General features: G+C 65.0%; 46 protein-coding genes, 1 other RNA gene and 3 pseudogenes (1 of these 50 only partly in view). 18 read left to right on the top strand and 32 right to left on the bottom strand.

What is annotated here, in order from left to right:
- Nucleotides 1-470: the 5' portion of an efflux RND transporter periplasmic adaptor subunit gene (locus tag ACZ899_RS00760; RefSeq protein ID WP_203651722.1), read on the bottom strand. It extends 634 nt beyond the left edge of the window; only the first 470 of its 1104 coding nucleotides appear in the window; it begins with the start codon at nucleotides 468-470; the stop codon falls past the left edge of the window.
- Nucleotides 467-1120: a DsbA family oxidoreductase gene (locus tag ACZ899_RS00765; RefSeq protein WP_203651723.1), complete on the bottom strand. Its 654-nt coding sequence runs from the start codon at nucleotides 1118-1120 to the stop codon at nucleotides 467-469. Before ACZ899_RS00765 ends, ACZ899_RS00760 begins: the two co-directional genes overlap by 4 nt.
- Nucleotides 1121-1281: 161 nt before the next feature.
- Between ACZ899_RS00765 and ACZ899_RS00770 the strand changes: the two genes are divergently transcribed.
- Nucleotides 1282-2211, top strand: coding sequence for a class I SAM-dependent methyltransferase (locus tag ACZ899_RS00770; protein ID WP_234560300.1), 930 nt, complete (start codon nucleotides 1282-1284; stop codon nucleotides 2209-2211).
- 160 nt (nucleotides 2212-2371) lie between these two features.
- On the opposite strand, the gene ACZ899_RS00775 is transcribed toward ACZ899_RS00770, so the two are convergent.
- Both ACZ899_RS00775 and ACZ899_RS00780 read right to left on the bottom strand, forming a co-directional pair.
- Nucleotides 2372-3370 (bottom strand): sulfate ABC transporter substrate-binding protein, encoded by a 999-nt coding sequence (locus ACZ899_RS00775; protein ID WP_203651727.1) that lies wholly within the window; start codon nucleotides 3368-3370, stop codon nucleotides 2372-2374.
- Between the two features lie 159 nt (nucleotides 3371-3529).
- Complete coding sequence (locus ACZ899_RS00780; protein WP_050706611.1) at nucleotides 3530-4351, bottom strand: ion transporter; 822 nt, start codon at nucleotides 4349-4351, stop codon at nucleotides 3530-3532.
- Nucleotides 4352-4516: 165 nt separating this feature from the next.
- On the opposite strand from ACZ899_RS00780, the gene ACZ899_RS00785 reads away from it, so the two are divergent.
- Nucleotides 4517-5290: an RHS repeat-associated core domain-containing protein gene (locus ACZ899_RS00785; protein WP_234560299.1), complete on the top strand. Its 774-nt coding sequence runs from the start codon at nucleotides 4517-4519 to the stop codon at nucleotides 5288-5290.
- Here the strand turns inward: ACZ899_RS00785 and ACZ899_RS00790 are convergent.
- From ACZ899_RS00790 to gcl, 6 genes are all read right to left on the bottom strand, one after another.
- The gene (locus tag ACZ899_RS00790) at nucleotides 5277-6149 is read right to left on the bottom strand and encodes an urea transporter (protein WP_234560298.1); all 873 of its coding nucleotides are present in this window, start codon (nucleotides 6147-6149) and stop codon (nucleotides 5277-5279) included. The two genes, ACZ899_RS00785 and ACZ899_RS00790, sit on opposite strands and share 14 nt — an antisense overlap.
- Before the next feature lie 207 nt (nucleotides 6150-6356).
- Nucleotides 6357-7772, bottom strand: coding sequence for a pyruvate kinase (gene pyk / locus ACZ899_RS00795; protein ID WP_232856782.1), 1416 nt, complete (start codon nucleotides 7770-7772; stop codon nucleotides 6357-6359).
- Nucleotides 7769-9043 carry a glycerate kinase type-2 family protein gene (locus ACZ899_RS00800; protein WP_234560297.1) on the bottom strand — a complete coding sequence of 425 codons (1275 nt, stop codon included), beginning with the start codon at nucleotides 9041-9043 and terminating at the stop codon, nucleotides 7769-7771. Before ACZ899_RS00800 ends, pyk begins: the two co-directional genes overlap by 4 nt.
- A 175-nt stretch (nucleotides 9044-9218) precedes the next feature.
- On the bottom strand, nucleotides 9219-10112 hold the full coding sequence (locus ACZ899_RS00805; RefSeq protein ID WP_011532931.1) for a 2-hydroxy-3-oxopropionate reductase: 894 nt from the start codon (nucleotides 10110-10112) through the stop codon (nucleotides 9219-9221).
- 177 nt (nucleotides 10113-10289) lie between these two features.
- A complete protein-coding gene (hyi, locus tag ACZ899_RS00810) occupies nucleotides 10290-11072 on the bottom strand; it encodes a hydroxypyruvate isomerase (protein ID WP_028692836.1) in 783 nt (260 codons plus the stop codon).
- A gap of 54 nt (nucleotides 11073-11126) precedes the next feature.
- Nucleotides 11127-12902, bottom strand: a complete 1776-nt coding sequence (gene gcl, locus ACZ899_RS00815; protein WP_186732910.1) for a glyoxylate carboligase — start codon at nucleotides 12900-12902, stop codon at nucleotides 11127-11129.
- 257 nt (nucleotides 12903-13159) lie between these two features.
- On the opposite strand from gcl, the gene ACZ899_RS00820 reads away from it, so the two are divergent.
- The gene (locus ACZ899_RS00820; protein WP_028692837.1) at nucleotides 13160-13600 is read left to right on the top strand and encodes a GlcG/HbpS family heme-binding protein; all 441 of its coding nucleotides are present in this window, start codon (nucleotides 13160-13162) and stop codon (nucleotides 13598-13600) included.
- A 127-nt stretch (nucleotides 13601-13727) separates the two neighbouring features.
- Here ACZ899_RS00820 and ACZ899_RS00825 read toward each other — a convergent pair whose 3' ends face one another.
- Nucleotides 13728-14339 carry a TetR/AcrR family transcriptional regulator gene (locus ACZ899_RS00825; protein ID WP_102684647.1) on the bottom strand — a complete coding sequence of 204 codons (612 nt, stop codon included), beginning with the start codon at nucleotides 14337-14339 and terminating at the stop codon, nucleotides 13728-13730.
- Nucleotides 14340-14472: 133 nt separating this feature from the next.
- On the opposite strand from ACZ899_RS00825, the gene ACZ899_RS00830 reads away from it, so the two are divergent.
- Nucleotides 14473-15387, top strand: a complete 915-nt coding sequence (locus tag ACZ899_RS00830) for a DUF808 domain-containing protein (RefSeq protein ID WP_234560296.1) — start codon at nucleotides 14473-14475, stop codon at nucleotides 15385-15387.
- Nucleotides 15388-15553: 166 nt separating this feature from the next.
- Here ACZ899_RS00830 and ACZ899_RS00835 read toward each other — a convergent pair whose 3' ends face one another.
- The 7 genes from ACZ899_RS00835 to puuE form a co-directional block, all read right to left on the bottom strand.
- The gene (locus ACZ899_RS00835) at nucleotides 15554-16336 is read right to left on the bottom strand and encodes an outer membrane protein OmpK (protein ID WP_046856491.1); all 783 of its coding nucleotides are present in this window, start codon (nucleotides 16334-16336) and stop codon (nucleotides 15554-15556) included.
- A gap of 350 nt (nucleotides 16337-16686) precedes the next feature.
- Entirely contained in the window at nucleotides 16687-17472 is a 786-nt protein-coding gene (locus ACZ899_RS00840; protein WP_186715585.1) for an outer membrane protein OmpK, read from the bottom strand.
- Between the two features lie 118 nt (nucleotides 17473-17590).
- Nucleotides 17591-18946, bottom strand: a complete 1356-nt coding sequence (locus ACZ899_RS00845; protein WP_234560295.1) for a nucleobase:cation symporter-2 family protein — start codon at nucleotides 18944-18946, stop codon at nucleotides 17591-17593.
- Between the two features lie 179 nt (nucleotides 18947-19125).
- A complete protein-coding gene (locus tag ACZ899_RS00850; protein ID WP_186715589.1) occupies nucleotides 19126-20445 on the bottom strand; it encodes a urate hydroxylase PuuD in 1320 nt (439 codons plus the stop codon).
- Between the two features lie 45 nt (nucleotides 20446-20490).
- Nucleotides 20491-20994, bottom strand: a complete 504-nt coding sequence (locus tag ACZ899_RS00855) for an ureidoglycolate lyase (RefSeq protein WP_050706598.1) — start codon at nucleotides 20992-20994, stop codon at nucleotides 20491-20493.
- A gap of 47 nt (nucleotides 20995-21041) precedes the next feature.
- On the bottom strand, nucleotides 21042-21557 hold the full coding sequence (gene uraD, locus ACZ899_RS00860; RefSeq protein WP_028692845.1) for a 2-oxo-4-hydroxy-4-carboxy-5-ureidoimidazoline decarboxylase: 516 nt from the start codon (nucleotides 21555-21557) through the stop codon (nucleotides 21042-21044).
- Nucleotides 21557-22483, bottom strand: coding sequence for an allantoinase PuuE (puuE, locus tag ACZ899_RS00865; protein WP_232856778.1), 927 nt, complete (start codon nucleotides 22481-22483; stop codon nucleotides 21557-21559). Before puuE ends, uraD begins: the two co-directional genes overlap by 1 nt.
- Before the next feature lie 377 nt (nucleotides 22484-22860).
- On the opposite strand from puuE, the gene uraH reads away from it, so the two are divergent.
- The gene (gene uraH, locus ACZ899_RS00870; RefSeq protein WP_028692847.1) at nucleotides 22861-23214 is read left to right on the top strand and encodes a hydroxyisourate hydrolase; all 354 of its coding nucleotides are present in this window, start codon (nucleotides 22861-22863) and stop codon (nucleotides 23212-23214) included.
- 330 nt (nucleotides 23215-23544) lie between these two features.
- Here the strand turns inward: uraH and ACZ899_RS00875 are convergent, their stop codons facing one another.
- On the bottom strand, nucleotides 23545-24894 hold the full coding sequence (locus tag ACZ899_RS00875; protein WP_203651739.1) for an NCS2 family permease: 1350 nt from the start codon (nucleotides 24892-24894) through the stop codon (nucleotides 23545-23547).
- Nucleotides 24895-25253: 359 nt separating this feature from the next.
- Between ACZ899_RS00875 and ACZ899_RS00880 the strand changes: the two genes are divergently transcribed.
- Nucleotides 25254-26009, top strand: coding sequence for a GntR family transcriptional regulator (locus ACZ899_RS00880; RefSeq protein ID WP_203651740.1), 756 nt, complete (start codon nucleotides 25254-25256; stop codon nucleotides 26007-26009).
- Nucleotides 26010-26236: 227 nt separating this feature from the next.
- A complete protein-coding gene (aqpZ, locus tag ACZ899_RS00885) occupies nucleotides 26237-26935 on the top strand; it encodes an aquaporin Z (protein ID WP_203651742.1) in 699 nt (232 codons plus the stop codon).
- Nucleotides 26936-26982: 47 nt separating this feature from the next.
- On the opposite strand, the gene guaD is transcribed toward aqpZ, so the two are convergent.
- The 4 genes and pseudogenes from guaD to xdhA form a co-directional block, all read right to left on the bottom strand.
- On the bottom strand, nucleotides 26983-28287 hold the full coding sequence (gene guaD, locus ACZ899_RS00890) for a guanine deaminase (RefSeq protein WP_203651744.1): 1305 nt from the start codon (nucleotides 28285-28287) through the stop codon (nucleotides 26983-26985).
- A 10-nt stretch (nucleotides 28288-28297) separates the two neighbouring features.
- Nucleotides 28298-29143, bottom strand: a complete 846-nt coding sequence (xdhC, locus tag ACZ899_RS00895; RefSeq protein ID WP_234560294.1) for a xanthine dehydrogenase accessory protein XdhC — start codon at nucleotides 29141-29143, stop codon at nucleotides 28298-28300.
- Nucleotides 29144-29293: 150 nt separating this feature from the next.
- Nucleotides 29294-31694: pseudogene (xdhB, locus tag ACZ899_RS00900) on the bottom strand (xanthine dehydrogenase molybdopterin binding subunit).
- A complete protein-coding gene (xdhA, locus tag ACZ899_RS00905) occupies nucleotides 31687-33141 on the bottom strand; it encodes a xanthine dehydrogenase small subunit (protein WP_203651749.1) in 1455 nt (484 codons plus the stop codon). The pseudogene xdhB and the gene xdhA overlap by 8 nt, the downstream one beginning before the upstream one ends.
- A gap of 272 nt (nucleotides 33142-33413) precedes the next feature.
- Here xdhA and ACZ899_RS00910 point away from each other — a divergent pair, with 272 nt between their 5' ends.
- The 7 genes and pseudogenes from ACZ899_RS00910 to ACZ899_RS00940 all read left to right on the top strand — a co-directional run bounded on the left by ACZ899_RS00910 (nucleotide 33414) and on the right by ACZ899_RS00940 (nucleotide 43922).
- Complete coding sequence (locus ACZ899_RS00910; RefSeq protein WP_234560292.1) at nucleotides 33414-34073, top strand: GntR family transcriptional regulator; 660 nt, start codon at nucleotides 33414-33416, stop codon at nucleotides 34071-34073.
- Nucleotides 34074-34076: 3 nt separating this feature from the next.
- Nucleotides 34077-37565: a chromosome segregation protein SMC gene (gene smc, locus ACZ899_RS00915; protein WP_234560291.1), complete on the top strand. Its 3489-nt coding sequence runs from the start codon at nucleotides 34077-34079 to the stop codon at nucleotides 37563-37565.
- A gap of 205 nt (nucleotides 37566-37770) precedes the next feature.
- The gene (gene zipA, locus ACZ899_RS00920) at nucleotides 37771-38661 is read left to right on the top strand and encodes a cell division protein ZipA (protein WP_203651753.1); all 891 of its coding nucleotides are present in this window, start codon (nucleotides 37771-37773) and stop codon (nucleotides 38659-38661) included.
- 100 nt (nucleotides 38662-38761) lie between these two features.
- A pseudogene (gene ligA / locus ACZ899_RS00925) lies at nucleotides 38762-41105 on the top strand (NAD-dependent DNA ligase LigA).
- A gap of 188 nt (nucleotides 41106-41293) precedes the next feature.
- Nucleotides 41294-41390: signal recognition particle sRNA small type (gene ffs / locus ACZ899_RS00930), an RNA gene on the top strand.
- A gap of 163 nt (nucleotides 41391-41553) precedes the next feature.
- The gene (locus ACZ899_RS00935) at nucleotides 41554-41949 is read left to right on the top strand and encodes a hypothetical protein (protein WP_234560289.1); all 396 of its coding nucleotides are present in this window, start codon (nucleotides 41554-41556) and stop codon (nucleotides 41947-41949) included.
- Nucleotides 41950-41972: 23 nt separating this feature from the next.
- Nucleotides 41973-43922, top strand: coding sequence for a hypothetical protein (locus tag ACZ899_RS00940; RefSeq protein WP_234560288.1), 1950 nt, complete (start codon nucleotides 41973-41975; stop codon nucleotides 43920-43922).
- 33 nt (nucleotides 43923-43955) lie between these two features.
- Here the strand turns inward: ACZ899_RS00940 and ACZ899_RS00945 are convergent, their stop codons facing one another.
- Entirely contained in the window at nucleotides 43956-44357 is a 402-nt protein-coding gene (locus tag ACZ899_RS00945) for a helix-turn-helix domain-containing protein (RefSeq protein ID WP_203651757.1), read from the bottom strand.
- Between the two features lie 84 nt (nucleotides 44358-44441).
- Here ACZ899_RS00945 and ACZ899_RS00950 point away from each other — a divergent pair, with 84 nt between their 5' ends.
- A complete protein-coding gene (locus ACZ899_RS00950) occupies nucleotides 44442-44948 on the top strand; it encodes a DUF2938 domain-containing protein (RefSeq protein WP_203652621.1) in 507 nt (168 codons plus the stop codon).
- A gap of 390 nt (nucleotides 44949-45338) precedes the next feature.
- Here the strand turns inward: ACZ899_RS00950 and ACZ899_RS00955 are convergent, their stop codons facing one another.
- Together ACZ899_RS00955 and ACZ899_RS00960 are read right to left on the bottom strand one after the other, a co-directional pair.
- On the bottom strand, nucleotides 45339-46364 hold the full coding sequence (locus ACZ899_RS00955) for an IS110 family RNA-guided transposase (RefSeq protein ID WP_203646634.1): 1026 nt from the start codon (nucleotides 46362-46364) through the stop codon (nucleotides 45339-45341).
- A 296-nt stretch (nucleotides 46365-46660) separates the two neighbouring features.
- Nucleotides 46661-47419: a substrate-binding periplasmic protein gene (locus tag ACZ899_RS00960; protein WP_234563124.1), complete on the bottom strand. Its 759-nt coding sequence runs from the start codon at nucleotides 47417-47419 to the stop codon at nucleotides 46661-46663.
- Nucleotides 47420-47550: 131 nt separating this feature from the next.
- Here ACZ899_RS00960 and dnaX point away from each other — a divergent pair, with 131 nt between their 5' ends.
- The 3 genes from dnaX to recR all read left to right on the top strand — a co-directional run bounded on the left by dnaX (nucleotide 47551) and on the right by recR (nucleotide 50695).
- A complete protein-coding gene (dnaX, locus tag ACZ899_RS00965; RefSeq protein ID WP_234563125.1) occupies nucleotides 47551-49605 on the top strand; it encodes a DNA polymerase III subunit gamma/tau in 2055 nt (684 codons plus the stop codon).
- 63 nt (nucleotides 49606-49668) lie between these two features.
- On the top strand, nucleotides 49669-50004 hold the full coding sequence (locus ACZ899_RS00970; protein WP_023632783.1) for a YbaB/EbfC family nucleoid-associated protein: 336 nt from the start codon (nucleotides 49669-49671) through the stop codon (nucleotides 50002-50004).
- A gap of 88 nt (nucleotides 50005-50092) precedes the next feature.
- Nucleotides 50093-50695 carry a recombination mediator RecR gene (recR, locus tag ACZ899_RS00975; RefSeq protein ID WP_028692866.1) on the top strand — a complete coding sequence of 201 codons (603 nt, stop codon included), beginning with the start codon at nucleotides 50093-50095 and terminating at the stop codon, nucleotides 50693-50695.
- 90 nt (nucleotides 50696-50785) lie between these two features.
- Here recR and ACZ899_RS00980 read toward each other — a convergent pair whose 3' ends face one another.
- The 6 genes and pseudogenes from ACZ899_RS00980 to ACZ899_RS01005 all read right to left on the bottom strand — a co-directional run bounded on the left by ACZ899_RS00980 (nucleotide 50786) and on the right by ACZ899_RS01005 (nucleotide 57163).
- Entirely contained in the window at nucleotides 50786-51334 is a 549-nt protein-coding gene (locus ACZ899_RS00980) for an adenine phosphoribosyltransferase (protein WP_203651763.1), read from the bottom strand.
- A 52-nt stretch (nucleotides 51335-51386) separates the two neighbouring features.
- The gene (gene fnrA / locus ACZ899_RS00985) at nucleotides 51387-52121 is read right to left on the bottom strand and encodes a Crp/Fnr family transcriptional regulator FnrA (RefSeq protein ID WP_110739928.1); all 735 of its coding nucleotides are present in this window, start codon (nucleotides 52119-52121) and stop codon (nucleotides 51387-51389) included.
- Nucleotides 52122-52308: 187 nt separating this feature from the next.
- Nucleotides 52309-53691, bottom strand: coding sequence for an oxygen-independent coproporphyrinogen III oxidase (gene hemN / locus ACZ899_RS00990; protein ID WP_050706579.1), 1383 nt, complete (start codon nucleotides 53689-53691; stop codon nucleotides 52309-52311).
- Between the two features lie 128 nt (nucleotides 53692-53819).
- Nucleotides 53820-54505 (bottom strand): annotated as a pseudogene (locus ACZ899_RS00995) (sulfite exporter TauE/SafE family protein).
- Nucleotides 54498-54710: a cbb3-type cytochrome oxidase assembly protein CcoS gene (gene ccoS, locus ACZ899_RS01000; RefSeq protein WP_050706577.1), complete on the bottom strand. Its 213-nt coding sequence runs from the start codon at nucleotides 54708-54710 to the stop codon at nucleotides 54498-54500. The pseudogene ACZ899_RS00995 and the gene ccoS overlap by 8 nt, the downstream one beginning before the upstream one ends.
- Complete coding sequence (locus ACZ899_RS01005) at nucleotides 54692-57163, bottom strand: heavy metal translocating P-type ATPase (RefSeq protein ID WP_234561727.1); 2472 nt, start codon at nucleotides 57161-57163, stop codon at nucleotides 54692-54694. Before ACZ899_RS01005 ends, ccoS begins: the two co-directional genes overlap by 19 nt.
- Nucleotides 57164-57234: the final 71 nt, after the last annotated feature.

The raw sequence follows: 57234 nt of genomic DNA on the forward strand, positions 1-57234 counted from the left end.
ATCTGCGCCTGGACCTGGGCGATCTCGCCAAGCAACTGGTCGTAGTTGGCCTGGGCCTGGTCGAGCTGGGCCTGGGTGGAGGCCAGCGGCAGCACCTTGCGCGTGCGCTCCAGGGCCAGCTTGGCGTTCTTGGCCTGGGCCTGCAGCTTGGCCAGCTCGCCGCGCTCGGGCGCGTCGTTGAGCTTGACCAGCACTTGGCCGGCGGCCACGGCCTTGCCGGCGGTGAACTCCAGCGCGGTGATGCGCCCGCCGACTTCCGGCGAGACATTGACCTGGTGCACGGCCTCCAGGGTGCCGACGGCGCTGAGCACCTGCGGCATGGGGCCGGACTGCACCCGGGCGACCGCCACCGGGGTGGCGTTGGCCTGGGCGGCGGGGGCGTCGTTGGCCATCACCGCCGGGGCGGGCAGCAGGGCCATGGCCAGTAGCGACAGCGAGGTGCCGGCGGCGATCCAGTAGCGATTGTTCATTGTGCGGCTCCTTGTGCCTGGTTCTGGTTGGCACGGACCTGGATGAAGGTCTGGCGCAGTTGCTCGAGGCTCAGGGCGCCGGGGACCAGGTAGCGGCCATCGATCACCAGGCTGGGTACCGAGCTGATGCCCAGGCGGCGGCCCAGGGCCAGCTCTTCGTCGAGCATTTGCGGGGCCTGTTGGTCGAATGCCGTGGCGAAGGCCTGCGGGTCGAAGCCGGCCTCGGTGGCGACCGCCAGCACGGTGGCGCGGTCGCCAATGTTGCGGGCCTGCACCAGGTGGGCTTCCTGCAGGCGGTCGAACATACGCTCGTGGCCTTCGTTGCCGCCCAGCGCCTTGGCGGTCTGGCAGGCGAGGCCGGCGAGCAGGCCGGTGGGGTATTCGAAGTCCTGCTGGCGCATGGCTTCGATGTTGATGCGCTTGACGTCCTCGGCGCGCGAGCACGACAGCCAGTGGCTGAGGATGGTTTCCTTGGCCTTGGGCATCGAGCCGAAGCGCTCGACCATCGCCTCGCGGCTGGTCTGCAGGATGAAGCTGCGGTGCTGGATGTCCAGGTTGAGTTCGTCCTGCAGTTGCTTGAGGCGCGGGGCGAGGACGAAGCACCAGCCGCAGACGACATCGTGGAAGAATTCGACTTTCAGGGGTGACATGGCAGTGATCCGGTTTCAGGGAGGGATGGCCGCACTATCCACAGCGCCCCGGCAAGAAAAAAGCGACAAAAGTGCCGCAAACCCTCTCATCCCCTTCATCGATGACCGCCCGGCCCGGCCGCGAGCGGGTAGAATGGCGCTTTTGCCTGACCGTAGCCGACATGAGCCCAGCCATCGCCACCCTCGAGCAGCACCTGCTCGCCGCCCTCGATCCCGCCCCCCTGGAGACCCGCCGCCTGTTCCATGGCCGTGGCCGTTGCTGGCCGGGCCTTGAGCAGATCACCGTCGACTGGCTCGATGGCGTGCTGCTGGTGGCGCTGTTTCGCGAACCGCCCAAGGGCCAGTTGGCGGAGCTCGAAGCGATGCTGATGGCGCTGGTCGAGCGCCCGCAGTGGACCGGCCAGGCCATCCTGCTGCAGCACCGCTACCTGCCGGACAGCCCCGGCCAGTGGTTGTGGGGCGAGCCGTGCCAGCAGCGCGAGGTGGTCGAGGATGGCCTGAAGTACCTGCTCGACCTCGGCGTGCGCCAGAACAACGGCCTGTTCCTCGACATGCGCTATGGCCGACGCTGGGTACGCGAGCAGGCGGTCGGCAAGCGCGTGCTCAACCTGTTCGCCTACACCTGCGGATTTTCGGTGGCGGCGATCGCCGGCGGCGCCGAGCAGGTGGTCAACCTGGACATGGCCAAGTCGGCGCTGTCCCGGGGCCGCGACAACCATCGGCTCAATGGCCATGACGCCTCGCGGGTGGCGTACCTGGGGCATGAGCTGTTCAAGTCGTGGGGCAAGGTGCGCAAGTACGGGCCGTACGACCTGATCATCATCGACCCGCCGACCTTCCAGCGCGGCAGCTTCGTGCTGACCCAGGACTACGCCAAGATCCTCCGGCGTTTGCCGGAGTTGTTGAATGAAGGCGGCACGGTGCTGGCCTGTGTCAATGACCCGGGGATCGGGCCGCAGTTTCTCATCGAGGGGATGGCCGAGCAGGCGCCGGGGCTGGCGTTCGTCGAGCGGCTGGAGAATCCGCCGGAGTTTCCGGATGCGGATCCGGAGGGTGGCCTGAAGGCGCTGGTGTTCCGCCAGCAGGCCTGACCCTTATTGATACTGGAAGGTGCGTGGGAGCGGGCTTGCCCCGCGATGGGGCCAGCCCAGACAACACTTTCGTTGCCACTATCGATATCGCGGGGCAAGCCCGCTCCCACGAGCCGCTCCCACAGAACCGCTCTCTTAGGGCTGCCCCTGCTGAGAGCGGTTACTTGTTGGTATAGATCTGGTCGAACACGCCACCATCATTGAAGTGGGTCTTCTGCACGGTGCGCCAGTCGCCGAAGGTCTTCTCCACCGACAGGAAGTCGACTTTCGGGAAGCGGTCGGTGTACTTGGCCAGCACCGCCGGGTCACGCGGGCGCAGGTAGTTGTTCGCGGCGATCTCCTGGGCCTCGGGCGACCACAGGTACTTCAGGTATTCCTCAGCCACAGCACGGGTCTTTTTCTTCTCCACCACCTTGTCCACCACGCTCACCGGCGGCTCGGCCTCGGCGGACACGCTCGGGTAGATCACCTCGAACTGGTCGCGACCGAACTCGCGGGCGATCATCTCGGCCTCGTTCTCGAAGGTCACCAGCACGTCGCCGATCTGGTTGGTCATGAAGGTGGTGGTGGCGGCGCGGCCTCCGGTGTCCAGTACCGGTGCCTGCTTGAACAGCTTGCCGACGAAGTCGCGGGCCTTGGTTTCGTCACCGCCCTGCTTGAGCACGTAGCCCCAGGCCGAAAGGTAGGTGTAGCGGCCGTTACCCGAGGTCTTGGGGTTGGGCACGATCACTTGCACGCCGTCCTTGAGCAGGTCCGGCCAGTCCTTCAGCGCCTTGGGGTTGCCCTTGCGCACGATGAACACGGTGGCCGAGGTGAACGGCGCGCTGTTGTTCGGCAGGCGGCTCACCCAGTTGTCCGGCACCAGCTTGCCGTTGTCGGCCAGGGCGTTGATGTCGGTGGCCATGTTCATGGTGATCACGTCGGCCGGCAGGCCATCGATCACCGCGCGCGCCTGCTTGCTCGAGCCGCCGAAGGACATCTGCAGGTTGACCTTCTCGTTGTGCTCTTTCTCCCAGTGCTTCTGGAACGCCGGGTTGTAGTCCTTGTAGAAGTCGCGCATCACGTCGTAGGAGACGTTGAGCAGGGTCGGGGCGGCCTGGGCGAGGTTACCCAGGGCCAGGCCCGCGGCGAGCAGCGAGGCGCTGAAGAGTTTTTTCACTGGGGGCATTCCTTGTTCTGGTTCAAAGGGTTGGCGCTTTGCCAGCGACTATAGCGGGTGGCTTTGCGTGGGTTAAAGAACAAAACGGTCTTTGGTTATGTCGTTGTCAGTGCCGGCCTCTTCGCGGGTAAACCCGCGAAAGGGCCAGCACAGTCAGCCTCACTGCTTGGGAAACAACGCATTGCCACACCGCGAACAAAACGCCGCGCCATGCTCGTGGTGATGCTTGGCGCAGGTCGGGCAGTCATGCTGCAACTGCTCGCCGCGCAGGGCATTGGCCAGTTCGGCGGTGAAGATGCCGGTGGGCACGGCGATGATCGAGTAACCGGTGATCATCACCAGCGACGACAGCACCTGCCCCAGCGGCGTCTTCGGCACGATATCGCCGAAGCCTACCGTGGTCAGGGTGACGATGGCCCAGTAGATGCCCTTGGGAATGCTGGTAAAGCCGTGCTCCGGCCCTTCGATCACATACATCAGCGTGCCGAACACCGTGACCAGGGTCGACACGCTGACCAGGAACACGATGATCTTCTGCTTGCTGCCCTGCAGCGCCGCCAGCAGGTAGTGGGCCTGCTTCAGGTAGGGGCTGAGCTTGAGCACGCGGAAGATCCGCAGCATGCGGATCACCCGGATCATCAGCAGGTACTGGGCGTCGCTGTAGTACAGGGCGATGATCCCGGGCACGATCGCCAGCAGGTCGACCAGCCCGTAGAAGCTGAAGGCATAGCGCAGCGGCTTGGGCGAGCAGTACAGGCGGGTGATGTATTCGGCGAGGAAGATCGCCGTGAAGCCCCACTCGATACCGGCCAGCAGCCCGGCGTAGTTCTGGTGAACATCGTCGATGCTGTCGAGGATCACCGTGACCAGGCTGGCGAGGATGATCAGCAGGAGGATCTTGTCGAAGCGACGCCCGGCGACGGTGTCGGTCTGGAAGACGATGATGTAGAGGCGTTCGCGCAGGGAGGGCGGGGTGGACATGGGGCGGGTTCCGAAAGCGTGAACAGCAAGCGTAGAAGGTTGCTGCCGTTGGTTGCAACGTCTCGTGCCGCCAGGGTGGCCTGGTAGAAATGCCAGTTTTGCGCCTTGCCGGGTTGGCGCACCATGGGCCTGAAAAGCTACTTACCTGGAGATGGAGTTCTTGGCATGTCTGACCGGATCAATGATTTGAAGGTGCCCGCCTCTGCGCTGCTTCAGTGTGATCTGGCAGGTTCTGTGTTGAGCGCCCACGGAACGGCGCAGCGAATGCTGAGCTACACGGCCTATGGATACCTGGCCGATCCGGCGCGCAAAGGTGCGATTGGGTTCAACGGGCAGTTGTTGGAAGGTGACGTGCAAGGCTATCTACTGGGGAATGGGCACAGGCTCTACTATCTACCGTTTATGCGTTTTTCAAGCCCAGACGCCCTCAGTCCATTTGGAGAAGGGGGGCTGAATGCTTATGCCTATTGTGAAGGTGAGCCGGTTAATAGCTTTGATCCTGACGGGAGATTCAGTATCAAGAAATTGTTTTTTGGGGGGACCGGCCTTACTAAGCAGATGGAGTATGCTGGGATTCCAAGCGATTTGAAACCTTACCTGAAAGCACGCTTGAATCTAGGTGAAACAGTCGAGTTCTATCACGCGGGCAAGGATAGAAAAGGTGGGGTTGACTTCAAATTGATCAGGGGCAAGGTCATCACTAGGCTGCGACCTAAGGCGGTTTCTGGTTCTGAGGAGTTTTATCGAAAGGATGATTTATTAATCATTAATCCTACCGGTCAAACATTTGGGTTGATGTATGGCCTTGGGTTTAGATCGGCCCCGGAAGGACCGATTGCAGAAGTGACTGGTACGGATTCAAAAAAAGGCTTTGTGTACTCGCGTGAGTTGATCCATGTTCAAGAGCAAATGCAGGGTAATCGTACTAATACTCAGTGATTTGAGGTGTGCGCTTGCTTGTTTTTGTGAGCGTTACAATTAGGTTCATGAGCCAGCAAGCAACTACGAACGGTGCAGTCAATCCGGTGATAGGCAACAGCTTGAACAGCGGCTGCAACAGCAGCGCCAGCGCAATCGCCAGTAGGGGCACCCAAGGCTTCTCACCCTGGCGGCTGAAGGCCAGCGCGGCCAGTGCCGCATTGAAGCCGTACAGCCCCAGCCAGGCCCCCTGTGCCTCGCCCGCCAGCAACGCGACACCGCCACCGATGGCCGAGCCGATCAGCGCCCAGGTGGCGGCATAGGGGTTGGCGAAGTACATGCCGATGACGATCAGCAGGCCGGCCATGGGCTTGTCGAGCAGGAAAATCTGCCCCACGCCGCGCAGCAGGGCATATACAGGGTCTGCCTCGACAAAGCTGCTGATCGAGGGCTCGGCCAGCAGCAGGGTGGCCCAACCCAGCAGCACGAAGGGCGCGGTATAGGCGACCAGCAGCTTGCCGCCACGCTTGCGCCACTGGTGGGTGAGCATGCTCGACAGGCCGCCGGCGGCAATGATCAGTGGCGGCAGGATCGCCGACCAGGGCAGCACGGCGCTGATCAGGATGCCGATCAGCACGCCGTTGTAGCAGTACAGCCCGGCCTGGCGATCGGCGCGGTCGTAGCCGCGGCGCTGGGCGGTGAGCAGGCCGGCGAGGGCGCCGAGCAGGGCGCCGCCGACCAGGTCCGGCGCGGTCAGCAGGATGGCCAGCAGGCAACACAGGCCGCACAGGGGATTGCGCAGCAGCAGCACCTGGCTGAAGCCGTTGAGCAAGGCCGTGGCCCAGTCGGGGCACGGGTTGACGAAATTCTTGGTGTACATGGGCAGTCGGCAAGGTGAGTGGGGGAGCGGTGGGCCTCTTTGGGCCTCGGTTTTCCGCAGTTCTGTTACATCGGTGTACGGGGAGGGCTGCGCCCTCCAATCGCGACACAAGGCCGCTCCTACAGGGATCGTGTATTCATGCCTGGGTGCGATCCCTGTAGGAGCGGCCTTGTGCCGCGAAAGGGGCGCAGGGCGCCCCAGGCGATCTCAAACCAAGGTCTCGATCCGCAAGGTGTTAGTCGAACCCGGCTTGCCGAAAGGCACACCGGCGGTGATCAGCAGCGTGTCGCCACGGCTGGCCATGCCTTGCGCCTGGGCGATTTCCAGCGCCGTGGAGACCACCTCGTCGACCTGGCGCAGGCGGTCGTTGACCACCGAATGCACGCCCCAGGCCACGCTCAGGCGGCGTGCGGTGTTGAGGTTCGGCGTCAGGTTGAGGATCGGCGCCCGTGGCCGCTCGCGGGCGGCGCGCAGGGTCGAGGCCCCCGACTCGCTGTAGTTGACCAGCACCGCCACCGGCAGGATGCCGCTGATGCGACGGATCGCGCAGCTGATGGCGTCCGACACCGTGGCCTCGGCCTTGGGCCGGCCGACGTCGAGCTGGGCCTGGTAGTCCGGGCCGTTTTCCACCTGGCGGATGATCTTGCTCATCATCTGCACCGCTTCCAGCGGGTAGTCGCCCGAGGCGGTCTCGGCCGACAGCATCACAGCATCCGCGCCTTCGGCCACGGCGTTGGCCACGTCGGTGACTTCGGCGCGGGTCGGGGCCGGGGAGAAGCGCATCGATTCGAGCATCTGGGTGGCCACCACCACCGGCTTGCCCAGCTGGCGGCAGGTGCCGATGATGCCTTTCTGGATCTGCGGCACGCTTTCGGCAGGCACTTCCACACCCAGGTCGCCGCGGGCGACCATGATCGCGTCGGACAGCTCGGCGATGGCCTGCAACTGCTCGACCGCCGAGGGCTTCTCGATCTTGGCCATCAGGTAGGCGCGGTCACCGATCAGCTGGCGCGCCTCGACGATGTCTTCGGGGCGCTGCACGAACGACAGCGCCACCCAGTCCACGCCAAGCTCCAGGCCGAAGGCCAGGTCGCGGCGGTCCTTCTCGGTCAGCGGGGAGAGGTCAAGCACCGCCTGGGGCACGTTGACGCCCTTGCGGTCGGACAACTCGCCACCGGCCAGCACTTCGGTGTCGATGGCATCGCCGTGCTTGGCGGTGACGCGCAGGCGCAGCTTGCCGTCGTCCAGCAGCAGGTCCATGCCCGGCTCCAGCGCGGCGATGATTTCCGGGTGCGGCAGGTTGACCCGGCGGCTGTCGCCCGGGGTTTTGTCCAGGTCCAGGCGCAGGGCCTGGCCGCGTTGCAGTTGGACCTTGCCGTCGGCGAAACGGCCGACGCGCAGCTTTGGCCCCTGCAGGTCCATGAGGATGCCCAGCGGATAGTTGAGCTGCTGCTCGACTTCGCGGATCCACTGGTAGCGCAGGGCGTGGTCGGCGTGTTCGCCGTGGCTGAAGTTGAGGCGGAAGATATTTACCCCGGCCTCGACCAGCTGGCGGATGTCATCGATGCCTTTGATCGCAGGCCCGAGGGTGGCGAGGATTTTGACTTTTTTATCAGGCGTCATGATTGCGGAGTCTCGAGGATCAGGATGGCACGGAAGTCGTTGACGTTGGTGCGGGTCGGCTCGGTGACGATCAGCGCGTCGAGGGCGGCGAAGTAGCCATAGCCGTTGTTGTTGTCCAGCTCATCGCTGGCCGACAGGCCCAGGGCCTCGGCGCGAGCGAAGCTGTCCGGGGTCATGAAGGCGCCGGCGTTGTCCTCCGAGCCATCGATGCCGTCGGTGTCGCCGGCCAGGGCGTACACGCCGGGCAGGCCCTTGAGGCTTTCGGTGAGGCTGAGCAGGAACTCGGCGTTGCGCCCGCCACGGCCGTTGCCGCGCACGGTGACGGTGGTCTCGCCGCCGGAGAGGATCACGCAGGGTGCCTTGAGCGGCTGGCCGTGCAGGACGATCTGCCGGGCGATGCCGGCATGCACCTTGGCCACTTCGCGCGACTCGCCCTCCAGGTCGCCGAGGATCAACGGGCTGAATCCGGCCTGGCGGGCTTTCACCGCGGCGGCCTCCAGCGACTGCTGGGGCCTGGCGATCAGCTGGAAGTGGCTGCGGGCCAGGGCCGGGTCATCGGCCTTGACGGTCTCGGAGGCCGGGTTGTTGAGCCAGTCGATGACGGCCTTGGGCGCGTCGATGTTGTAGCGCTTGATGATCGCCAGGGCGTCGGCCGAGGTGCTCGGATCGGCCACGGTGGGGCCGGAGGCGATGACCGTGGCGAGGTCGCCGGGCACATCGGAAATCGCGTAGGTGTAGACGGTGGCCGGCCAGCAGGCCTTGGCCAGGCGGCCGCCCTTGATCGCTGAGAGGTGCTTGCGCACGCAGTTCATCTCGCCGATGGTGGCGCCGGACTTGAGCAGGGCCTTGTTGATCTGCTGTTTGTCGGCCAGGGTCAGGCCTTCGGCGGGCAGGGCCAGCAGGGCCGAGCCGCCGCCGGACAGCAGGAAGATGACGCGGTCGTCTTCGCTCAGGTTGCTGACCAGGTCGAGCACCCGCTTGGCCACGGCCAGGCCGGCGGCATCGGGGACCGGGTGGGCGGCTTCGACCACCTCGATTTTCTGGCAGCTGGCGCCATGGCCATAGCGGGTGACCACCAGGCCGGAGACTTCGCCGTGCCAGCTTTTCTCGACCACTTCGGCCATGGCCGCGGCGGCCTTGCCGGCGCCGATGACGATGACCCGGCCGCTGCGGTCGGCGGGCAGGTGGGGTTCGAGGACCTGGCGGGGGTGGGCGGCGGCGATGGCTGTGTCGAACAGCTCGCGCAGGAGTTTTTGTGGATCGACCGACATGGCAGGCTCCCAGATTCTTGTTGTTCTGCAAAATCGAAAACGCCCCTGGAACTGCCTCCGTGCAGGCCGAACCAGGGGCGGGTGTTGCTCGGTGTCACCACTGGACCTGTGGTTGCAGGTTCAGCGGTGTTGGATCTGGAATCGTGGGGGCTGCGCAGCAGCCCCCGGATTCAAATCACTTGTCGTCGCGGATCGAGAAGTTGGCCATGTGCTCCAGGCCCTTGATCAGCGCCGAGTGGTCCCAGTTGCCGCCGCCCAGCGCCACGCAGGTGCTGAACACTTGCTGGGCATTGGAGGTGTTGGGCAGGTTGATGCCCAACTCCTTGGCGCCTTGCAGGGCCAGGTTCAGGTCCTTCTGGTGCAGGTTGATGCGGAAGCCCGGATCGAAGGTGCCCTTGATCATGCGCTCGGCATGCACTTCGAGGATCTTCGACGAGGCGAAGCCGCCCATCAGCGCTTCACGCACCTTGGCCGGGTCGGCGCCGTTCTTGGCGGCGAACAGCAGCGCCTCGCCGACGGCCTGGATGTTCAGGGCGACGATGATCTGGTTGGCCACCTTGGCGGTCTGGCCGTCGCCGTTGCCGCCGACGCGGGTGATGTTCTTGCCCATGGCTTCGAACAGCGGCAGGGCGCGCTCGAAGGCTTTCGGGCAGCCGCCGACCATGATGCTCAGGGTCGCGGCCTTGGCGCCGACTTCGCCGCCGGACACCGGGGCGTCCAGGTAGGCGGCGCCGGTGGCCTTGATCTTCTCGGCGAAGGCCTTGGTGGCGGTGGGGGAGATCGAGCTCATGTCGATCACCACCTTGTTCGGACCGACGCCTTCGACGACGCCGTTCTCACCGAACAGCACGCTCTCGACCTGCGGGGTGTCCGGGACCATGACGATGATGAACTCGGCTTCCTGGGCCACTTCCTTCGGGTTGGCCAGGGCCACGGCGCCGGCGGCGATCAGGTCGGCCGGTGCGGCGTCGTGGTGGGTGGAAACGAAGATGCTGTGACCTGCCTTTTGCAGGTTCTGGGCCATGGGCTTGCCCATGATGCCGGTGCCGAGGAAACCGATTTTAGCCATGAGAGTTCTGCCTCTTTGTATTTGTATGAACAGGCGACCAGGCCCTTGTAGGAGCGGCCTTGTGTCGCGATTGGGGCGCGAAGCGGCCCCACGATTTCGGCCATTTCAGCGATTGCCGGGGGCTGCTGCGCAGCCCATCGCGACACAAGGCCGCTCCTACAGGGACCGTGTGCATCCTTAGATTGCGTTATGGGTCTTCAGCCAGCCCAGACCGGCTTCAGTGGTGGTCTTGGGCTTGTACTCCGCGCCCACCCAGCCCTGGTAGCCGATGCGGTCCAGGTGCTCGAACAGGAAGCGGTAGTTGATCTCGCCGGTGCCCGGTTCGTGGCGGCCCGGGTTGTCGGCCAGCTGCACGTGGTTGATCAGCTTCAGGTTGGTTTCCAGGGTACGGGCCAGGTCACCTTCCATGATCTGCATGTGGTAGATGTCGTACTGCAGGAACAGGTTGTCGCTGCCCACCTCGGCCTGGATTTCCAGGGCCTGTTTCGTGGTGTTCAGGTAGAAGCCGGGGATATCGCGGGTGTTGATCATTTCCATGACCAGGCGGATCCCGGCGGCCTTGAGCTTGTCGGCGGCGTAGCGCAGGTTGTCGACGAAGGTCTTGCGCACGGTGGCGCAGTCCAGGCCCTCGGGGCGAATGCCGGCCAGGGCGTTGACCTGGGTGTTGCCCAGTACCTTGGCGTACTCGATGGCCTTGTCGACGCCAGCGCGGAATTCCTCGACGCGGTCGGGGTGGCAGGTGATGCCGCGCTCACCTTTCGACCAATCGCCCGCAGGGAGGTTGAACAGCACCTGGGTCAGGCCGTGGGCGTCGAGCTGCTGCTTGATCTCGGCGGCGCTGAAATCGTACGGGAAGAGGTATTCGACGCCGCTGAAACCAGCGTCGGCGGCGGCCTTGAAGCGGGCCAGGAAGTCCTGTTCGGTGAACAGCATGGACAGGTTGGCGGCGAAGCGAGGCATAGGTCGTCTCCTTGCGTTGAAGACCCCCGCGCAAGGCGCGGGGGCGTCAGGCGATCAGTCCAGCAGCGAGATGGCGGTCGGCGCGTCGTTGCCGACCAGGGCGAGGTCTTCGAACTCGTTGACCGCGTTGATCTCGGTGCCCATGGAAATGTTGGTCACACGCTCGAGAATCACTTCGACCACCACCGGCACGCGGAACTCTTCGGCCATCTTCTGCGCCTTGAGCAGGGCAGGGGCGATGTCGGCCGGTTCGAACACGCGGATGGCCTTGCAGCCCAGGCCCTCGACCACGGCGACGTGGTCGACACCGTAGGTGGCGGCGTCGGTGGCGTTAATGTTCTCGAAGGCCAGTTGTACACAGTAATCCATGTCGAAGCCACGCTGGGCCTGGCGGATCAGGCCGAGGTAGGCGTTGTTCACCAGCACGTGGACGTACGGCAGGTTGAACTGCGCGCCCACCGCCAGTTCTTCGATCATGAACTGGAAGTCGTAGTCACCGGACAGCGCGACGACCTTGCGCTTCGGATCGGCCTTGACCACACCGAGGGCGGCAGGAATGGTCCAGCCCAGCGGGCCGGCCTGACCGCAGTTGATCCAGTGACGTGGCTTGTACACGTGCAGGAACTGCGCGCCGGCGATCTGCGAAAGACCAATGGTGCTGACGTAGCAGGTGTCCTTGCCGAATACCTGGTTCATCTCTTCGTACACGCGCTGCGGCTTGACCGGCACGTTGTCGAAGTGGGTCTTGCGCTGCAGGGTCGCCTTGCGCTGCTGGCAGTCTTCCAGCCAGGCCTTGCGGCACTTGAGCTTGCCGGCGGCTTTCCACTCGCGGGCCACTTCCAGGAACACATCCAGCGCCTTGCCGGCATCGGAAACGATACCCAGGTCAGGGGTGAACACGCGGCCGATCTGGGTTGGCTCGATGTCCACGTGCACGAACTTGCGGCCTTCGGTGTAGACGTCGACGGAGCCGGTGTGGCGGTTGGCCCAGCGGTTGCCGATACCGAACACCAGGTCGGACTTGAGCAGGGTGGCGTTGCCGTAGCGGTGCGAGGTCTGCAGGCCGACCATGCCGACCATCAGTTGGTGATCGTCCGGGATGGTGCCCCAGCCCATCAGGGTCGGTACAACTGGCACGCCGGTCAGTTCGGCGAACTCGACCAGCTTGTCGCTGGCGTCGGCATTGATGATGCCGCCACCGGCCACCAGCAGCGGGCGCTCGGCGTCATTGAGCAGGGCCAGGGCTTTCTCGGCCTGTACGCGGCTGGCTTGTGGCTTGTGGACTGGCAGCGGCTCGTAGGCGTCGATGTCGAATTCGATTTCGGCCATCTGCACGTCGAACGGCAGGTCGATCAGCACCGGGCCTGGGCGGCCGGTGCGCATTTCATAGAAGGCCTTCTGGAAGGCATACGGCACCTGGCCCGGTTCCAGGACGGTGGTCGCCCACTTGGTCACCGGCTTGACGATGCTGGTGATGTCGACGGCCTGGAAGTCTTCCTTGTGCAGGCGGGCGCGTGGGGCCTGGCCGGTGATGCAGAGGATCGGGATGGAGTCGGCCGAGGCGCTGTACAGGCCGGTGACCATGTCGGTGCCGGCAGGGCCGGAGGTGCCGATGCACACACCGATGTTGCCCGGGTTGGCGCGGGTGTAGCCCTCGGCCATGTGCGAGGCACCTTCGACGTGGCGAGCGAGGACGTGATCGATGCCACCGACTTTCTTCAGGGCCGAATACAGCGGGTTGATGGCAGCCCCTGGAATGCCGAACGCGGTATCTACACCTTCACGGCGCATGACCAGAACGGCTGCATCGATTGCTCTCATTTTGCTCATGGTTTGTGCCTCATCGATTTTGTAATTGTATACAACTTGCGTTGCGGCAGAGTGTATTCATGCTCGGCGCAAAAGGTCAATCCATTTTCGTCGGCGCTGTTGACTGAGCGGTCATTGGGCGATGAGGCGGCATTTCGTCGCACTTGGCAAGATTGATTCAAATAATTGTATACAAAGCGTGTCTTCGTTGTGTTCTATTCTATCTACTGGTTTTCAACTGCCCTCAGGGCTTCTCACAACAAGAAGAGGACCTTTTCATGAACGCATTGACCCTCAAAGACGCTGTCGGCGTGGTGAACGCCGCGCTGGCCGCGGGCCGCAAGATCAACGCCGCGCCGCTAACCGTGGCGGTGCTGGATGCCGGCGGGCACCTGCTGGCGCTGCAGCGCGAGGATGGCGCCACCCTGCTGCGTCCGCAGGTCGCTATCGGCAAGGCCTGGGGCGCGGTGGCCCTGGGCAAGGGTTCGCGCCTGCTGGCGCTGGATTCGCAGCAGCGACCGGCGTTCTATGCCGCGCTGAACGGGCTGGGCGAGCGGCCGGTGGTGCCGGTGCCGGGCGGGGTGCTGATCCGTGATCGGGATGGCAAGGTGCTGGGGGCTGTCGGGATCAGCGGGGATACCTCGGATATCGACGAGCAGTGCGCGATCAGTGCGATCGAAGAGGTGGGGCTGACGGCGGATGCGGGGGTTGCTGCGTAAGGCTCGTCATTTTGGGGCCGCTCTGCGGCCCATCGCGACACAAGGCCGCTCCTACAGGGGAATGCGTAACCTCTGTAGGAGCGACCTTGTGTCGCGAACGGGCTGCACAGCAGCCCCATTGCCCCTATCAGGCCGCCTCGGGCTCGCAGCCTTTCAACACCAGGCGGATGATCGTCTCCGCCGCCGCGTCATAGTCGCTGTCGGCCAGCTTGGCCTTGCCGGTCACCACGGCGATCTGCCAGTCGAAATCCGCGTAGGTCTGCGTCGCCGCCCAGATGCTGAACATCAGGTGGTGCGGATCGACGTGGGCGATCTGGCCGCGCTCGATCCAGCGCTGGATGCACTCGATGTTGTGCCGGGCCTGCTCGTTGAGCTGCTCGACCTGGCGCGGCGACAGGTGCGGCGCGCCATGCATGATCTCGCTGGCGAACACCTTGGAGGCGTGGGGCAGGTCGCGGGAGATGCGGATCTTCGAGCGGATGTACGAGCTGAGCACCTCTTTCGGATCACCGTCGGCGTTGAACGGCGTCGAGGCCTGCATGATCGGCGCGATGATGCTCTCGAGTACCTCGCGGTAGAGGTTTTCCTTCGACTTGAAGTAGTAATACACGTTCGGCTTGGGCAGGCCGGCCTTGGCCGCGATATCGCTGGTCTTGGTGGCGGCGAAGCCCTTGTCGGCGAATTCTTCACTGGCCGCGCGCAGGATCAGTTCCTTGTTGCGCTCGCGAATGGTGCTCATTGTCAGGGGTCTTCCTGTTGTCTGGCCCCCTGCAAATGGGGTCCGGCATGGTAGCACCCGCCCGGACGGGCGCTCAAGGCAGCGTCTTTGGGCTAGAATCCCGGCCATTCGAACCTACTGGAAACATTTTGACATGGCAGGAAGCAGCTTACTGGTATTGATCGACGACATCGCCACGGTGCTCGACGATGTCTCGGTGATGACCAAGGTCGCGGCGAAGAAGACCGCAGGGGTGCTGGGCGACGACCTGGCGCTCAACGCCCAGCAGGTCACCGGCGTGCGCGCCGAGCGCGAGATCCCGGTGGTGTGGGCGGTGGCCAAGGGCTCGCTGGTGAACAAGGCGATCCTGGTGCCGGCGGCGCTGTTGATCAGTGCGTTCATTCCCTGGGCGGTGATTCCGTTGCTGATGGTCGGCGGCGCCTACCTGTGCTTCGAGGGCTTCGAGAAGCTGGCGCACAAGTTCCTGCACAGCAAGACCGAGGACGACGCGCAGCACGAGGCGCGCAAGGCGGCCGTGGCCGACGAGCAGGTCGACCTGGTGGCGTTCGAGAAGAGCAAGATCAAGGGCGCGGTGCGCACCGATTTCATCCTCTCTGCCGAGATCATCGCCATCACCCTGGGCACCGTGGCCGATGCGCCGCTGAGCCAGCAGATCATCGTGCTGTCGGGCATCGCGCTGGTCATGACCATTGGCGTCTATGGCCTGGTGGCAGGCATCGTCAAGCTCGATGACCTGGGGCTGTGGATGACCAAGAAAGCCTCGGCGCTGAGCCAGGCGGTGGGCAACGGCATCCTGCGCGCCGCGCCGTACATGATGAAGAGCCTGTCGGTGATCGGCACCGCGGCGATGTTTCTGGTCGGCGGCGGCATCCTGGTGCACGGCATCGCGCCGCTGCATCACGCCATCGAGGCGTTCAGCGAAGGGCGGGGCGGGGCGTTGACCGGGGCATTGCTCAATGGTGTGGCGGGGGTGATTGCGGGGGCTTTGGTGCTGGCGGTGGTTGCTGTCGCGGGCAAGATGTGGCGGACGGTAAAACCGGCAAGCTGAGGCGCCCGGCCGGGGCTTGCCTCGGATCTCCTGTAGGAGCGGCCTTGCGTCGCGAAAGGGCTGCGCAGCAGCCCCGGCGATTTTGCATGATGCCGAGAACCTGGGGCCGCTTCGCGGCCCTTTCGCGACGCAAGGCCGCTCCTACAGGCTTTACACTGGCATCAGATCAGAAGTGAACCTTGACCAGGAAACTCATGGTGTTCTGATCGGTGGTAAAGGCATCGCTGTCCTTGATGCCGTACTTGTTCTTCCAGTAGTCGTACTCGATACCCACGTACAACTGCTTCTCGCCCAGGTGCAGCGCCTTGCCCAGGTCGTACTTGACCTGCGGGTTGAAGTGCAGGTTCGCCTGATAGGTGCCGCGACGGTTCTCGTCGTTGTCGACCACCCAATCCATGAAACCGTCGATCAGGATGTCGGACGAGCCCACAGGGATGGTGTACGACCAGACCGGGGTGATCTGCCAGACATTGTCGCCTGGACGGCTGCCGTCGGTGGTGCGCTGGTAGAAGTTCAGCTGGAAGTAGTCGAAGCCGGGGATGGCCAGGTCGAAGCCGGGGCCGATCAGGTAGGACTCGGTGTCACCCTCGCCGAACTCGTAGGTCATGGCCAGGAGCACGTCTTTCACCGGGCCGAACTCGAGCTTCTGGTCGAAGATCTTGCCGAACGACAGGCGCGGGCTGAACTCGCCGTAGTAGGTGTTGGGGCCGTTGCTGGCGTCCTTCTTGCCCTGGTAGAAGATCTTGTCGAAGAAGAAGAAGTTGTCGCCGTACTTCCACGCATCGGCGTGCTCGAAGGTCACGGTCTGCTGGATCTCGGGGTTGACCTTGAAGTTCTTGCCCCACAGGTAGGTCAGGCTGTTGTTCTGCCATTGCAGCAGGTCGCCGGCTTGGCTGGCGCCGCAGGCCAGCAGGCCACCGGCGAGGATCAGGCTATTGATGGTACGCATTGCGAGTGTCGCTCCCTTGATTGGATCTGTTGTCAGCGCTCGGGCGCTGTTCTTGTCTTTTGGGTCAGCTTTTTTCAATTGGCCACAGCTGTTTGGCAAGAGCTGCGCCAACTTTTCCACGTTGGGCACAACCATCCTGCTCGACGTCTTTCTGAACGGATGAAATGGGTATTTCACGCTGGCAACACGTTGGCCAACCGCCCGGAAACATTGACTGAGCGGTCAGCAAACGCGGGCGGGATCCTTCCCGCCCCGATCGAGGGGGCGCGCAGATTACTCACTTGCGCGCCGGGCCTCAAGTGCTCCGTCCTGGAGCACAGTGGTGCAAATTTGGGCGTTCGGTCAGTTTTTCAGAAATGCACCTTCACCAGGGCGCTGGCCACGCTCTGGTTGCTGTCGACGTTGCCGCGGCTGTCGATGCCGTACTTGTCCTTCCAGTAGCTGTATTCGAAGCCGACATAGAGCTGCTTGGCGCCCAGGTTCAGGGCCTTGCCCAGGTCGTACTTGACCTGCGGGTTGAACTGCAGGTTGGCGTGGTAGGTGCCGCGACGGGTCTGGTCGTTGTCGACCACCCAGTCGATATAGCCGTCGATCAGGATGTCGGACTTACCCACCGGGATGGTGTACGACCAGGCCGGGGTGATCTGCCAGACGTTGTCGCCGGGGCGGCTGCCTTCGGTGTTGCGCAGGTAGAAGTTCAGGGTGAAGTAGTTGAAGCCGGGCACGTTCAGGTCGAAGCCGGGGCCGATCAGGTAGGCCTCGTTGTCGCCTTCGCCACGTTCGTAGGTCATGGCCAGCAGCACATCCTTGATCGGCCCGAAGGCCAGGTTGCGCTCGAAGATCTTGCCGAACGACAGGCGCGGGCTGAACTCGCCGTAGTAGGTGGTCACGCCTTTGCCGGGGTCGGCCTTGCCGTTGTAGAAGATCTTGTCGACGAACAGGAAGGTGTCGCCGTACTTCCACTTGTTGGCATGTTCGAAGGTGATGGTCTGCTGGATGTCGGGGTTGACCTTGAAGTCCTTGCCGTACAGGTAGGACAGGCTTTCGCCGTGCCATTGCAGCCATTCGCCGGCATGGGCGGGGAGGGTGGCCAGCAGGCTGCTGCCCAGCAGGACGGACGTGGTGATGCGCTTCATGTTGTGATTCCCGGACTTATTGTTTTTATGTGGGTGTTGCCTTCTCGCGGGGCAAGCCCGCTCCCACGTGCGGGCGTGTATCCAGCGTGGGAGCGGGCTTGCCCCGCGATAGGGGACTTCAGTGCTGATGACAGGCGTCGTTATGCGCGGCGCGGTCGGCGCCGCCGAGGATGTTGAACAGCAGGTTCAGCACCAGGGCGCTGAGGGTGGCCATGGCGATGCCACTGTGGGTGATGGGCTCCATCCACTGTGGCATCTGTGCGAAGAACTCCGGCCGCACCACCGGGATCAGGCCGAAGCCGACGCTGACCGCGACCAGCAGCTGGTTGCGCCGGTCGACGATGTCCGCTTCCTGGAGGATCTTGATCCCGGTGGCGGTGACCATGCCGAACATGGCGATGGACGCGCCGCCCAGTACCGCGGGCGGGATCGAGGCGATCAGGAAGGCCGCCTTGGGCAGCAGGCTGAGCAGGATCAGCAGCGCGCCGGCCATCACCGTGACGTAGCGGCAGCGAACCCCGGTCATCTGCACCAGGCCGATGTTCTGGGCGAACGAGGAGTGGGTGAAGGTGTTGAAGAAACCGGCGATGAACGACGCGCCGGCATCGCACAGCAGGCCGCGACGCAGCATGCCGGGCGTGACTTCGCGGTCGGTCACCTTGCCCAGGGCGAGGAACATCCCCGTGGACTCGACGAAGATGATCACCACCACCAGGCACATCGACAGGATCGGCGCCAGGCTGAAGGTCGGCATGCCGAAGTGCAGGGGGGTGACCACCTGCAGCCACGGCGCCTCGCTCAGGCCCGACAGGTCGACCATGCCGATGGAGCCGGCGAGCACGTAGCCCAGGCCCATGCCCACCAGTACCGACACATTGACCCAGAAACCGCGCATGAAGCGGTTGATCAGCAGGATCACCGCCAGCACCAGGCCGGCGACCATCAGGTAGATCGGCGCGCCGAAGGCTTGCGCCTCATGGCCGCCGCCGGCCCAGTTGACCGCCACCGGGAACAGCGACAGGCCGATGGAGGTGATGACCGTGCCGGTCACCAGCGGCGGGAAGAAACGCACGACCTTGGACATGAACGGCGCGATCAGCATGCCGAAGAAGCCGGCGGCGATGGTCGCGCCGAAGATCCCCTGCAGGCCGACGCCAGGCATGCCGGCCATGGCCACCATGCTGCCGACCGCGGCGAAGCTGGCGCCCATCATGACAGGCATGCGGATGCCCACGGGGCCGATACCGAAGGATTGGATGATGGTGGCAACGCCGGCGACCAGCAGGTCGGCGTTGATCAGGAAGGCGACTTCTTCGCGGGACAGGCCCGCCGCCTGGCCGATGATCAGCGGCACCGCGATGGCGCCCCCGTACATCAGCAGAACGTGTTGCAGACCCACCAGGATCAGCTGGAACAAGGGCAGGGGCTGTCGTGGCGGCGCAACAGGGATGTACGCCTTGGGTGACTCGGACATGCAGCACCTCGAGTTTTGTTTTTATTCTCGGATCCAAGCGGGCGGCTTCAGGCGGAAGATTCCCGCCTGAAGTCGAACGCTCGATGCTTGCTTGTTGCGTAAACCTTGAAACAGAGGCCGGGTCTGCCGGCCTCTTCGCGGCGCAAGGCCGCTCCTACAGTCTTTGCACGCCGTGTCGGTCAATTGACCTGCGCGCCTTTGGCGATCCAGTCGCCGACCAGCTTGCGTTCTTCAACGGTCATCTGGGTGATGTTGCCCAGCGGCATGATCTGGCTGGCGACGGCCTGCGCCTGGATGCGCGCGGCCTGAGCCTGGATCTGCTGCGGGGTGTCGAACATCACGCCGCCAGGGGCGGCGCTGAACAGCGGGCTGGTCGGCTTGGCCGAGTGGCACACAGTGCAGCGTTCCTGGATGACGGTGTGGATCTTGTCGAAGCTGCCGGTGGCCGCCTGGGCCGTGGCCTGGGCAGGCTCTGCGGCCGGTGCCTGGGCAGGCTTGGCGGCCTCCTCGGCGCGCAGCTCGGCGGCGGTCTTGCCACCCACGGCAGTGGCCGGCAACGGCTGGTACTCGACCTTGGCGGCGGCTTGTTCCGGGGCGGTCGGCAGCGGCTTGGGACCGGTCACGTAGGCCAGGCAGATCATCGCCAGGGCGCCGACGGGCAGGGTCCAGGCGTACTTGTTGCTGTCGTGGCGGGTGTTGAAGTAGTGACGGATCAGTACCGCGGCCACCGCGATCCCGGCCAGGATCAGCCAGTTGTACTGGCTGCCGTAGGTGCTCGGGAAGTGGTTGCTGATCATGATGAACAGCACCGGCAGGGTGAAGTAGTTGTTGTGACGCGAGCGCAGCAGGCCCTTGGCCGGCAGTACCGGGTCGGGGGTCTGGTTGTTCTCGATCGCCGCCACCAGCTGGCGCTGGGCCGGCATGATGATGCGGAACACGTTGCCGACCATGATGGTGCCGATGATCGCACCGGTGTGCAGGTAGGCGCCACGGCCGCTGAACACCAGGCTGAAGCCCCAGCAGGCGGCGATGATCAGCACGAACAGCACGCCGCCCAGCAGGGCCGGTTGCTTGCCCAGGGGCGAGTCGCACAGGAAGTCGTAGATGAACCAGCCGGCAACCAGCGAACCGATCCCGATGGCCACGCCTTCGGCACCGCTCAGGGTGCTGCCGGGCGCCAGCAGGTAGAGGCTCGGGTTCCAGTAGAACACCACGCACAGCAAGGCGATCCCGGACATCCAGGTGAAGTAGGCTTCCCATTTGAACCAGTGCAGGTTCTCGGGCATTTTCGGCGGCGCGAGCTTGTATTTCTCCAGGTGGTAGATACCACCACCGTGAATGGCCCAGAGGTCACCCGACAACCCATCGCGCGGGTTGCTTCGATTCAGGTGGTTCTCCAGCCAGACAAAGTAGAACGATGCACCGATCCAGGCCACGCCGGTGATCATGTGAACCCAGCGAATGCTCAGGTTCAGCCATTCGTGAAGGTGTGCTTCCACAGTATGTACCTCTCGCCAGTCACCCTATCGATGACCGACCCTTTCTTATTGGTGGGGATTGAGGATCAACATCTGTTCCTCGGGGAAGTAATGCTCATCGCAGTTGTTGCCGGAACCACTGCGATCAACCACCAGGAAGTCATCCCGCTTTTCGATCGTCAGCACCGGGTGGTGCCAGACGCCGCGATGGTAATTGACGCCCTGCCTGCCATTACTGCGGAAGGCACGGACCAAGCCTGATACAGGTGCATCGCCAACCGGCGCGACCACGATCAGAAAGGGGTTGCCGAGCAGCGGGATGAAAGCCTGGCTGCCCAGCGGATGGCGCTCCAGCATGCGGACGGTCAGCGGCATGTCCAGCGCGTCGGCGCGGAAGATGCTGATGATCGCCTTGTCCTCGGGCTCGGCGGTCTCGACCGTGGCGAGCTTGTGGAAGCGCATGGTCGAGCCATTGTTGATCATGAAGTGGTCGCTGCCGTCGGTTTCGATCACGTCACCGAAGGGGGCGAAGGCTTCTTTGCTCAGGGGCTCGATCATCAGGGTGCGCATGCGGGTCTCTCTTATATGTTCGTTGTACTGAAAAGTTCGGCTGTCGCTTACAGCTGCAGCAGGCGGAACAGGGCGATCAGGTTGATCTGCGCCAGGGCTTCCTTGAACTCGGCATCCTGGTCGTTGTGGATGCGTTTTTCGAAGGCGGCGAGGATCTGGTGCCGGTTGCTGCCCTTGACCGCCATGATGAACGGGAACTGGAACTTGGCCTTGTAGGCGTCGTTCAGCTCGGTGAACCGGGCGAACTCCTCGGCGGTGCACTGGTGGATGCCGGCGCCGGCCTGTTCATTGGTGCTCGATTCGGTCAGCTCGCCCTGGATGGCGGCCTTGCCGGCCAAGTCCGGGTGAGCGTTGATCAGGGCCAGTTGCTCTGCGTGGCTGGCGCTGAGCAGGATGTCGCTCATGCGCTGATGCAGCGCCTCGATCTCGTCCAGCTCGGCCAGCTGGCCCAGGTCGTAGGCTTTCTCGGCGACCCACGGCGAGTGCTCGTAGATGTCGGCGAAGGCGGCGACGAAGGCGGCGCGCTCGAGGGTGGAAGGCTTGAGGGTCTTGAAGGCGGTCATCAGGCGTTCTCTTTCTTGTACGGGTGGGTGGCGTGCCAGTGGCGGGCGATGTCCACGCGACGGGCGAACCAGACCTGCTCGTGGCTCTTGGCGTAGTCGACGAAGCGCTTGAGCGCGGCCAGGCGTGCCGGGCGGCCGACCAGGCGGCAGTGCAGGCCGATCGAGAGCATCTTCGGTGCCTCGGCGCCCTCGGCGTAGAGCACGTCGAAGGCGTCCTTCAGGTACTGGAAGAACTGCTCGCCGCAGTTGAAGCCCTGCACCTGGGTGAAGCGCATGTCGTTGGTGTCCAGGGTGTAGGGGATCACCAGGTGCGGCTTGTCGGTGGGGTTGTTCGGCTCCCAGTAGGGCAGGTCGTCGTCGTAGGTGTCGCTGTCGTAGAGGAAACCGCCTTCCTCCATCACCAGGCGCCGGGTGTTCGGGCCGGTGCGGCCGGTGTACCAGCCCACGGGGCGCTCGCCGGTAATCTCGGTGAGGATGCGGATGGCCTCGAGCATGTGCTCGCGCTCTTGCGCTTCATCCATGTACTGGTAGTCGATCCAGCGGTAGCCGTGGCTGCAGATCTCGTGGCCGGCCTCGGCCATGGCACGGATCACGTCGGGGTGGCGCTGGGCGGCCATGGCCACGGCGAAGATGGTCAGCGGCACGCCGCTGTCCTTGAACAGCTTGAGCAGGCGCCAGACGCCGGCGCGGCTGCCGTATTCGTAGAGCGACTCCATGCTCATGTTGCGCACGCCCTGCAACGGCTGGGCGGCGACCATTTCGGAAAGGAACGCTTCGGACTCCTTGTCGCCGTGCAGGATGTTGCGCTCGCCACCTTCTTCGTAGTTGAGCACGAAGGACAGCGCAATGCGGGCATTCCCCGGCCATTGCGGATGAGGTGGGTTGTTGCCGTAACCGATCAGGTCGCGTGGGTAGTCAGCGCTCACTGCAGTCTTCCTTCTTGTACGTTAATGCGGGTGGTGGGCGCGCCGCGTCGGGATGTCGCACCACCGGATGGGCTGATTGTATACAACTTCTGAAATCTTTTGTAAGCCTGTTTTTCCGCATTTCTTCCCATTTGTCGCGTAAGAATGACTTGCAAGAAACCTGCCTGATTGGTCAGGTAATGCCAAGGATGGCGGCATGGCGCGTGTCTTTGCGACTGGCGGCCTGTTCTGTGGAGGTTGCGCGGGAGGGGATAAAAAATTGTGTACAATTTATCGGTAAACTGTCTTAATGGCTTCATTCCCGCACGCCGCAGGCCTCGTGCCCGGTGATTGCCGTGTATTTTTTGCCCACGCATACGACAAGAGGCGACAAGCAAATGGGACGTTTGACCACACATGTACTGGACGCCGCGCATGGCTGCCCGGGCAGCTCGATCAAGGTCGAGCTGTACCGCGTCGAAGGCCAGCAGCTGGAGCTGGTGAACACCGCACTGACCAACAGCGACGGCCGCGTCGATGCGCCGCTGCTGCAGGGTGACGATTACCGCACCGGCGTCTATCAACTGCAGTTCAGCGCCGGTGACTACTACCGCGCCAAGGGCGTGAAGCTGCCGGACACCGCGTTTCTCGACGTGGTCGTGTTGCGCTTTGGTATCGACGAGCAGCAGGAGCACTACCACGTGCCGCTGCTGATCTCGCCGTACAGCTATTCGACCTATCGTGGAAGCTAGTTGGTCGCTAGAAGAATCTTCGTAGGTCCTTGGCCCGCTCTCACACTGGCGGGCTTTTTTTCGTCTGTTGTTTTTGCAGTTGTCAATCTGCCCTTCGGGTGCGGCGTACCCTGTAGGAGCGGCCTTGCCGAGGCGTCGGACCGGTCGGAAAGGGCCGCGCAGCGGCCCCAGGATCTCGGCATCATGCAACATTGCCGGGGCTGCTACGCAGCCCTTTCCGACCGGTCCGACGCCTCGGCAAGGCCGCTCCTACAGGGGATGTGTGGAAGCAGGCATGCCGAGCAGGCAAAAAGAAAGGGCGCCGAGGCGCCCTTGGTTGTTGCAGCCGGGTCAGAGGAATACAAACTTGGCAATGAAGATCAGGCACAGCACCCACAGGCTCGCCGAGATCTCCTTGTACTTGCCAGTCCCGGCCTTGAGTGCCACGTAGCTGATAAAACCCAGGGCAATGCCGTCCGCCACCGAGAAGGTCAGCGGCATCATGATCACCGTGACGATCGCCGGAATGCTGTCGGTGGCTTCGTCCCATTCGATATGCGCCATGCTGCCCATCATCAGCATCGCCACGTAGATCAACGCGCCGGCGGTGGCATAGGCCGGAATCATCCCGGCCAGCGGGGCGAAGAACATCGCGGCAATGAACAGCACGCCGACCACCACGGCCGTCAGGCCGGTACGCCCACCCGCCGCCACACCCGCGGCACTTTCCACATAGCTGGTCACTGGCGGCACGCCGACCACCGCGCCGAACACGCTGGAGGTACTGTCGGCCTTCAGCGCCCGCGACAGGTTCTCGATGCGCCCGTCCGGCGCCACCAGGTTGGCACGCTGGGCCACGCCCATCAGCGTGCCGGCGGTGTCGAACATGTGCACGAACAGGAACGCCAGCACCACGCTGATCATGCTGACGTTGAACACCCCGGCCACGTCCATGGCCATCCAGGTCGGCGCCAGGCTCGGCGGCATCGACATCACCCCGCCGAACTTGACCAGGCCCAGGCCCCAGCCGGCCAGGGTGACGCCGATGATGCTGATCAGGATCGCGCCGAACACCCGCTTGTAGCTGAGGATAGCGATCGACAGGAAGCACACGGCCGCCAGCAGCGGGCCGGGCTCATGCAGCGAGCCCAGCTTGACCAGGGTGGCCGGGCTGTCGACGATGATGCCGGCGGTCTTCAGGCCGATCAGCCCGAGAAACAATCCGACGCCGGCCCCCATGGCATGGCGCAGGCTTACCGGGATGCTGTTGAGCAGCCACTCGCGCACCCGCGAAACGGTCAGGAACATGAACAGCACGCCCGAGACGAATACCGCCCCCAGCGCCGTTTCCCAGTTGTAGCCCATGGTGCCGACCACGGTGTAGGTGAAGAAGGCATTGAGGCCCATGCCCGGCGCCAGGCCCACCGGCCAGTTGGCGTACAGACCCATCAGCAGGCAGCCGAGGGCGGCGGCGATGCAGGTGGCGACGAATGCCGCACCGTGGTCGATGCCGGCGTCGGCCATGATGTTGGGGTTGACGAAGATGATGTAGGCCATGGTGATAAAGGTGGTCACCCCGGCGATCAGTTCGGTCCTGACGGTAGTGCCATGTCGCTTGAGTTTGAAAATCCGCTCCAGCCAGCCCGTTTCGAGCGGTGGGGCGAGATCCAGCGTAGGTGCTTCGGATTTGCGGCTTTCCACAGCGAGTACTCCTCAAGTCTTTCTTGTTGTTCGAAGCCTGGTCCTGAGCTGATGCACTTGGGGGCTTCGCGAGGGAGGGTGTGGCAGACGTCCGACCATTTTGTTGACTTCTGGGTCAGGAAGTTGCTCGCAGGATTATGCTTTTGTGTACAAATAAAGCAAATAATGTTTTATCTTTTGTGCGTACAAACGGTCGTACAACGGCTATATAGGTAAAAGGCCACCTGCAGAATCGGGTCAGCCTGTGTACAATGGCGCCATACCTTGGCCCTTCATCTTCATTTCCGGACTTGCCATCCCCCCGTCGACAGGCAGTACAGTCACGGTCCGACTGGCAGATCCCCTGTGCTCGAGCGCCCATGAACGAACAGCTGCAACCTCTGAAAAAACCTGTGCGCACTGGCAAGGCCGGCCGCAGCGGTACCCAGGACGACATCGTCTACGCGCACATCTTCGAGGCGATCCTCGAGCAGCGCCTGGCTCCGGGGACCAAGTTGAGCGAGGAAGCACTGGGCGAGATCTTCGGCGTCAGCCGCACCATCATCCGCCGCGCGCTGTCGCGCCTGGCCCACGAAAGCGTGGTGCTGCTGCGGCCCAACCGCGGCGCGGTGGTGGCCAGCCCGACGGTGGAAGAGGCGCGCCAGGTGTTCTTCTCCCGGCGCATGGTCGAGCGCGCCATCACCGAACTGGCCGTGCAGCACGCTACCGTCGAGCAGCTCAACGAACTGCGCCAGATGGTCCGCGAGGAGCGCGACAGCTTCTCCCGTGGTGACCGTGGCGCCGGCATCCGCCTGTCCGGCGAGTTCCACCTCAAGCTGGCCGAGGCGGCGGGCAACGCGCCGCTGGTGAGCTTCCAGCGCAGCCTGGTGTCGCAGACCTCGCTGATCATTGCCCAGTACGAGAGCGGCAACCGCTCGCACTGCTCGTACGACGAGCACATGCAACTGATCGACGCCATCGAGGCGCGTGACGCCGAACAGGCGGTGAGCCTGATGATGCACCACATGGACCATATCGACAGCAAGCTCAACCTCGATGAGGAGAGCGCCTCGGACGATCTGCACGCGGTGTTCTCGCACCTGCTGAAAAAGCCCAAGGCCACCGCCAAGGGTTGAACGTTTGCCTGCCTGACTCAGGGCCCTTTCGCGGGCAAACCCGCTCCCACAGGAAATGCGTTGCCATCAAGCAGGGCATTGTCCCTGTGGGAGCGGGTCTACCCGCGAAAAGGGCCTTGGTCGTTTCTGGCCACTTGTCAAAGCTCTGCTAGATTTCTCCTCAGCAAACCTTCATCAAGCAGTTGGGCTTGCGCAGTCGTTGCGTCCAATTACTTGAGGAATGCTCCATGAGTTCGTCCCTGGGTGTACGCATGGGTGCCGAGTTGGTCGGCACGTTCTGGTTGGTCCTTGGCGGGTGTGGCAGCGCGGTGCTGGCGGCCAGCTCCCCGGTCGGCATCGGGGTCCTCGGTGTCGCCTTCGCCTTTGGCCTGACGGTCCTGACCATGGCCTTCGCCATCGGTCATATCTCCGGTTGTCACCTCAACCCCGCCGTGTCGTTCGGCTTGGTGGTGGGCGGGCGCTTCCCGGCCAAGGAATTGCTGCCCTATGTGATCGCCCAGGTGATCGGCGCGATCCTCGCCGCGGCGGTGATCTACTTCATCGCCAGCGGCAAGGCCGGTTTCGAGCTGGCCAACGGCTTGGCCTCGAACGGCTACGGCGAGCACTCGCCCGGTGGCTACAGCTTGGCGGCAGGCTTCACCAGCGAAGTGGTGATGACCGCGATGTTCCTGGTGATCATCATGGGCGCCACGGATGCCCGGGCGCCGGCGGGGTTCGCGCCGATCGCCATCGGCCTGGCGCTGACCCTGATCCACCTGATCTCGATCCCGGTGACCAACACCTCGGTGAACCCGGCGCGCAGCACGGGGCCGGCGTTGTTCGTCGGTGGCTGGGCCGTGCAGCAGCTGTGGCTGTTCTGGCTGGCACCGCTGATCGGCGCGGCGATCGGCGGGGCTTTGTACCGCGGGTTGGCGAAGCAGCCCTAGCTGCCTATCGCGGGGCAAGCCCGCTCCCACGGAGCCCCGCGATCTTGTCAGCGCTGGTGTACGCAGCGCCCGGCGGCGTAGGTTTCGCGCACGGTGCGGTCGTCGCCCAGGGTGGTGAGCACGAACAGGGTCTCCTCGATGTTCTTCGACTGCTGCAGGCGGTAATCCAGCAGCGGGGTGGCCTTGTAGTCGAGCACCACGAAGTCGGCGTCATTGCCCGGGCGCAGGCTGCCGATGCGGTCGTCCAGGCGCAGGGCGCGGGCGCCGCCGAGGGTGGCCAGGTACAGCGACTTGTAAGGGTGCAGGCGTGCGCCTTGCAGCTGCATCACCTTGTACGCCTCGTTCAGGGTGTTGAGCAGCGAGAAGCTGGTGCCCGCGCCGACGTCGGTGCCCAGGCCCACATTGACCTTGAAGCGCTCGGCCTGAGGCAGGTTGAACAGGCCGCTGCCGAGGAACAGGTTGGAGGTCGGGCAGAAGGCGATGGCCGAGCCGGTCTCGGCCAGGCGCTGGCATTCGTCGTCGCACAGGTGCACGCCGTGGGCGAACACCGAGCGCTCGCCGAGCAGCTCGAAGTGGTCGTAGACGTCCAGGTAGCCTTTCTGCTCGGGGAACAGCGACTTGACCCAGTCGATTTCCTTGAGGTTCTCCGACAGGTGGGTATGCATGTACACGCCCGGGTGCTCCTTGAGCAACTGGCCGGCCACGCTCAATTGCTCCGGCGTGCTGGTCGGCGCGAAGCGCGGGGTGACCGCGTAGTGCAGGCGGCCCTTGCCGTGCCAGCGCTCGATCAGCGCCTTGCTGTCGCGGTAGCTGGATTCGGCGGTGTCGGTCAGGTAGTCGGGGGCGTTGCGGTCCATCATCACCTTGCCGGCGATCATGCGCAGGTCGAGGCGCTCGGCCTCCTCGAACAGGGCGTTGACCGACTCCGGATGCACGCTGCCGAACACCAGGGCAGTGGTGGTGCCGTTGCGCAGCAGTTCCTTGAGGAAGATCTTCGCCACCTGGTCGGCGTGGCCCTTGTCGGCAAACTGCTTCTCACAGGGGAAGGTGTAGGTGTTCAGCCAGTCCAGCAGTTGCTCGCCGTAGGAGCCGATCATGCCGGTCTGCGGGAAGTGGATGTGGGTGTCGATGAAGCCCGGGGTGATCAGGGCGTCCTGGTAATGCTGCACCGGGATGTCGGCGTCAAGGGTCGGCAGCAGCTCGCTGGCATGGCCCAGGGCGCTGATGCGGCCGTTGTCGACCACCAGCAGGCCGTCTTCATAGTATTCGCAGGACGCCTCAAGGCCGACCTCGGCGGGGTCGGCGATGCTGTGCAGGATGGCGGCTCGGTAGGCTTTGCGGGTTGCGCTCATGGGGCTCTCGTCAAAGGGTCTGGCTGCGTCGCGAGGACGGCAGCAACTGGGCGATGGGGCCTGAATTGGCGGCAGCGTCGTGCTGGCCGAAGCAGGCGTTGTAGGTGGCAATGATCTCGGCGGCGATGGACACGGCGATCTCGATCGGCAGCTTGCCCTTGACCTCGGCCAGGCCCATCGGGCAGCGCATCCGCGCCATTAGCGTGTCGTCGAAACCGCGCTCGCGCAGACGGTGCTCGAACTTGACCCGCTTGGTCTTCGAGCCGATCAGGCCGAACCAGGTGAAATCGTTGCGCTTGAGGATCGCGGCGGTCAGTTCCAGATCCAGCTGGTGGTTGTGGGTCATGACGATGCAGTAGCTGCCGGCGGGCAGGTCGGCGACTTCGTCGACCGGCTCTTCGCTGACGATCTTGCTCACCCCGTTGGGGATGGCGTCGGGGAACTCCTGCTCGCGCGAGTCGATCCAGCGCACCCGACAGGGCAGCGCGGCGAGCAAGGGTACCAGAGCGCGCCCGACATGGCCCGCGCCGAACACGGCGATCTCGGCCTGCACGCCGGTCATCGGCTCGAACAGCAGCACGGTGGCGCCGCCGCAGCACTGGCCGAGGCTGGCGCCGAGGCTGAAGCGCTCCAGGTGCGGGGTGCTGCGGTGTTCCTCAAGCATCTGCCGGGCGATGTGCAGGGCCTTGAACTCCAGGTGGCCGCCGCCGATGGTGTCGTACAGAGCGCTGGCGCTGACCACCATTTTCGAGCCGGCGTTGCGCGGCGTGGAGCCGCGTTCCTCGATGATGGTCACCAGGACGCAGGGTTCGCCGCGGGCTTGATGGTCGGCGAGGGCGTTGATCCATTGGTGCATGTCTTCAATCCTCCTCGTGCCCTTGTAGGAGCGGCCTTGTGTCGCGAAAGGGCTGCGCAGCAGCCCACAAATCTTCATTGCGGCACAGATCCAGGGGCCGCTGCGCGACCCTTTCGCGGCGCAAGGCCGCTCCTACAGAGGGGCGCGCTGTCAGTGCGTCACCGGTTCCAGTTCCTGTTCCACAGGCTGCTGCGCAGCCACCGCCTTGCGCATCTGCTCGCACCCCCACAACACCCGCTCCGGCGTCGACGGCGCGTCGATCTCGGGCTGCACACGGTAGTCGGCGATGCTCGCCACTGCGTCCTTGATCGCGCACCAGGCGGCGATACCGAGCATGAACGGCGGCTCGCCCACGGCCTTGGAATGGAACACCGTGTCCTCGGGGTTCTTGCGGTTTTCGACCAGCTTCACACGCATGTCGATCGGCATGTCGGCCACCGCCGGGATCTTGTAGCTGGCCGGGCCGTTGGTCATCAGCTTGCCCTTGGCATTCCACACCAGCTCCTCGGTGGTCAGCCAGCCCATGCCCTGGACGAAGCCGCCCTCGACCTGGCCAATGTCGATGGCCGGGTTCAGCGAGTCGCCGACGTCGTGCAGGATGTCGGCGCGCAGCATCTTGTACTCGCCGGTCAGGGTGTCGACGATCACCTCCACGCACGCCGCGCCGAAGGCGAAGTAGTAGAACGGCCGGCCACGGGCCTGGGAGCGGTCGTAGAAGATCTTCGGCGTGCGGTAGAAACCGGTGGTCGACAGCGACACCTGGGCGAAGTAGGCCTGCTGCACCAGTTGCTCGAAGCTGACGATCTGGTCGCGCACGCGCACATGGCCGTTGCGGAACTCGACGTCCTCCTCGGTGACGTTGTAGTGCCCGGGCGGCGAACTCGGTCAGGCGCTTCTTGAGGATCTCGGCGGCGTTCTGCGCTGCCTTGCCATTCAGGTCGGCGCCGCTGGAGGCCGCGGTCGGCGAAGTGTTGGGCACCTTGTCGGTGTTGGTGGCGGTGATCTGGATGCGGTCGAAGTCGACCTGGAACACCTGGGCCACCACCTGCGCAACCTTGGTGTTCAGGCCCTGGCCCATCTCGGTGCCGCCGTGGTTGAGGTGGATGCTGCCGTCGGTGTAGATGTGGATCAAGGCACCTGCCTGGTTGAGGAAGGTGGCGGTGAACGAGATACCGAACTTCACCGGGGTCAGCGCCAGGCCCTTTTTCAGTACCGGACTGTTGGCGTTGAAGCGGCGGATTGATTCGCGGCGCTCATGGTAATCGCTGCTCGCCTCGATCTCGGCGGTCATATCCTCGAGCATGTTGTGCTCGACGGTCTGGTAGTAGTGGGTGACGTTGCGCTCGGTCTTGCCGTAGTAGTTGGCCTTGCGCACCGCCAGCGGGTCCAGCGCCAGGTGGCGGGCGATATGGTCCATCACCTGCTCGATGGCGACCATGCCTTGCGGGCCACCGAAGCCGCGGTAGGCGGTGTTGGAGGCGGTGTTGGTCTTGCAGCGGTGGCCGTGCACCGTGGCGTCGCCCAGGTAGTAAGCGTTGTCGGAGTGGAACATGGCGCGGTCGACGATCGAGCCGGAAAGGTCGGGCGAGTAGCCGCAGTTGCCGGCCAGGTCGAAGTTGATGCCGTGCAGGCGGCCGCTGTCGTCGAAGCCGACGTCGTACTCGACGTAGAACGGATGGCGCTTGCCGGTCATCATCATGTCTTCGACGCGGGGCAGGCGCATCTTGGTCGGCTGGCCGGTCAGGCGCGCGATCACCGCGCACAGGCAGGCGGGGCTTGCGGCCTGGGTTTCCTTGCCGCCGAAGCCACCACCCATGCGGCGCATGTCGACGACGATCTTGTGCATCGGCACGTCGAGCACCTCGGCGACCAGCTTCTGCACCTCGGTGGGGTTCTGCGTGGAGCAGTAGACGATCATGCCGCCGTCTTCGCTGGGCATCACCGAGCTGATCTGGGTCTCCAGGTAGAAATGCTCCTGGCCGCCGATGTGCAGGCTGCCCTGGATGCGGTGCGGGGCGCTGGCCAGGGCCGTGTCCGAATCACCGCGCTTGTGGGTGTGGCTGTCGAGCACGAAGTGCTTCTTGCGCAGCGCCTCGACCACGTCGAGCACCGGTTCCAGGTCTTCGTACTCGACGATCGCCGCCATCGCCGCGCGGCGCGCGGTGTCCAGGTCGCGGGCGGCCACGGCGAGCACCGGCTGGCCGAAGAACTCGACCTTGTCGATGGCCAGCAGCGGGTCGCCGGCCACCACCGGACCGATATCCTTGAGCCCCGGGATGTCCTCGTGGGTGATGGCGATGCGCACGCCTTCGAACTGATAGCAGGGCGTGGTGTCGATGCGCAGGATGCGCGCATGGGCGCGGTCCGCGGTGCGCGCATAGACGTGCAGCTGGTTGGGGAATTCCAGGCGGTCGTCGATGTACACCGCCTCGCCCGCCACGTGCTTGTCGGCGCTGTCGTGCTTGAGGCTGCGGCCGACCCCGGTGGTCAGGTCCTGGCTGAACAATGCGGCCATCTCGGCCTGGCTCTTGACGGCGTGATGATTAGACATAGGCGGTCACCCGGGTTTCGATGTGCGGCGTTTGCAGTTCGATGAAGTACTTGCGCAGCAGGTTCTGCGCGGTCAGCAGGCGGTACTCGCGGCTGGCGCGGAAGTCGCTGAGCGGGGTGAAGTCCTCGGCCAGGGCCTGGCAGGCACGCTCGATGTTGGCCTGGTTCCACGGCTTGCCGCGCAACGCGGCTTCGCAGGCGCGGGCGCGTTTCGGAATCGCTGCCATGCCGCCGAAGGCGATGCGCACGCCGCTGACCACGCCGTTCTCGATGCTCAGGTTGAACGCCGCGCACACGGCGGAGATGTCGTCGTCCAGGCGCTTGGACACCTTGTAGGCGCGGAACGCCCAGTCATTGCTGGCGCGCGGCACGATGATCTTCTCGATGAACTCGCTGTCCTGGCGCGCGGTGATGCGGTAGTCGATGAAGTAGTCTTCCAGGGCCAGGGTGCGCTGGCGCTCGCCCTGACGCAGGACGATCTGCGCGTCGAGGGCGATCAGCAGGGGCGGCGAGTCGCCGATCGGCGAGGCGTTGCCGATGTTGCCGCCCAGGGTGCCCTGGTTGCGGATCTGCAGCGAGGCGAAGCGGTGCAGCAGGTCGCCGAAGTCGGGGTATTCCTCGTTGAGCGCGGTGTAGCAGTCGGTCAGCGGGGTGGCGGCGCCGATCTCCAGGTGGGTGGCGGTCTTGTCGATGCGCTTGAGCTCGGCGACATGGCCGACGTAGATCATCACCGGCAGGGTGCGGTGGAACTGGGTGACCTCCAGCGCCAGGTCGGTGCCGCCGGCCAGCAGGCGCGCCTCGGGGTGCGAGCTGTACAGGTCGGCCAGGTCGGCCACGGTCAGCGGCACCAGGCAGCGCTTGTCGCCGCTGTTGAGTTCGCCGGTCTGTTGCGGGGCGATGGCCTTGAGGCGGGCGATGGTCTGCGCCTGCTGGGCGTCGAACTGGTCGCGGCAGGGGCGGGCGCAGCTCTGCTCGGCGGCTTCGAGGATCGGCCGGTAGCCGGTGCAGCGGCACAGGTTGCCGGCCAGGGCCTCCTGGGCCTGGTGCAGGTCGTGGCCCTCGCTGTTCTTCTGCAGGGCGAACAGCGACATGACGAAACCGGGGGTGCAGAAGCCGCACTGCGAACCATGGCAGTCGGCCATGGCTTTCTGCACGCTGTGCAGTTCGCCCTGGTGCTTGAGGCCCTCGACGCTGATCAGCTGCTTGCCGTGCAGGGAGGACACGAACGTCAGGCACGAGTTGAGGCTGCGGTAGCGGATGGCGTCGCCGCCCTGGTCGTTCTGGACGAGTTCGCCGACGACCACGGTGCAGGCGCCGCAGTCGCCGCTGGCGCAACCTTCCTTGGTGCCGGGTTTGCCCAGGTGCTCGCGCAGGTATTGCAGCACCGTCATGTTCGGGTCCAGGGCGTGCTCGTTGCGCAGCTCCTGGTTGACGAGAAACTGGATCACGGGGGAGGGCCTCGCAATGGTTTTATTGTTGTTCGGGCGGACTCTAAGCAACGCTTGACCCTGAGGTCAATAATTTTCTGACTCAAAGGTCAAGATTTCGTCCAGAGGCCTTCCGAACCGCTTCATCGAGCCTTTCTCCAAGCATAGTTCGCGCCGAGTGGGAAAGTTGACCCGCCAGTCGCACAAAGCGCGTCGCGCCGCTGCGCGGGCACGGGACAAGTGCGCTACAATCGCGCCCTTGTGCACAGCTACCCAGATCGCGAAGGAAAACCATGACGTTCAAGGCGCCGGACAGCCTCTCCGAGCAAATTGCCCACTACCTGGCCGAGCGGATCATCCGCGGCGAACTCGCACCCGGCGAGCGCATCCAGGAGCAGAAGGTCACCCAGGCCCTCAACGTCAGCCGCGGCTCGGTGCGCGAGGCGCTGCTCATTCTCGAACGCCGTCACCTGGTGGCGATCCTGCCGCGCCGTGGTGCCCATGTGACCGAACTGGACGAGAACAGTGTGCGCAGCCTGTGCACCCTGATGGGCGAGTTCTACATCCTGCTGGGCAACGCTGTTGCCCAGCATTGGCGCATCGACAGCGACCTGCGCCCATTCCTGGACATCCAGCAGCGCCTCAAGCAGGCCCATGTCGCCAAGGACATCAAGGCCTTCGTCGGCGACAGCTTCGCGGTGATGCGCGCCGCCTACCCGTTCGCCAACAACCCGTACCTGCAGGAAACCGTCGAGAACCTGCAGCCGGCCATGAGCCGCGCCTACTACCTGGCCCTGGACCAGCGCCAGGCCAACATGGTCGATTACCTCGAGCTGTTCGCCCGCCTGCTCGAAGCCGTGGTCGCCCGCGACCTGCCGCGCATCCGCGAGGTGCTCACCGCCTATTGCCAGCGCAGTTGCGAACTGGTGCTGGCGGCGCTGGCGCGGGTCTGACCGATGCGCCTGAAGTGCATCCGCCTGGCCGGATTCAAGTCCTTCGTCGACCCGACCACGGTCAATTTTCCCAGCAACATGGCGGCCGTGGTCGGTCCCAATGGCTGCGGCAAGTCCAACATCATCGACGCGGTGCGCTGGGTGATGGGCGAAAGCTCGGCCAAAAACCTGCGCGGCGAGTCGATGACCGATGTCATCTTCAACGGCTCCACCAGCCGCAAACCGGTCAGCCAGGCCAGCATCGAACTGGTGTTCGACAACAGCGACAACACCCTGGTCGGCGAGTACGCCGCCTACGCCGAGATCTCGATCCGCCGCAAGGTCACCCGCGACGGGCAGAACACCTATTACCTCAACGGCACCAAGTGCCGGCGCCGTGATATCACCGATATCTTCCTCGGCACGGGCCTGGGGCCGCGCAGCTACTCGATCATCGAGCAGGGCATGATCTCCAAGCTGATCGAGGCCAAGCCCGAGGAGCTGCGCAATTTCATCGAGGAGGCGGCCGGCATCTCCAAGTACAAGGAGCGCCGCCGCGAGACCGAGAACCGTATCCGCCGCACCCAGGAGAACCTGGCGCGCCTGACCGACCTGCGCGAAGAGCTGGAGCGCCAGCTCGAGCGCCTGCACCGCCAGGCCCAGGCCGCCGAGAAGTACCGCGAGTACAAGGCCGAGGAACGCCAGCTCAAGGCGCGCCTGGCGGCCCTGCGCTGGCGTGACCTGGACCAGCGGGTGCGCCAGCGCGAGGCGGTCATCGGCGACCAGGAGATCGCCTTCGAGGCGCTGGTGGCCGAGCAGCGCAATGCCGATGCCAGCATCGAGCGCCTGCGCGACGGCCATCATGAGCTGTCCGAACGCTTTAACCAGGTGCAGGGCCGCTTCTATTCGGTGGCCGGCGATATCGCCCGGGTCGAGCAGAGCATCCAGCATGGCCAGCAGCGCCTGCGTCAGTTGCAGGACGACCTCAAGGAAGCCGAGCGCAGCCGCCTGGAAACCGAATCGCACCTGGGGCACGACCGCACCTTGCTGGCGACCCTCGGTGAAGAGTTGGCCATGCTCGAACCCGAGCAGGAACTGACCCTGGCAGCGGCCGAGGAGGCCGCCGCGACCCTGGAAGAGGCAGAGCTGGGCATGCACGGCTGGCAGGAGCAGTGGGACAGCTTCAACACCCGCTCCGCCGAGCCGCGTCGCCAGGCCGAAGTGCAGCAGGCGCGCCTGGCGCAGCTGGAGGCCAGCCTGGAGCGTCTGGCCGAGCGCCAGCGCAAGCTGGGCGAAGAGCGTGACCAGCTCGGCGAGGATACGCAGGATACCGAGACCAGCGACCTGGGCGAGCAGGTGGCCGGCAGTGAGTTGCTGCTCGAGGAACTCCAGCTGCAGGAGCGGCAGGTGGTCGAGCAGCTGGATGCGTTGCGCGAGCAGATGCAGCAGGCCAGCCAGGCGCAGCAGCAACAGCAGGGTGACCTGCAGCGCCTGGGCGGGCGCCTGGCGTCCCTCGAAGCCTTGCAGCAGGCCGCGCTGGAACCGGGTGTCGGGGCCGCCGACTGGCTGCGCGCCCAGGGCCTGGAACAGCGCCCACGGCTGGCCGAGGGGCTGCGGGTCGAGCCCGGCTGGGAGCTGGCGGTGGAAACGGTGCTGGGCGCCGATCTGCAGGCAGTGCTGCTGGATGATTTCGCCGGCCTGGAGTTCGCCGCGCTGGAGCAGGGCGAACTGCGCCTGCTGATGGCGGGGGGAGGGGGCGCGACCGTCCCCGGCAGCCTGCTCGACAAGGTCGAAGGGCGCGTCGACCTGTCGCCCTGGCTGGGCCAGGTCATGCCGGTGGACACCCTGGAGCAGGCCCTGGCCCGGCGGGCGTCGCTGAACGATGGGCAGAGCCTGGTCAGCCGTGACGGCTATTGGGTCGGGCGACACTTCCTGCGGGTCAGCCGAGGAAGCGAGGCCCAGGGTGGCGTGCTGGCCCGTGGCCAGGAGATCGAGCGCCTGGGGCAGGAACAGCTGGAACAGGAGGCCTTGCTCGAACAGCTCGACGAACAGTTGCAACGCCTGCGCGAGCAGCAGCTCGACCTGGAGGAGCAACGCGAGCAGCTGCGTCGTCGCAGTCAGGACGAAGGCCGTCAGCATGGCGAGCTCAAGGCGCGCCTGTCCGCCGGCCGTGCCCGTGCCGAGCAGCTGGAGCTGCGCCGCCGGCGCCTGCAGGAAGAACTGACCGAGCTGCAGGAGCAGCGCGCCCTGGAGCACGAGCAACTGGGCGAGGCGCGCCTGTTGCTGCAGGAAGCCCTGGAACTGATGGCCCAGGACACCGAGCAGCGCGAGCTGTTGATGGCGCGCCGCGACACCCTGCGCGAAGGTCTCGACCGCATCCGCCAGGAGGCCCGCCAGCACAAGGACCACGGTCACCAGCTGGCCGTGCGCCTGGGCTCGCTGCGCGCCCAGCATGACTCGACCCGTCAGGCCCTCGAACGCCTGGAACAGCAGGCCGCACGCCTGGGCGAGCGCCAGGAGCAGTTGAACCTGAACCTGGAGGAGGGCGAGGCGCCGCTGGAAGAATTGCGCCTCAAGCTCGAAGAGCTGCTGGAGCGACGCATGAGCGTCGACGAGGAAATGCGCCAGGCGCGCCTGCACATGGACGAGGCCGACCGTGAGCTGCGCGATGCCGAACGGCGCCGCACCCAGGCCGAGCAGCAGTCGCAACTGTTGCGCGGCCAGCTGGAGCAGCAGCGCCTGGAGTCCCAGGGCCTGGACGTGCGACGCAAGACCTTGCAGGAACAACTGCTCGCCGACGGCTACGATCTTCAGGGCGTGCTCGCCACGCTCGAGGCCGATGCCAGCGAGCAGGGTACCGAACAGGCATTGGAGCAGATCGAGGCGCGCATCCAGCGCCTGGGCGCGATCAACCTGGCGGCCATCGAGGAATACGAACAGCAGTCCGAACGCAAGCGTTACCTGGACGCCCAGGACGCCGACCTGGTCGAGGCGCTGGAGACCCTGGAAAACGTCATCCGCAAGATCGACAAGGAAACCCGCAACCGCTTCAAGGATACCTTTGATCAGATAAATGCCGGATTACAGGCACTTTTCCCAAAAGTTTTCGGTGGCGGCAGCGCTTATCTGGAACTGACGGGCGAAGATCTACTCGATACAGGGGTGACGATCATGGCGCGTCCACCGGGCAAGAAGAACAGCACCATCCATCTGTTGTCCGGCGGCGAGAAGGCACTGACGGCCCTGGCCCTGGTGTTCGCCATCTTCAAGCTGAACCCGGCGCCGTTCTGCATGCTCGACGAGGTCGACGCGCCGCTGGACGACGCCAACGTCGGGCGCTATGCCCGCCTGGTCAAGGAAATGAGCGAGACCGTGCAGTTCATCTACATCACCCACAACAAGATCGCCATGGAAATGGCCGACCAGCTGATGGGGGTGACCATGCACGAGCCGGGTTGTTCACGTCTTGTTGCAGTTGATGTGGAAGAGGCAATGGCCATGGTCGATGCGTAAGGGGTAAAGAATGGGTGTGAACATGTAGGCAAAAGCCTCAGCAGATGCGACAGACGGTGTAAAGTTGCCTTTGGTCGTGCTAGCTTAATGTCACTTGTTTTTTGCGTGGGTAAAACGCCTGTCAGAACATAGAGTTGGCGCCACGTGTTAAAGGCCTTTGAAGCCTTTGTTTTCAAGCATATTTTTTATAGAGGCACGGGATTACATGGAAATCGGTCTGCGCGAGTGGCTGATCGTCATCGGCATCATTGTCATCGCCGGTATTCTTTTCGACGGCTGGCGCCGCATGCGCGGCGGCAAGGGCAAGTTGAAGTTCCGTCTGGACCGTAGCTACGCCAACGCCCCGGACGACGACAGCGGCAGCGCCGAGGTGCTCGGCCCTGCGCGTGTGCTGGATACCCATAAAGAGCCCGAGCTGGACGAGTCCGACCTGCCGTCGGTGAGCGTCCCTGCGCGTGAACGGGAGCGCGAGCGCGAACCCAAGCCGGCCAAGGCCAAGCGCGGCAAGCGCAACCACAGCGAGCCGCAGCAGGGTGACCTGAACCTGGCCGCCGAGCCCCGCGAGCCCGACCTGTTCGAGGGTGGCGACGACGATTTCGCCGCCGACAACACCCGCGCCAACGGCTTCACCGCGCCGAGCACGCCGGCCAAGGAGCTGCCGCCGGCCGAGGAAGTGCTGGTGATCAGCGTCATTTCCCGTGACGAAGGTGGCTTCAAGGGCCCGGCGCTGCTGCAGAACATCCTCGAAAGCGGCCTGCGCTTCGGCGAAATGGACATCTTCCACCGCCACGAGAGCATGGCCGGCCACGGCGAAGTGCTGTTCTCCATGGCCAACGCGGTCAAGCCCGGCGTGTTCGACCTGGACGACATCGACCATTTCAGCACCCGTGCGGTGAGCTTCTTCCTCGGTCTGCCTGGCCCGCGTCATCCCAAGCAGGCCTTCGACGTGATGGTGGCCGCCGCCCGCAAGTTGGCCCACGAGCTCAATGGTGAGCTCAAGGATGACCAGCGCAGCGTGCTGACCGCCCAGACCATCGAGCATTACCGTCAGCGCATCGTCGAATTCGAGCGCCGCGCCCTGACCCAGAAACGCTGATGTTTACGAGCGGGCGGATCCTGCCTCGATCCGCGCCGCGATGATTCAAGTAAAAGAGCAGCCAGGGGCTGCTCTTTTGCTTTGCAAGAGAAGACCAACCATGAACGCCGAATCCCGAATCCATGCCCTGCGCGCCGAACTCGACCAGCACAACTACCGCTATTACGTGCTCGACGAACCCAGCGTGCCCGATGCCGAATACGACCGACTGTTCAACGAGCTCAAGGCGCTGGAGGCCGAGCATCCGCACCTGGTGACCCCGGACTCGCCGACCCAGCGCGTCGGTGGTGCGGCGCTGGCGGCTTTCAGCCAGGTCCGCCACGAGGTGCCGATGCTCAGCCTGGGCAACGCCTTCGAGGAGGATGACCTGCGCGATTTCGGTCGCCGCGTCGTGGAGGGCCTGGACCTGCCGGGCGGTGATCAGGCCGCGGTGGACTACAGCTGCGAGCCGAAACTCGACGGCCTGGCGGTGAGCCTGCTGTACCGCGATGGCCAGCTGGTGCAGGGCGCCACCCGCGGCGACGGCACCACCGGCGAGGACATCAGCACCAACGTGCGCACCGTGCGCAACATCCCGCTCAAGCTGCAGGGCGAGGGCTGGCCGGCGGTGCTGGAAGTGCGCGGCGAGGTGTACATGAGCAAGGCCGGTTTCGACCGGCTTAACGCCGCCCAGGCCGACGCCGGCGGCAAGACTTTCGCCAACCCGCGCAACGCCGCGGCCGGCAGCCTGCGCCAGCTGGACTCGAAGATCACCGCCAGCCGCCCGCTGGAATTCTGCTGCTATGGCGTCGGCCAGGTATCTGAGCCTTTTGGCGACAGCCATATCGGCATCCTCGAAAAGCTCAAGACCTGGGGGTTGCCGATCAGCCGCGAGCTGCGCCATGCCGCCGGCATCGAGGAGTGCCTGGCCTACTACCGCGATATCGGTGCCCGTCGCAATGGCCTGCCCTACGAGATCGACGGTGTGGTGTTCAAGGTCAACAGCCTGGCCTCCCAGCGTGAGCTGGGCTTCCGCGCCCGCGAGCCACGCTGGGCGATCGCCCACAAGTTCCCGGCCATGGAAGAGCTCACCGAGGTACTCGACGTCGAGTTCCAGGTTGGCCGCACCGGCGCGGTGACCCCGGTGGCGCGGCTCAAGCCGGTCAAGGTGGCCGGCGTGACCGTGTCCAACGCCACCTTGCACAACATGGACGAGATCGCCCGCCTGGGCCTGCGCATCGGCGACACGGTGATTATCCGCCGCGCCGGCGATGTGATCCCGCAGGTGATGCAGGTGGTGCTCGACCGCCGTCCGCAGGACGCCCGGCCGGTCGAGGTGCCCACGCAGTGCCCGGTGTGCGGCTCGCAGGTCGAGCGCACCCAGCTGGTCAAGCGCAGCAAGGGCAAGGAAACCACCAGCGAAGGCGCGGTGTACCGTTGCGTGGGGCGCCTGAGCTGCGCTGCCCAGCTCAAGCAGGCGATCATCCACTACGTATCGCGCCGGGCCATGGACATCGACGGCCTGGGCGAGAAGAGCGTCGAGCAGCTGGTCGACGAGAACCTGATCCGCTCACCGGCCGATCTCTACCGCCTGACCTTCGACCAGGTGGTGGCGCTGGAAGGCTTTGCCGAGGTGTCGAGCAACAAGCTGCTGGCCGCCATCGAGGCGAGCAAGCGCCCGAGCCTGGCGCGCTTCATCTATGCGCTGGGCATCCCCGATGTCGGCGAGGAGACCGCCAAGGTCCTGGCCCGCTCCCTGGGCAGCCTGGCGCGGGTGCAGGTGGCGTTGCCGCAGGTGCTGACCTATCTGCCGGACATAGGCCTAGAGGTTGCCCACGAGATCCACAACTTCTTCGAGGACGCGCACAATCGCGAGGTCATCGCGCAGTTGCTGGCCAGCGGCATGCAGTTGCAGGACGAGGGCGAGCTTGCCGCCGAGTTCGCCGCCAGCACCACGCTGGCCGGGATGCTGGCCAAGCTCGACATCCCCTCGGTCGGCCCGACCGGCGCCGAGAAGCTGGTGGACAAGCTGGGTACGCTGGACAAGATCATCGCCGCCGATGGCATCGACTTGCGCCAGGCCCTGAATACCAAGGCCGCCGACGGGGTGCGCGAGTTCTTCAAGGTCGAGGCCAACCAGCAGCTGGCCCACGCCATCGAGGCCCAGTTGCTGGAATTCGGCATGCACTGGTCGTGTGAGAAGAAAACCGCCGAGGGCTTGCCGCTGGCCGGACAGACCTGGGTGCTGACCGGCACCCTGGAACGCATGAGCCGCGATATCGCCAAGGAGAAGCTGGAAAGCCTGGGGGCCAAGGTGGCGGGTTCCGTGTCGGGCAAGACCCACTGTGTGGTCGCCGGCCCCGGCGCCGGCTCCCAAGCTGGCCAAGGCCGCTGAGCTGGGCGTGGCGGTGTTGGACGAGGAGGCGTTCGTGGGCTTCCTGGCGGAGCGCGGCATCAGCGTCTGAACCCGCAGGCCTTATCGCGGGGCAAGCCCGCTCCCACGGGTGATGATGCGTGGGAGCGGGCTTGCCCCGCGATAGATTTGCCACAAGTCCTTGAGAAATGATGGTTTTTTCACGATCAAAGGTTGTAACTTCGCCCCGGCGCTGTACAATGGCGCGGCTCGTCAGCTGACGAGCCGTCGTGGTGGCCCCATCGGTCCCCCCGCATTGATTACCCGTTAACCTGGTCAGGCCCGGAAGGGAGCAGCCATAGCGGGAACATCGAGTGCCGGGGTGTGGCTGGTGGGGCCGCCTCCATTTTGGGCGCAGGGGTTTTCCGGCGTACCTGTCAGGCGTCGCCCATCAGACGCTTTTCTTTACACCCTCGCACCGTTTTCCGCCTGCACGATCCCGCGCAGCGCCTTATCATGCATCCCATCGTGTCAGCCCAATCGGCCAGGAGATAGCGACCGTGGAACATGTCGACGACCTCACCCGCCAGAAAATCCGTGAGTGGCAGATGCGCCGCCTGGAAATCAAGGACCAGATGGCCGCCAGCCCCGAGCGTGTGCTGGAGCTGTCGCAGGTGCTCGACCAGATGGAAGAAGAGCATGAGCGCATCCTCGAGGAAGCGGCTGCCCCTGTGGCAGTGACGGCTGACGCGGCGGCCTTCGCGTTGCAGGTGCAGGTGTCGGCGCACTCGGTGCGTGACTTGCGCAAGTTGCTGGACCTGGCCCTGCATGAGCTCGATGGCGTACTTGATGCGCCGCAGGCGGGTATCAGCTATCCCGGCGACATGGCGGGGTCGTTGGGAGCCTACCGCTTCGAACTGGTGGTGGGGCAGGCCGCTGAATCCGACAACCCTTGAGTGATCCCCGGACCCGTACCGATATGCAGCCCGAGCACTTCGACTTTTCCCATCCGGTGTACCTGCCGGTCAGCGCAGAGGTATGCCAGGCCTTGCTGCAGGCCGAGGGCGCGCCTGCGCTCGACGCCTTGGGCGAGCCGGAGCTGGCAGCAATACTGGTGATCCAGAACCTGGCCCAGACACCGGGCCAGGTCGATGCGCGGGCGGCGGAAAAGGTCCTGGGCAAGCTGCTGGCGTGGGCGGTCGATGGCGCGCACTCGCCTGGCGTGGGCTTGCTGTCCGAGGCCCGTCGGCTGTTCGATGCGCGCAAGCTCTATTTCGGCCTCGAGGTGATCAAGGGCTCGAAACTGCGCCTGCTCGATGCCGAACAGGTACAGGCGCGGGAGTACCTGCTGGCGGATGGCAAATGGGATTTTGACTACCGCATCCGCCTGCATCACAGTGACAACCCGTTCAGCCAGCGGGTGACCACCGGCTTCGACAGCGAGCGCTGGCTGACCGTCGAGCAGGACAAGCTGCTCAAGGTCATCCAGGCCAACCTCGACGAGGATATCCACGTGCAGGGCTATGCCGGGATCGGCAAGAGCTACCTGCTCGGCGCCCTGATGGAATGCCTGCCGCGTGGCCGGGTGCTGGCCCTGGCGCGCACACCGGCCAAGCTCGGTACCCTGCGTCGGCGCATGGGGCTGGATGCCCAGGCCAAGGTCGGCATGACCTTCGGCCAGTTCGCCCGGGCCCTGCTGAAGGATAACCGGCCGGTTTCCGCCCGGACGGCGCCGCGCGGCCCCGGCAAGCGCCGGCTGGCCGAAGAGCTGGGGATCGTCGGGCTGCGCCAATACGACGCCGAGCACGCCCTGGATATCTGCCTGGAAGTGCTGCGCAACTATTGCGAGTCGCGGGACTACAGCCTGTCCAACCGCCACCTGCCGCACTTTCGCCAGGCGCTGTCCAGCCTCGATGCCCAGGTGCTGCTCGAGTACGCCAGCCGCCTGTGGCGTTACCTGGAGGCGCAGCCGAGCTGGGGTACGCAGACCGGGTTCGAGGCGTTGCTGCTGCTCAAGCGCGCCAGCCTGGGTGGCTGCAGCGTGCCCGGGCGCTTCAGCCATGTGATCATCGACGAGAGCCAGGATGTGCCGGCCTCGCTGCTGCAGGTCATCGAGCGTGGCCGCCAGGTGCTGATCACCCTGGGCGACGAATACCAGAAGGCCAGCGGCGAGGTGGTCAGGCGCGAGCGTCAGGTGCGCCAGAAGGACATGGCCTTCGCCGTGCGCTCCGGGCCCAAGGTGGAGCGCCTGATCAACCCGCTGATCGGTGTGCACTCGAAAAAATCCAAGGTCGCGTTCGAGGCGGCGCGGCATGTCGATGTCGGCATCGAGCACTTCCCCGAAGGTTTTGTCCCGCCCGAGGGCTGCGTGGTACTGACTGCCTCGCGCTGGGACACGATGCGCTGGGCCATGGAGATGGCCGAGTCCAACTGCCTGCTGAACTTCCCCGACTGGCCAGATATGCGGCGGTTCATGGCCACCGCGATTGGCCTGTTCAGGTCGGCGTTCTATGCGCCGGGGCAGGACGCCGAAGGGCCGCATGGGTACTTCGCGCACCTGCTCGACTGGCAGCAGGTGCGCGAGTCCGAGCGTTTCGATGCCGCGTTTCAGTGGGTCGAGGCGCGGCTGGAGGCGGGTTTCAAGCTTGCCGACCTGACCGGTCTGGATGCGCGCGTCGCCGTGCAGCCCACCAGCCTCACACTGTTGATGGCTGAGGAGGCCGGTGGCCTGGAGTTCGATCAGGTGCTGTTGACGCCGGAGCTGATGACCACCCAGCGCTTCAAGGACGCCTACGCCTTCGATGCGCGGATCTGCGCGGTGTACATCGCCCTGTCGCGGGCGCGGCGGCAGTTGTACCTGCCCTATGACGTGGAGGAGTGGATCAATTACCACAAGGGCCAGCCGTTCCGCGAGTTGCACGGCTACTGAACCCGTCGCCGTGCTCTGGTCTGGTGGGCCTCATCACGGGGCCAGGCGACTCCCACGCTTGCCCCTGCTGGCCGACACTTGCATCAATCGCTGGAAGGTCGGGCACTGCAGGTGGTTCTCCTCGGGGCACACCGCCGCATGCCGCAGCCCTTTGCTCATCGCCTGCAGGCGCTTGATCTTCTGCTCGATCTCATCGGCCTTGGCCAGCAGCAGCGCTCGGTCGACCCGTTGCTCGTCCAGCATCGCCGCCACCTCGTCCAGCGAAAATCCCGCCGCCTGGCCCAGGGCGATCAGGGCCAGGCGTTCGGGCGTATCCGCCGGGAATTGCCGGCGCTGGCCGCGGCCAGCGAGTGATGTGAGCAAGCCCTTGTTCGCGTAGTAACGCAATGTCGACGCCGGCACTCCGGTGCGCCTGGCGACATCGGCAATGTCCATCGCGGCTCCCTTGACTTGAAGTTGACTTCAACTTGCATGCTGCTCGGCATCGACCTTTCCGTCAATCTGCCAAGGGCTTTTGTCATGAGCGTTTCTTCTCTCGTATTTTCCATTCTGCTGATCGGCATCGGCGCCACCCTGGTCATGGACCTGTGGACCCTGCTGCTCAGGCGCCTGGGCATTACCACCCTGAACTACGCGATGGTCGGGCGCTGGGCGGGCCACCTGTTCGCGGGGTGCTGGCGGCATGCGGCGATCGGCAAGGCTGCGCCGGTCAGGGGGGAACTGGCGTGGGGCTGGTTGCTCCATTACGCCACGGGGCTGGTTTTTGCGGCGCTGCTGGTGGCTATTGCAGGGGAGGGGTGGTTGCAGGGGCCGCTCCTGTGGCCCGCGTTGCTGTTCGGGGTGGTCTCGGTGCTGGTGCCGTTGTGTGTGGTGCAGCCCGCGTTTGGGGCGGGGTATTTTGCCAGCCGTACCCCGACGCCGCTCAGGAGTTGCCTGCGTAGCTTGGCCACGCATGGCGTGTTCGGTTTTGGGTTGTTCCTGAGTGCGGTAGTGCTGGCAGGGGTTCGGGGAGGGGTGGCAGGTTAAACAGGTGTGTTTGGACCAATGGAGCCTGTCTCATGCTTGTCTTGGGTGAGGGCATCCAGGTGTCCGCCGCAACCCCTGCAGCGCCTATCAGATCGAGCGCCGCCCGCGCGGCGCATCGCGACGCAAGGCCGCTCCTACATCTATGGTTACCCCCATTTCTGCAATACTGTACTGAGATGTGCGTGAGTTTGGTTTGCGTCAATCTATACGGCGTCGTGTGGGAGGTTGGTCCCGCGCCTCGATGAAAATCGCGCCCGACGAGCCTAGATATTTGTTCGGCTTCTGAAGCCGAGTAGGAGCTCAGGTTGATCGCCAGGCCGGTATACCGTTCACGTCATCTGTGTGCAGCATCGCAAAACCAGGTGGGTTGTTACTCGTGTGTCTGCAGGGTCAAGCGTTCATGGCGCTTGACCCTGCATCAAATTCGCTGTGGTGTGCCGTGATGGCCCAGGCGATTCGGGCCAGTTTGTTGGCGATAGCGCACACCACCAGGTTGGGGTGGTGAACACGTAGCAAGCCACGTACCCAGTCCGCCAGCTTGCCGGTTTTGCGCTCCAGCCCAATCAGATAGACCCTCGCGCACTGGATCAGCAGTCGTCGCTGATTGCCGTCGCCCCGCTTGCTGATTCGCCCCAGGCAAGGTTTGCCGCCTGTCGTGTGCTGCCTGGGAACCAGGCCTATGGAGGCTGAATAATTTCGCCCACAGCGGAACTGCTTACCATCACCCAATTCCGCAGCCAGGGCGGTAGCGGTGATCGGGCCAATACAAGGTATCGACATCAAACGGGAAGCAAGATCATCGCTAACGGCCTGGCTATGCACTTCCTTGTCCAGAGCCTTGATCCGATCATCGAGATAGCGGAAGTGGGCATGTAGGTCCAGCAACAGCTTCTTGATCAACGGTGAGAAGGTACTGTCGTCCAGCAGAATGGGGAGCTCCCGGACCGCCTTGAAGGTGGGTGCCAAACTGACCCCCACCTCGAGCAAATAAGCGTGGATGCGGTTCATGGTGGCAGTACGGTCTCTGATGAAGCTGTCGCGCAGTGAATTGAGCATCGCCAGCGCCTGCTGGGCCTCGGTTTTGGGAGGCACGAAGCGCATCTGATCGCGGGTTGCCGCCTCACCGATAGCGGCAGCATCGGCAAAGTCATTCTTGTTGCTTTTCACGTAGGGGCGAACGAACTGTGCGGGAATAAGTTTGGGCGTATGACCCTGTCTCGTCACCTCTCGCGCCATGAAATGAGAGCCACCACAGGCCTCCATCGCCACCGTGCAGGGCGCAAGATTGGCAAGGTGGCGGATGAGTGACTCACGGTTGAACCTGCGGTGATAGAGCTCATGACCCCGATCATCCTGAGCGTGTACATGGAAGCTCAACTTTCCCAGGTCGATGGCGATGATGGCGACAGTGTTCATGGCGTTGCACTCCGATAGGCACCCTGTGAAAGCTTAGAGGGCTGACACAGGGTGGGGCGGGGGTAGCCATTTCATTATTTGTTGCAACGTGCCGAACCTGTCAGGCCATGGTTGCCCGCCTTGGCGCATGCCTTGAGACAGGTGGGACGGCAACGATGCCCACGCTGAAACTGTGTCGTACCAACAAGGCGGACCCGGTAATGGTACAGGATTGACTGGCCCGAAACAGATGTAGGAGCGGCCTTGCGTCGCGATGCGCAGCGCGGGCGGCGCTCGATCTGATAGGCGCTGCACCTCTAACGTCGAGCACCTTGAAAGACCTGGCCGTCGGTATACCTCTGGACAATCCGCTGCATCTCCCCGGACTGCTTGATCCGCACCAGCGCCCTGAGCACGCCTTGGGTCGGTAGTTGGGGATCATTGCGCACCATGCAGCCCAGCGCTTGCTCTTCCAGCACGGCCAAGGCTTGCAGGCGTTGCCCCGGCGGCAGGGAGCGGTTGTACCATTGCAATGACAACTGGTTGCTGATCGCGTGGCGAAAGCGTCCGGCCTGGAGCTTCTGCAGGGCCAGCAACTGGTTGCGGCTGTCCTCGCGTTGCAGGCGGCCCTGGCTGAACAGGAGTTCGAGGGTGGGGTAGGTGTAGCCGAGTACAGTGCCGATAGCCTGCGGCGGCAGTGCTTCCGGGTGGGTGGGGCCGCTGTCGCCGGGGCGGCCGATCAGCAGGTCACGCTGTTCGATGACGGGGATGCTCCACAGGAAGTCGCCCGGCCGGTCGGTCAGCCACTGGGTGGAGACGTAGCAGCGCACGTCGATTTCGCCGGCCTGCATCGCCTCCTGCAGGCGCAGGCGGGCCATCACGTGGTATTGCGGGCGGGCGTCGACCTCCCGGGCAATGGCCTGCATCAGCTCGAAAAGGATGCCTTCCACCGGTTGCTGGTCCTCGGTGCGCATCAACGGCATGCTCCAGCTTTCGGCGACGGAAAAGCGCAGCACCGGCGGGTGCGCCAGGCTTTGGGTGGTCCACAGCAACAGGATAGCCAGGACTCGCCGCACGCCTCATCCTCCCTGATCCGCCGTCCGTGTGCCCGCTACTGAGCTTAGTCGAGATCGGCAGGGTGCAATTTCGGCCCCGCTCCGCTAGCATTAGCGCTCTTTCCGCCCGCTCCGGTCACGATGGTTTTTTGATGAGTTATCAGGTTCTTGCACGTAAATGGCGTCCGCGCTCGTTCCGCGAAATGGTCGGCCAGACCCATGTGCTCAAGGCTTTGATCAACGCCCTGGACAACCAGCGCCTGCACCACGCCTACCTGTTCACCGGTACCCGGGGCGTGGGCAAGACCACCATTGCGCGGATCATCGCCAAGTGCCTGAACTGCGAGACCGGCATCACCTCCACGCCGTGCGGCACCTGTTCGGTGTGCCGGGAGATCGACGAAGGTCGTTTCGTTGACCTGATCGAGATCGACGCCGCCAGTCGAACCAAGGTCGAGGACACCCGCGAACTGCTCGACAACGTGCAGTACGCGCCAAGCCGCGGGCGCTTCAAGGTCTACCTGATCGACGAAGTGCACATGCTCTCCACCCACTCGTTCAACGCCTTGTTGAAGACGCTGGAAGAGCCGCCGCCCTACGTCAAGTTCATCCTCGCCACCACCGACCCGCAGAAGCTGCCGGCGACCATCCTGTCGCGCTGCCTGCAGTTCTCGCTAAAGAACATGAGCCCGGAACGGGTGGTCGAGCACCTGACCCATGTGCTGGGCGCCGAGAACGTGCCGTTCGAGGACGACGCCCTGTGGTTGCTCGGTCGCGCCGCCGATGGTTCGATGCGCGACGCCATGAGCCTGACCGACCAGGCTATCGCCTTCGGCGAGGGCAAGGTGCTGGCCGCCGATGTGCGGGCGATGCTCGGCACTCTCGACCATGGCCAGGTGTACGGTGTGCTGCAGGCGTTGCTCGAGGGCGATGCCCGGGCATTGCTGGAGGCGGTGCGCGATCTGGCCGAACAAGGTCCGGACTGGAACGGCGTACTGTCGGAAATGCTCAACGTGCTGCACCGGGTGGCGATTGCCCAGGCCCTGCCCGAGGCGGTCGACAACGGCCAGGGCGACCGTGAGCGCGTGCTGGCGCTGGCCCAGGCCCTGCCGGCCGAGGATGTGCAGTTCTACTACCAGATGGGCCTGATCGGCCGACGCGACCTGCCGCTGGCGCCGGACCCGCGTGGTGGCTTCGAAATGGTCCTGCTGCGCATGCTGGCCTTCCGCCCGGCCGACACCGACGATGCACCGAAGCCGGTACTAAAGCCGGTGGGGATCAGCCAAGCCACAGCTGATCCGGCCCAACCGGTGGCAGCGGCGGCTATTGCCGTGGCGCCGCCCGTTGCCGCCAGCCCTGTCGCTGAAGCGGTCGCGCCGGAGCCCGTGGCTGAGCCACCTGTACAGCCAGAGCCGCCAGTCGTCGAAGTGCCGGCCGTTGCCGAGGTTGTCGAGGCGCCGCAACCGCAATCGGAACCAGAGCCTGAGCCGCAGCCCGTCGAGGAGGTCATCGACCTGCCGTGGGAGGAGCCCGTTGCCGCGCCGGCGCCGGTTGCGCCCGAGCCTGCACCTGCGGTCGAGGCCGCCAACCCGCAGCCGGACTACGACGAGCCGCCGTTCGATCCGTCGGCCTACAGCCCGGCGGGCATGGACCGCGACGACGAGCCGCCGGCGGACGAGGACTACTACGCGCCCGACAGCGACCCGGCCGGCTTCAGCTACCTGGACGAGTTGGCCGAGCACGTGCAGGAAGAGGCGCCCGCCCAGGCGCCGGAGCCGCTGCCGGCGGCCATGCCCGCGAGCGGCCTCGCCCTGCAATGGCTGGAATTATTCCCACAGTTGCCTGTCTCCGGTATGACAGGCAACATCGCCGCAAACTGTACGCTGATCGCCGCCGATGGCGATGACTGGCTGTTGCACCTGGACCCGGGGCAGGGCGCGCTGTTCAACTCGACGCAGCAGCGCCGCCTGAACGACGCGCTCAACCAGCAGTTGGGTCGCGAGATCCGCCTGAAGATCGAGTTGATCCGCCCCGAGCAGGAGACCCCAGCCCAGGCCGCCTCGCGCAAGCGTGCCGAGCGTCAGCATGATGCGGTGGTGTCGATCGAGCAGGATCCGCTCATCCAGCAGATGATCCGGCAGTTCGGCGCGACGGTCAGGCAGGATACTATTGAGCCTGTAGACGCCCTGGCCAGCCAGGGCCAATGAACGGATAACCATGTGGCCCGCCTGTGCCGGGCCGCATCACATGACCCAATCGAGGTATACCCCATGATGAAAGGTGGCATGGCCGGCCTGATGAAGCAGGCCCAGCAGATGCAGGAAAAGATGCAGAAGATGCAGGAAGAGCTGGCCAACGCGGAAGTCACCGGCCAGTCCGGCGGCGGCCTGGTCAGCGTGGTGATGACCGGTCGCCACGACGTCAAGCGCGTCAGCATCGATCAGAGCCTGATGTCGACCGACGCCGACGACAAGGAAGTGCTCGAGGACCTGATCGCCGCCGCGCTGAACGACGCCGTGCGCAAGATCGAGCAGAGCAGTCAGGAAAAGATGGGCGGCATGACCGCTGGCATGCAGCTGCCGCCTGGTTTCAAGATGCCGTTCTGATCGGCTTCTGGCTTCAAATGGGGAGCAACGACCCGACGGTCGTTGCTCCCTTGTTCATTCTGTTTCCTGAATTGGCAGGCCTGCACACATGAGCTTCAGCCCCCTGATCCGCCAACTGATCGACGCCCTGCGCATCCTGCCCGGCGTCGGTCAGAAAACCGCCCAACGCATGGCCCTGCAGTTGCTTGAGCGCGACCGCAGCGGCGGCACGCGCCTGGCCCAGGCCCTGAGCCAGGCCATGGAAGGCGTCGGCCACTGCCGCCAGTGCCGGACCCTGACCGAGCAGGAGCTGTGTCCGCAGTGCGCCGACCCGCGCCGCGACGACAGCCAGCTGTGCGTGGTGGAGGGGCCGATGGATGTGTACGCGGTGGAGCAGACCGGCTATCGCGGCCGCTACTTCGTGCTCAAGGGGCACTTGTCGCCGCTCGATGGCCTGGGGCCTGAGGCCATCGGTATTCCGCAGCTGATGGCGCGGATCGAGGAGCAGGGCACCTTCAGCGAGGTGATCCTGGCCACCAACCCCACGGTGGAGGGGGAGGCGACTGCCCACTACATCGCCCAGCTGCTGGCCGAGAAGGGCCTGGCGGCCACGCGCATCGCCCATGGCGTGCCGTTGGGCGGGGAGCTGGAGCTGGTGGATGGCGGGACGCTGGCCCATGCTTTCGCGGGGCGCAGGCCGATTTCGCTGTAGGTCCATGTAAAGCATCGCGGGGCAAGCCCGCTCCCACGCAGGTTGCCTGCGTGGGAGCGGGCTTGCCCCGCGATCATTCTGGACGCGAACTCAGTACTCGCTCAGGGAAAACTCGGTCAGGCAGAAGGTCGGCACCCCGGCCGCCTGCAGGCGGCGCGAGCCTTCCAGCTCCGGCAGGTCGATGATCGCCGCCGCCTCGAACACTCGGGCGCCGGTGCGGCGCACCAGGTTGGCCGCGGCCAGCAAGGTGCCGCCGGTGGCGATCAGGTCATCGAAGATCAATACCGAGTCGCCATCGCACAGGCTGTCGGCGTGCACTTCCAGGAAGGCCTCTCCGTATTCGGTCTGGTAACCCTCGCTCAACACGTCTGCCGGCAGCTTGCCCTGCTTGCGGAACAGGATCAGAGGCTTGTTCAACTGGTGAGCGATGATCGAGCCGATCAGGAAGCCCCGCGCGTCCATGGCGCCGATATGGCTGAACTCGGCCTCGACATAGCGCTCGATGAACTGGTCGGCGACATAGCGCAGCCCGCGCGGCGATTGGAACAGCGGGGTGATGTCGCGGAAGATCACGCCCGGCTTGGGGAAGTCCACTACCGGGCGGATCAGGGCTTTGAGGTCGAAGGTGTCGCTGTGCATGGGCGGGTATCCTGGAAAAACTCGGCGCCAGTATACCCCGTCCGCAGGGCAATCAGGCGTCCAGCGCACCACCGGCCAGCGCACACAGCTGGATCGGATCGAGGATGTGCACTTCCTTGCCCTCGGCCTTGAGCAGGCCGTTCTGCTGGAAGCGGGTGAACACCCGCGACACGGTTTCCACCGCCAGGCCCAGGTAATTGCCGATCTCGTTGCGCGACATGCTCAGGCGGAACTGGTTGGCCGAGTAGCCGCGGGCACGGAAGCGTGCCGACAGGTTGACCAGGAAGGTGGCGATGCGCTCGTCGGCGGTCTTTTTCGACAGCAGCAGCATCATCTGCTGGTCGTCGCGGATCTCGCGGCTCATCACCCGCATCAGCTGGCGGCGCAGCTGCGGCAGCTGCACCGACAGCTCGTCGAGGCGCTCGAAGGGGATCTCGCACACCGAGGTGGTTTCCTGGGCCTGGGCCGACACCGGATAGGCCTCGGTGTCCATGCCGGACAGGCCGACCAGCTCGCTGGGCAGGTGGAAGCCGGTGATCTGCTCTTCGCCGGCATCGCTGAGGCTGAAGGTTTTCAGGGCGCCAGAGCGGACCGCATAGACCGAGCCGAAATTGTCACCCTGGCGGAACAGGAACTCGCCTTTCTTCAACGGGCGGCCGCGTTTGACGATTTCATCCAGTGCATCCATGTCCTCCAGGTTCAGGGACAGGGGCAGGCACAGGGGGGCCAGGCTGCAATCCTTGCAGTGGGCCTGGTTGTGTGGGCGCAGTTTTACTGGCTCGGACATTTCTTTCGATCCTTGTGGGAAAGCACACATAAGCCGTAAGGATAACCTGCGGCATGGGCTGTAGGCCAGTGTGCGCATTTTTGGTGCACGCTAGCGACGGTGCGGAAGGTGTGTTCCGCCACCGTTCAACTGTCCATAGTGTGCCTCGAAAGGCGGGCTGTCCATGCGGTGAAACGCCTCAATCGCCTCAGATCACCCGGGAAAAACGCTGGCGATTCTGCTGCGCGAGGTAGGCGTCGAACACCATGCATACCGAGCGCGCCAGCAGGCGTCCGGCCGGCAGGATGCGGATGCCTTTGCTGTCCAGGCTGATCAGGCCGTCGCGCTGCATGGCTTGCAGCTGTGGCCACAGCTCCTTGAAGTAGCCACGAAAATCGATGGTGAAGGCCTGCTCGAACGCCTCGAAATCCAGTTCGAAGTGGCAGATCAGTTGCTGGATCACCGCCCGGCGCAGGCGGTCGTCCTGGTTGCACAAAAGGCCACGCTGGGTCGCCAGCTGGGCGGTGGAGAGGGTGTCCTGATAGGTGTTGAGGTCGCTGCTGTTCTGGCAGTACAGGTCGCCGATCTGGCTGATCGCCGACACGCCCAGGCCGATCAGGTCGCAGTGGCCATGGGTGGTGTAGCCCTGGAAATTGCGCTGCAGGGTGCCTTCTTCCTGGGCGATGGCCAGTTCGTCGTCGGGCAGGGCGAAGTGGTCCATGCCGATGTAGCGGTAGCCGGCGGCGGTCAACTGGTCGATGGTGGCGTGGAGCATTTCCAGCTTGGCCGCCGGCGCCGGCAGGTCGGCGCTGTCGATGCGCCGCTGGGGCATGAAGCGCTCGGGCAGGTGTGCGTAGTTGAATACCGACAGACGGTCGGGCTGCAGGCGGATCACTTCCTCGACAGTGCGAGCGAAACCTTCCGGGGTCTGCTTGGGCAGGCCGTAGATCAGGTCGAGGTTGATCGAGCGGAACTGCAGGGTGCGCGCCGCCTCGATCAGGGTGCGGGTCTGCTCCAGGCTCTGCAGGCGGTTGACCGCGCGCTGCACGGCCGGATCGAGGTCCTGCACGCCGAGGCTGACGCGGTTGAAGCCCAGCTCGCGCAGCAGGCCCATGGTCGACCAGTCGGCCTCGCGCGGGTCGATCTCGATGCCGTAGTCGCCGGAGTCGTCGTCCAGCAGGTGGAAGTGCTGGCGCAGGGTGGCCATCAGCTGGCGCAGTTCGACATGGCTGAGGAAGGTCGGCGTGCCGCCGCCGAAGTGCAGCTGCTCGACCACCTGTTTCGGGTCGAGGTGGCAGGCGATCAGCTGGATCTCCTGCTCCAGGCGCTGCAGGTAGGGCGCGGCGCGGCCACGGTCCTTGGTGATGACCTTGTTGCAGGCGCAGTAGTAGCAGATGTTGGCGCAGAACGGCACGTGCACGTACAGCGACAGCGGGCGCGTGGCGCGGCGGCTTTCGCGCAGGGCGTGAAGCAGGTCGAACGAGCCCACTTCGCCGTGCAGTTGCACGGCGGTCGGATAGGAGGTGTAGCGTGGCCCGGCCAGATCGTAGCGACGAATCAGGTCGGCGTCCCAGCGTAGGTCGTCGAGCATGTGGGTGGTCCCCGGATAGAGCTGCAGTGTCCGGAGTCTAGGGGCGGATGTAAGAAGTCGTGTTGATTTGTATCAAGGTGAGTTGGCGGCCGTCGCGGGGCTGGCGTGGGAGCGGGCTTGCCCCGCGATCAATGTCCCATCAACCAATGCTGGTGAGGTCCGGGCAGTGTCCACAGGCCAAAGAGGACCACCAGCACGCCGCCGGCCATGCGCACCCCGCGCTTGCGCAGCAGGCGACCCACGCGCTCGGCGGCAAGCCCGGTGGCCAGCAGCACCGGCCAGGTGCCGACGCCGAACGCCAGCATCAGCGCCGCGCTGTGCAGCGCGCATCGCCCTGGCTCGCCGCCCACAGCAGGGTGCTGTACACCAGCCCGCACGGCAGCCAGCCCCACAGGGCGCCCAGCAGCAGGGCGCGAGGCAGGCTGGACACCGGCAGCAGGCGGGTGGCGATCGGTTGCACATGGCGCCACAGGCCGCGGCCGAGCGCCTCGATTCGGGTCAGTCCACTCCACCAGCCGGCCAGGTACAGGCCCATGGCGATCAGCAGCAGTGCCGCGACAACGCGCAAGCCGATGGCCAGCGGGCTACTGGCCAGCGCCACGCCGGCAAGGCCCAGCAACAGGCCGGCGGCGGCATAGCTGAGGATGCGCCCGAGGTTGTAGGCCAGCAGCAGGCGCAGGCGGCGGCCGCGCTGTTCAGCAGGGATGGCCAGGGTGAGGGCGCCCATCAGGCCGCCGCACATGCCCAGGCAGTGGCCGCCACCGAGCAGGCCCAGGACCAGCGCCGAGCCCAGCAGTGGAATCAGTTCAGGCACGTGGCGCGGGGTCCTTGTCGTCGGGCTGTTCGTCCCCGGGCTTCACGGCGGCCTGGTGGCGCGGGTCCTGGTCATCGAACAGGATGCTGTGGGCCGGGCCTTCGAGGTCGTCGTACTGGCCGCTGTCCACCGCCCAGAAGAAGATGTACACGGCGACGCCGACCAGCAGCAGGGCGGCGGGGATCATCACGTAGAGGGCGGGCATAGCGGTTTCCTTTCGAGCGACGTCGGCTCGCGCGCGCCCGGCGCCGCCTCGGCGGGCAGCCGGGTCAGGCGCAGGGCGTTGAGCACCACGATCAGCGAACTGACCGACATGCCGATCGCCGCCCACACCGGGGTGATCCAGCCGAGCGCGGCGAACGGCAGCATGAGGCCATTGTACAGCGTCGCCCAGAGCAGGTTCTCGACAATGTTGCGGCGGGTCCGGCGAGCCAGGTCGAAGGCCTGCACCAGCGCCTGCAGGCGGTTGGACAGCAGCACCGCGTCGGCGCTGGTCTTGGCAAGGTCCGTGGCGCTGCCCATGGCGATGCTGATGTCGGCGGCGGCCAGTACCGGCACGTCGTTGACGCCGTCGCCGAGCATCAGCACCTTGCGTCCTTCGCCTTGCAGGGCCTTGAGGCGGGTCAGCTTGTCGTCCGGGCGCAGGCCGCCGATCGCCTGGTCGATGCCCAGTTGCGTGGCCACTTCAGCAACCATTGGCGAGCTGTCGCCGGACAGCAGCAGCGTTTGCCAGCCCCGGGCCTTGCAGGCGGCCACCAGATCCTGGGCGTCGTCGCGCAGGCGGTCGTCCAGTCCGAACCAGGCCAGCGGCCCTTGACGGTCGCCCAGCAGCAGCCATTGCCCGCGTGGCTCCGGCACGGCGGGGACCTCGGCGCCGCTGAGGGCGCAGACGAAGGCGGGCTGGCCGATGCGCAGGCGCTGGCCGGCCAACTCGCCTTCCAGGCCCAGCCCCGGCATGGTGCTGACGCTTTCGGCGGCCTCGGCGGCGCGGCCAAAGGCGCGGGCGATGGGGTGCTCGGAGCGGTTCTCCAGCGCGGCGGCCAGCGCCAGGCACTGGTCGCCGTCCAGCCGGCCCAGTGGGCGCACGCTGCGCAAGGCCAGGCGGCCCTCGGTGAGGGTGCCGGTCTTGTCGAAGATCACCGTGTCGATCTGGTTCAGCCCCTCCAGTACATGCCCGCGGGTGACCAGCAGGCCGAGCTTGTGCAGGCTGCCGGTGGCGGCGGTAAGGGCGGTCGGCGTGGCCAGCGACAGGGCGCAGGGGCAGGTGGCGACCAGCATGGCCAGGACGATCCAGAACGCCCGGGGCGCATCAAGCTGCCACCAGACCACACCGATCACGGCGGCCGCCACCAGGGTGAACAGCAGGAACCATTGCGAGGCGCGGTCGGCGATTTCCGCCAGGCGCGGCTTTTCCGACTGGGCACGCTCCAGCAGACGGACGATGGCCGACAGCCGCGAGTCCTGGCCCAGGGCCTGGACTTCGACCGTGAGGGTACTCTCGACGTTGAGGGTGCCGCCGGTCACCCGGTCGCCGGCGCGGCGGGCCAGAGGCAGGTATTCGCCGGTGAGCAGCGACTCGTCGACGCTGGAGCGCCCGTCGACGATCAGCCCGTCGGCCGGGATCACCGCGCCGGGCAGCACCTGCACCCGGTCGCCGCACTGCAGTTCGCCAAGCAGGATGCGCTCCCCCTGGCCGTTGGCGTCCAGGCGCAGGCACGAGGCCGGCAACAGGTTGACCAGTTGCGCGGTGGCCGCCGCAGTGCGCTCGCGGGCCCGGCGCTCCAGATAGCGGCCGGTGAGCAGGAACAGGGCGAACATGCCGACGGTGTCGAAGTACAGCTCGCCACTGCCGGTGATCGCGGTCCAGATCCCGGCGCAGTAGGCCAGGGCGATGGCCAGCGACACCGAGACGTCCATGGTCAGGTGGCGGGTGCGCAGGTCGCGGGCCGCGCCCTTGAAGAACGGCGCGCAGCTGTAGAACACGATAGGGGTGGTGAGGAACAGCGCGACCCAGCGCAGGATGGTGTGCAGCTCGGGCGACAGGTCGATGTTGAATTCCGGCCAGGTGGCCATGGTCGCCATCATCGCCTGGAACCACAGCAGCCCGGCCACGCCCAGGCGGCGCAGGGCGCTGCGGTTTTCCCGGGCCAGCTGTTCGGCGGCCTGGTCGGGTTGGTAGGGGTGGGCGGCGTAGCCGATCTGGCGCAGCTCGGCCAGCAGCCTGGACAGCGGCAGCTGCTGGTCGTCCCAGCTGACCAGCAGGCGGTGGTTGGACAGGTTCAGGCGGGCGTCGTCGACGCCGGGCAGGTTGCGCAGGTGCTTCTCGATCAGCCAGCCGCAGGCGGCGCAGCTGATGCCCTCGACCATCAGGATGGTTTCGGCCAGCTCGCCTTCATGGCGAACGAACGTCTGTTGCACGTCGCTGCGGTCGTACAGCGCCAGTTCATCCTGGAGCTGGCGGGGCAGGGCCTCAGGGTTGGCGCTGGTGTCGCTGCGGTGCTGGTAGTAGTGCTCCAGGCCGCCGGCGACGATGGACTCGGCCACTGCCTGGCAGCCGGGGCAGCAGAACTGTCGCGGCTCGCCGAGGACCACGGCGGTGAAGCGGCTGCCGGCGGGAACGGGCAGGGCGCAGTGGTAGCAGGGGGTGGGGTGGGTCATCGACATCTCTTCTTGCCGGTGCGGGCTCGTGGGAGCGGGCTTGCCCCGCGATGGGTCCGGGATACTCGTTT

The sequence above is a fragment of the Pseudomonas sp. TE31087 genome, assembly GCF_057284075.1.

Excerpts from the sequence above, each read along its gene's own strand:
- ACZ899_RS00765 (WP_203651723.1), bottom strand. The coding sequence starts at position 1,120 with ATGTCACCCCTGAAAGTCGAATTCTTCCACGATGTCGTCTGCGGCTGG.
- ACZ899_RS00770 (WP_234560300.1), top strand. The coding sequence starts at position 1,282 with ATGAGCCCAGCCATCGCCACCCTCGAGCAGCACCTGCTCGCCGCCCTC.
- ACZ899_RS00780 (WP_050706611.1), bottom strand. The coding sequence starts at position 4,351 with ATGTCCACCCCGCCCTCCCTGCGCGAACGCCTCTACATCATCGTCTTC.
- ACZ899_RS00785 (WP_234560299.1), top strand. The coding sequence starts at position 4,517 with ATGTCTGACCGGATCAATGATTTGAAGGTGCCCGCCTCTGCGCTGCTT.
- ACZ899_RS00790 (WP_234560298.1), bottom strand. The coding sequence starts at position 6,149 with ATGTACACCAAGAATTTCGTCAACCCGTGCCCCGACTGGGCCACGGCC.
- pyk (WP_232856782.1), bottom strand. The coding sequence starts at position 7,772 with ATGACGCCTGATAAAAAAGTCAAAATCCTCGCCACCCTCGGGCCTGCG.
- ACZ899_RS00800 (WP_234560297.1), bottom strand. The coding sequence starts at position 9,043 with ATGTCGGTCGATCCACAAAAACTCCTGCGCGAGCTGTTCGACACAGCC.
- ACZ899_RS00805 (WP_011532931.1), bottom strand. The coding sequence starts at position 10,112 with ATGGCTAAAATCGGTTTCCTCGGCACCGGCATCATGGGCAAGCCCATG.
- hyi (WP_028692836.1), bottom strand. The coding sequence starts at position 11,072 with ATGCCTCGCTTCGCCGCCAACCTGTCCATGCTGTTCACCGAACAGGAC.
- gcl (WP_186732910.1), bottom strand. The coding sequence starts at position 12,902 with ATGAGCAAAATGAGAGCAATCGATGCAGCCGTTCTGGTCATGCGCCGT.
- ACZ899_RS00820 (WP_028692837.1), top strand. The coding sequence starts at position 13,160 with ATGAACGCATTGACCCTCAAAGACGCTGTCGGCGTGGTGAACGCCGCG.
- ACZ899_RS00825 (WP_102684647.1), bottom strand. The coding sequence starts at position 14,339 with ATGAGCACCATTCGCGAGCGCAACAAGGAACTGATCCTGCGCGCGGCC.
- ACZ899_RS00830 (WP_234560296.1), top strand. The coding sequence starts at position 14,473 with ATGGCAGGAAGCAGCTTACTGGTATTGATCGACGACATCGCCACGGTG.
- ACZ899_RS00835 (WP_046856491.1), bottom strand. The coding sequence starts at position 16,336 with ATGCGTACCATCAATAGCCTGATCCTCGCCGGTGGCCTGCTGGCCTGC.
- ACZ899_RS00840 (WP_186715585.1), bottom strand. The coding sequence starts at position 17,472 with ATGAAGCGCATCACCACGTCCGTCCTGCTGGGCAGCAGCCTGCTGGCC.
- ACZ899_RS00845 (WP_234560295.1), bottom strand. The coding sequence starts at position 18,946 with ATGTCCGAGTCACCCAAGGCGTACATCCCTGTTGCGCCGCCACGACAG.
- ACZ899_RS00855 (WP_050706598.1), bottom strand. The coding sequence starts at position 20,994 with ATGCGCACCCTGATGATCGAGCCCCTGAGCAAAGAAGCCTTCGCCCCC.
- uraD (WP_028692845.1), bottom strand. The coding sequence starts at position 21,557 with ATGACCGCCTTCAAGACCCTCAAGCCTTCCACCCTCGAGCGCGCCGCC.
- uraH (WP_028692847.1), top strand. The coding sequence starts at position 22,861 with ATGGGACGTTTGACCACACATGTACTGGACGCCGCGCATGGCTGCCCG.
- ACZ899_RS00880 (WP_203651740.1), top strand. The coding sequence starts at position 25,254 with ATGAACGAACAGCTGCAACCTCTGAAAAAACCTGTGCGCACTGGCAAG.
- aqpZ (WP_203651742.1), top strand. The coding sequence starts at position 26,237 with ATGAGTTCGTCCCTGGGTGTACGCATGGGTGCCGAGTTGGTCGGCACG.
- guaD (WP_203651744.1), bottom strand. The coding sequence starts at position 28,287 with ATGAGCGCAACCCGCAAAGCCTACCGAGCCGCCATCCTGCACAGCATC.
- xdhC (WP_234560294.1), bottom strand. The coding sequence starts at position 29,143 with ATGCACCAATGGATCAACGCCCTCGCCGACCATCAAGCCCGCGGCGAA.
- ACZ899_RS00910 (WP_234560292.1), top strand. The coding sequence starts at position 33,414 with ATGACGTTCAAGGCGCCGGACAGCCTCTCCGAGCAAATTGCCCACTAC.
- smc (WP_234560291.1), top strand. The coding sequence starts at position 34,077 with ATGCGCCTGAAGTGCATCCGCCTGGCCGGATTCAAGTCCTTCGTCGAC.
- zipA (WP_203651753.1), top strand. The coding sequence starts at position 37,771 with ATGGAAATCGGTCTGCGCGAGTGGCTGATCGTCATCGGCATCATTGTC.
- ACZ899_RS00940 (WP_234560288.1), top strand. The coding sequence starts at position 41,973 with ATGCAGCCCGAGCACTTCGACTTTTCCCATCCGGTGTACCTGCCGGTC.
- ACZ899_RS00945 (WP_203651757.1), bottom strand. The coding sequence starts at position 44,357 with ATGGACATTGCCGATGTCGCCAGGCGCACCGGAGTGCCGGCGTCGACA.
- ACZ899_RS00950 (WP_203652621.1), top strand. The coding sequence starts at position 44,442 with ATGAGCGTTTCTTCTCTCGTATTTTCCATTCTGCTGATCGGCATCGGC.
- ACZ899_RS00955 (WP_203646634.1), bottom strand. The coding sequence starts at position 46,364 with ATGAACACTGTCGCCATCATCGCCATCGACCTGGGAAAGTTGAGCTTC.
- dnaX (WP_234563125.1), top strand. The coding sequence starts at position 47,551 with ATGAGTTATCAGGTTCTTGCACGTAAATGGCGTCCGCGCTCGTTCCGC.
- ACZ899_RS00970 (WP_023632783.1), top strand. The coding sequence starts at position 49,669 with ATGATGAAAGGTGGCATGGCCGGCCTGATGAAGCAGGCCCAGCAGATG.
- recR (WP_028692866.1), top strand. The coding sequence starts at position 50,093 with ATGAGCTTCAGCCCCCTGATCCGCCAACTGATCGACGCCCTGCGCATC.
- ACZ899_RS00980 (WP_203651763.1), bottom strand. The coding sequence starts at position 51,334 with ATGCACAGCGACACCTTCGACCTCAAAGCCCTGATCCGCCCGGTAGTG.
- fnrA (WP_110739928.1), bottom strand. The coding sequence starts at position 52,121 with ATGTCCGAGCCAGTAAAACTGCGCCCACACAACCAGGCCCACTGCAAG.
- hemN (WP_050706579.1), bottom strand. The coding sequence starts at position 53,691 with ATGCTCGACGACCTACGCTGGGACGCCGACCTGATTCGTCGCTACGAT.
- ccoS (WP_050706577.1), bottom strand. The coding sequence starts at position 54,710 with ATGCCCGCCCTCTACGTGATGATCCCCGCCGCCCTGCTGCTGGTCGGC.
- ACZ899_RS01005 (WP_234561727.1), bottom strand. The coding sequence starts at position 57,163 with ATGACCCACCCCACCCCCTGCTACCACTGCGCCCTGCCCGTTCCCGCC.